68 protein-coding genes and 3 pseudogenes are annotated in these 57138 nt (G+C 37.3%); 30 read left to right on the top strand and 41 right to left on the bottom strand.

What is annotated here, in order from left to right; translation table 11 throughout:
• Window positions 1–162 precede the first annotated feature (162 nt).
• Both DK861_RS12190 and DK861_RS12185 read right to left on the bottom strand, forming a co-directional pair.
• Window positions 163–1644, bottom strand: a complete 1482-nt coding sequence (locus tag DK861_RS12190; protein ID WP_109400279.1) for a glycoside hydrolase family 1 protein — start codon at window positions 1642–1644, stop codon at window positions 163–165.
• Window positions 1645–1661: 17 nt separating this feature from the next.
• Complete coding sequence (locus DK861_RS12185; protein WP_109400278.1) at window positions 1662–3584, bottom strand: beta-glucoside-specific PTS transporter subunit IIABC; 1923 nt, start codon at window positions 3582–3584, stop codon at window positions 1662–1664.
• Window positions 3585–4274: 690 nt separating this feature from the next.
• Here DK861_RS12185 and DK861_RS12180 point away from each other — a divergent pair.
• Window positions 4275–5117 carry a PRD domain-containing protein gene (locus tag DK861_RS12180; RefSeq protein WP_109400277.1) on the top strand — a complete coding sequence of 281 codons (843 nt, stop codon included), beginning with the start codon at window positions 4275–4277 and terminating at the stop codon, window positions 5115–5117.
• Window positions 5118–5237: 120 nt separating this feature from the next.
• Window positions 5238–6047 (top strand): sugar-phosphatase, encoded by an 810-nt coding sequence (gene yidA, locus DK861_RS12175; RefSeq protein ID WP_239452176.1) that lies wholly within the window; start codon window positions 5238–5240, stop codon window positions 6045–6047.
• Window positions 6048–6435: 388 nt separating this feature from the next.
• Here the strand turns inward: yidA and DK861_RS12170 are convergent, their stop codons facing one another.
• The 8 genes from DK861_RS12170 to hxpB all read right to left on the bottom strand — a co-directional run bounded on the left by DK861_RS12170 (window position 6436) and on the right by hxpB (window position 17391).
• Entirely contained in the window at window positions 6436–8172 is a 1737-nt protein-coding gene (locus DK861_RS12170) for a sulfatase (protein ID WP_109400276.1), read from the bottom strand.
• 69 nt (window positions 8173–8241) lie between these two features.
• Window positions 8242–9462 (bottom strand): anaerobic sulfatase maturase, encoded by a 1221-nt coding sequence (locus DK861_RS12165; RefSeq protein WP_109400275.1) that lies wholly within the window; start codon window positions 9460–9462, stop codon window positions 8242–8244.
• A gap of 186 nt (window positions 9463–9648) precedes the next feature.
• Window positions 9649–11475 (bottom strand): arylsulfatase, encoded by a 1827-nt coding sequence (locus DK861_RS12160; protein WP_109400274.1) that lies wholly within the window; start codon window positions 11473–11475, stop codon window positions 9649–9651.
• Between the two features lie 99 nt (window positions 11476–11574).
• The gene (locus DK861_RS12155) at window positions 11575–12750 is read right to left on the bottom strand and encodes a hypothetical protein (RefSeq protein WP_109400273.1); all 1176 of its coding nucleotides are present in this window, start codon (window positions 12748–12750) and stop codon (window positions 11575–11577) included.
• Window positions 12751–13756: 1006 nt separating this feature from the next.
• Window positions 13757–13954 (bottom strand): hypothetical protein, encoded by a 198-nt coding sequence (locus DK861_RS18305; protein ID WP_204101267.1) that lies wholly within the window; start codon window positions 13952–13954, stop codon window positions 13757–13759.
• Window positions 13955–14209: 255 nt separating this feature from the next.
• The gene (locus tag DK861_RS12135) at window positions 14210–15601 is read right to left on the bottom strand and encodes an L-cystine transporter (protein ID WP_072062594.1); all 1392 of its coding nucleotides are present in this window, start codon (window positions 15599–15601) and stop codon (window positions 14210–14212) included.
• Window positions 15602–15844: 243 nt separating this feature from the next.
• On the bottom strand, window positions 15845–16411 hold the full coding sequence (locus tag DK861_RS12130) for a metal-dependent hydrolase (protein WP_109400271.1): 567 nt from the start codon (window positions 16409–16411) through the stop codon (window positions 15845–15847).
• Between the two features lie 311 nt (window positions 16412–16722).
• Window positions 16723–17391 (bottom strand): hexitol phosphatase HxpB, encoded by a 669-nt coding sequence (gene hxpB / locus DK861_RS12125; protein ID WP_072062592.1) that lies wholly within the window; start codon window positions 17389–17391, stop codon window positions 16723–16725.
• Between the two features lie 199 nt (window positions 17392–17590).
• Here hxpB and DK861_RS12120 point away from each other — a divergent pair, with 199 nt between their 5' ends.
• Window positions 17591–18130 (top strand): YniB family protein, encoded by a 540-nt coding sequence (locus DK861_RS12120; protein ID WP_006537133.1) that lies wholly within the window; start codon window positions 17591–17593, stop codon window positions 18128–18130.
• A 132-nt stretch (window positions 18131–18262) separates the two neighbouring features.
• Here the strand turns inward: DK861_RS12120 and DK861_RS12115 are convergent, their stop codons facing one another.
• The 5 genes from DK861_RS12115 to DK861_RS12095 all read right to left on the bottom strand — a co-directional run bounded on the left by DK861_RS12115 (window position 18263) and on the right by DK861_RS12095 (window position 22799).
• Window positions 18263–19135 carry a fructosamine kinase family protein gene (locus tag DK861_RS12115; RefSeq protein WP_072062591.1) on the bottom strand — a complete coding sequence of 291 codons (873 nt, stop codon included), beginning with the start codon at window positions 19133–19135 and terminating at the stop codon, window positions 18263–18265.
• Between the two features lie 154 nt (window positions 19136–19289).
• Complete coding sequence (locus tag DK861_RS12110) at window positions 19290–20147, bottom strand: metal ABC transporter permease (RefSeq protein ID WP_006537131.1); 858 nt, start codon at window positions 20145–20147, stop codon at window positions 19290–19292.
• A complete protein-coding gene (locus DK861_RS12105) occupies window positions 20144–21055 on the bottom strand; it encodes a metal ABC transporter permease (protein ID WP_072062589.1) in 912 nt (303 codons plus the stop codon). Before DK861_RS12105 ends, DK861_RS12110 begins: the two co-directional genes overlap by 4 nt.
• A gap of 2 nt (window positions 21056–21057) precedes the next feature.
• Window positions 21058–21945 (bottom strand): manganese/iron ABC transporter ATP-binding protein, encoded by an 888-nt coding sequence (locus DK861_RS12100; RefSeq protein WP_006537128.1) that lies wholly within the window; start codon window positions 21943–21945, stop codon window positions 21058–21060.
• On the bottom strand, window positions 21942–22799 hold the full coding sequence (locus DK861_RS12095; protein WP_229096578.1) for a metal ABC transporter substrate-binding protein: 858 nt from the start codon (window positions 22797–22799) through the stop codon (window positions 21942–21944). Before DK861_RS12095 ends, DK861_RS12100 begins: the two co-directional genes overlap by 4 nt.
• 636 nt (window positions 22800–23435) lie before the next feature.
• On the opposite strand from DK861_RS12095, the gene DK861_RS12090 reads away from it, so the two are divergent.
• Complete coding sequence (locus DK861_RS12090) at window positions 23436–24107, top strand: transglycosylase SLT domain-containing protein (protein WP_109400270.1); 672 nt, start codon at window positions 23436–23438, stop codon at window positions 24105–24107.
• Here the strand turns inward: DK861_RS12090 and DK861_RS12085 are convergent.
• Both DK861_RS12085 and DK861_RS18480 read right to left on the bottom strand, forming a co-directional pair.
• The gene (locus tag DK861_RS12085; protein WP_109400269.1) at window positions 24104–24817 is read right to left on the bottom strand and encodes a MarC family NAAT transporter; all 714 of its coding nucleotides are present in this window, start codon (window positions 24815–24817) and stop codon (window positions 24104–24106) included. The genes DK861_RS12090 and DK861_RS12085 overlap by 4 nt on opposite strands.
• A gap of 98 nt (window positions 24818–24915) precedes the next feature.
• A pseudogene (locus DK861_RS18480) lies at window positions 24916–25090 on the bottom strand (GNAT family protein); the annotation flags it as partial.
• Between the two features lie 222 nt (window positions 25091–25312).
• Between DK861_RS18480 and DK861_RS12075 the strand changes: the two are divergent.
• Window positions 25313–25651: a tRNA-binding protein gene (locus DK861_RS12075; protein WP_006537121.1), complete on the top strand. Its 339-nt coding sequence runs from the start codon at window positions 25313–25315 to the stop codon at window positions 25649–25651.
• Between the two features lie 96 nt (window positions 25652–25747).
• Window positions 25748–26437: an AraC family transcriptional regulator gene (locus DK861_RS12070; RefSeq protein ID WP_072062585.1), complete on the top strand. Its 690-nt coding sequence runs from the start codon at window positions 25748–25750 to the stop codon at window positions 26435–26437.
• Between the two features lie 4 nt (window positions 26438–26441).
• On the opposite strand, the gene DK861_RS12065 is transcribed toward DK861_RS12070, so the two are convergent.
• The gene (locus DK861_RS12065) at window positions 26442–26882 is read right to left on the bottom strand and encodes a PACE efflux transporter (RefSeq protein WP_006537118.1); all 441 of its coding nucleotides are present in this window, start codon (window positions 26880–26882) and stop codon (window positions 26442–26444) included.
• A gap of 510 nt (window positions 26883–27392) precedes the next feature.
• Here DK861_RS12065 and DK861_RS12060 point away from each other — a divergent pair.
• Entirely contained in the window at window positions 27393–28574 is a 1182-nt protein-coding gene (locus DK861_RS12060; protein ID WP_109400268.1) for a site-specific integrase, read from the top strand.
• Here the strand turns inward: DK861_RS12060 and DK861_RS12055 are convergent.
• The 18 genes from DK861_RS12055 to DK861_RS18190 form a co-directional block, all read right to left on the bottom strand.
• The gene (locus DK861_RS12055; RefSeq protein ID WP_109372516.1) at window positions 28550–28783 is read right to left on the bottom strand and encodes a hypothetical protein; all 234 of its coding nucleotides are present in this window, start codon (window positions 28781–28783) and stop codon (window positions 28550–28552) included. The two genes, DK861_RS12060 and DK861_RS12055, sit on opposite strands and share 25 nt — an antisense overlap.
• A 418-nt stretch (window positions 28784–29201) precedes the next feature.
• The gene (locus DK861_RS12040; RefSeq protein ID WP_109400266.1) at window positions 29202–29747 is read right to left on the bottom strand and encodes a phage N-6-adenine-methyltransferase; all 546 of its coding nucleotides are present in this window, start codon (window positions 29745–29747) and stop codon (window positions 29202–29204) included.
• Window positions 29737–30081 (bottom strand): phage protein NinX family protein, encoded by a 345-nt coding sequence (locus DK861_RS12035; protein ID WP_109400265.1) that lies wholly within the window; start codon window positions 30079–30081, stop codon window positions 29737–29739. Before DK861_RS12035 ends, DK861_RS12040 begins: the two co-directional genes overlap by 11 nt.
• A complete protein-coding gene (locus DK861_RS18300) occupies window positions 30074–30247 on the bottom strand; it encodes a hypothetical protein (RefSeq protein ID WP_204101266.1) in 174 nt (57 codons plus the stop codon). The genes DK861_RS12035 and DK861_RS18300 overlap by 8 nt, the downstream gene beginning before the upstream one ends.
• Before the next feature lie 153 nt (window positions 30248–30400).
• Window positions 30401–30559, bottom strand: a complete 159-nt coding sequence (locus tag DK861_RS18195; protein ID WP_162556779.1) for a hypothetical protein — start codon at window positions 30557–30559, stop codon at window positions 30401–30403.
• A complete protein-coding gene (locus DK861_RS12030; protein WP_109400264.1) occupies window positions 30552–30734 on the bottom strand; it encodes a hypothetical protein in 183 nt (60 codons plus the stop codon). The genes DK861_RS18195 and DK861_RS12030 overlap by 8 nt, the downstream gene beginning before the upstream one ends.
• Before the next feature lie 9 nt (window positions 30735–30743).
• A complete protein-coding gene (locus tag DK861_RS12025) occupies window positions 30744–30917 on the bottom strand; it encodes a hypothetical protein (protein WP_239452175.1) in 174 nt (57 codons plus the stop codon).
• Window positions 30918–30952: 35 nt separating this feature from the next.
• On the bottom strand, window positions 30953–31138 hold the full coding sequence (locus DK861_RS18295; protein WP_204101265.1) for a hypothetical protein: 186 nt from the start codon (window positions 31136–31138) through the stop codon (window positions 30953–30955).
• 44 nt (window positions 31139–31182) lie between these two features.
• Window positions 31183–31461 (bottom strand): hypothetical protein, encoded by a 279-nt coding sequence (locus tag DK861_RS12015; protein WP_109400262.1) that lies wholly within the window; start codon window positions 31459–31461, stop codon window positions 31183–31185.
• Window positions 31462–31476: 15 nt separating this feature from the next.
• Window positions 31477–32016, bottom strand: coding sequence for a single-stranded DNA-binding protein (locus DK861_RS12010; RefSeq protein ID WP_109400261.1), 540 nt, complete (start codon window positions 32014–32016; stop codon window positions 31477–31479).
• Window positions 32006–32707 carry a lambda exonuclease family protein gene (locus DK861_RS12005; RefSeq protein WP_109400260.1) on the bottom strand — a complete coding sequence of 234 codons (702 nt, stop codon included), beginning with the start codon at window positions 32705–32707 and terminating at the stop codon, window positions 32006–32008. Before DK861_RS12005 ends, DK861_RS12010 begins: the two co-directional genes overlap by 11 nt.
• On the bottom strand, window positions 32700–33320 hold the full coding sequence (locus DK861_RS12000) for a hypothetical protein (RefSeq protein ID WP_109400259.1): 621 nt from the start codon (window positions 33318–33320) through the stop codon (window positions 32700–32702). The genes DK861_RS12005 and DK861_RS12000 overlap by 8 nt, the downstream gene beginning before the upstream one ends.
• Before the next feature lie 39 nt (window positions 33321–33359).
• Window positions 33360–34244 (bottom strand): RecT family recombinase, encoded by an 885-nt coding sequence (locus DK861_RS11995; RefSeq protein WP_109400258.1) that lies wholly within the window; start codon window positions 34242–34244, stop codon window positions 33360–33362.
• Window positions 34241–34492 carry a hypothetical protein gene (locus tag DK861_RS11990; RefSeq protein ID WP_109400257.1) on the bottom strand — a complete coding sequence of 84 codons (252 nt, stop codon included), beginning with the start codon at window positions 34490–34492 and terminating at the stop codon, window positions 34241–34243. The genes DK861_RS11995 and DK861_RS11990 overlap by 4 nt, the downstream gene beginning before the upstream one ends.
• Entirely contained in the window at window positions 34489–34962 is a 474-nt protein-coding gene (locus DK861_RS11985) for a class I SAM-dependent methyltransferase (RefSeq protein WP_109400256.1), read from the bottom strand. Before DK861_RS11985 ends, DK861_RS11990 begins: the two co-directional genes overlap by 4 nt.
• Window positions 34963–34972: 10 nt before the next feature.
• Entirely contained in the window at window positions 34973–35149 is a 177-nt protein-coding gene (locus DK861_RS18290) for a hypothetical protein (RefSeq protein ID WP_204101264.1), read from the bottom strand.
• Window positions 35133–35273, bottom strand: coding sequence for a host cell division inhibitory peptide Kil (locus DK861_RS11980; protein WP_109400255.1), 141 nt, complete (start codon window positions 35271–35273; stop codon window positions 35133–35135). The genes DK861_RS18290 and DK861_RS11980 overlap by 17 nt, the downstream gene beginning before the upstream one ends.
• 453 nt (window positions 35274–35726) lie before the next feature.
• On the bottom strand, window positions 35727–35870 hold the full coding sequence (locus DK861_RS18190) for a hypothetical protein (RefSeq protein ID WP_161802078.1): 144 nt from the start codon (window positions 35868–35870) through the stop codon (window positions 35727–35729).
• Window positions 35871–35898: 28 nt separating this feature from the next.
• Here DK861_RS18190 and DK861_RS18475 point away from each other — a divergent pair.
• From DK861_RS18475 to DK861_RS11935, 9 genes and pseudogenes are all read left to right on the top strand, one after another.
• Window positions 35899–36033 (top strand): annotated as a pseudogene (locus DK861_RS18475) (major capsid protein); the annotation flags it as partial.
• An 8-nt stretch (window positions 36034–36041) separates the two neighbouring features.
• Entirely contained in the window at window positions 36042–36320 is a 279-nt protein-coding gene (locus DK861_RS11970; RefSeq protein WP_109400253.1) for an Ig-like domain-containing protein, read from the top strand.
• Window positions 36321–36358: 38 nt separating this feature from the next.
• Window positions 36359–36838: a DnaT-like ssDNA-binding protein gene (locus tag DK861_RS11965; protein ID WP_109400252.1), complete on the top strand. Its 480-nt coding sequence runs from the start codon at window positions 36359–36361 to the stop codon at window positions 36836–36838.
• A gap of 2 nt (window positions 36839–36840) precedes the next feature.
• The gene (locus DK861_RS11960) at window positions 36841–37191 is read left to right on the top strand and encodes a hypothetical protein (RefSeq protein WP_109400251.1); all 351 of its coding nucleotides are present in this window, start codon (window positions 36841–36843) and stop codon (window positions 37189–37191) included.
• A 1-nt stretch (window position 37192) separates the two neighbouring features.
• Complete coding sequence (locus tag DK861_RS11955) at window positions 37193–37774, top strand: hypothetical protein (RefSeq protein WP_109400250.1); 582 nt, start codon at window positions 37193–37195, stop codon at window positions 37772–37774.
• Complete coding sequence (locus DK861_RS11950) at window positions 37771–38172, top strand: phage tail terminator-like protein (RefSeq protein WP_109400249.1); 402 nt, start codon at window positions 37771–37773, stop codon at window positions 38170–38172. The genes DK861_RS11955 and DK861_RS11950 overlap by 4 nt, the downstream gene beginning before the upstream one ends.
• Window positions 38173–38217: 45 nt before the next feature.
• A complete protein-coding gene (locus DK861_RS11945) occupies window positions 38218–38874 on the top strand; it encodes a phage tail protein (RefSeq protein ID WP_109400248.1) in 657 nt (218 codons plus the stop codon).
• Between the two features lie 51 nt (window positions 38875–38925).
• Window positions 38926–39231 carry a phage tail assembly chaperone gene (locus tag DK861_RS11940; protein ID WP_109400247.1) on the top strand — a complete coding sequence of 102 codons (306 nt, stop codon included), beginning with the start codon at window positions 38926–38928 and terminating at the stop codon, window positions 39229–39231.
• A 14-nt stretch (window positions 39232–39245) separates the two neighbouring features.
• The gene (locus DK861_RS11935; protein ID WP_204101263.1) at window positions 39246–39533 is read left to right on the top strand and encodes a DUF1799 domain-containing protein; all 288 of its coding nucleotides are present in this window, start codon (window positions 39246–39248) and stop codon (window positions 39531–39533) included.
• 131 nt (window positions 39534–39664) lie between these two features.
• Here the strand turns inward: DK861_RS11935 and DK861_RS11930 are convergent, their stop codons facing one another.
• From DK861_RS11930 to DK861_RS11920, 3 genes are all read right to left on the bottom strand, one after another.
• Window positions 39665–40600, bottom strand: a complete 936-nt coding sequence (locus tag DK861_RS11930) for a hypothetical protein (RefSeq protein ID WP_109400245.1) — start codon at window positions 40598–40600, stop codon at window positions 39665–39667.
• A 263-nt stretch (window positions 40601–40863) separates the two neighbouring features.
• On the bottom strand, window positions 40864–41379 hold the full coding sequence (locus DK861_RS11925; protein WP_204101262.1) for a DUF4145 domain-containing protein: 516 nt from the start codon (window positions 41377–41379) through the stop codon (window positions 40864–40866).
• Between the two features lie 180 nt (window positions 41380–41559).
• The gene (locus DK861_RS11920) at window positions 41560–42339 is read right to left on the bottom strand and encodes an XRE family transcriptional regulator (protein ID WP_109400243.1); all 780 of its coding nucleotides are present in this window, start codon (window positions 42337–42339) and stop codon (window positions 41560–41562) included.
• 103 nt (window positions 42340–42442) lie between these two features.
• On the opposite strand from DK861_RS11920, the gene DK861_RS18185 reads away from it, so the two are divergent.
• From DK861_RS18185 to DK861_RS11885, 8 genes are all read left to right on the top strand, one after another.
• Complete coding sequence (locus DK861_RS18185; RefSeq protein ID WP_017827422.1) at window positions 42443–42613, top strand: hypothetical protein; 171 nt, start codon at window positions 42443–42445, stop codon at window positions 42611–42613.
• A gap of 101 nt (window positions 42614–42714) precedes the next feature.
• Window positions 42715–43317, top strand: coding sequence for an ORF6N domain-containing protein (locus tag DK861_RS18470; protein ID WP_239452179.1), 603 nt, complete (start codon window positions 42715–42717; stop codon window positions 43315–43317).
• A 67-nt stretch (window positions 43318–43384) separates the two neighbouring features.
• Window positions 43385–44179, top strand: coding sequence for a Rha family transcriptional regulator (locus tag DK861_RS11910; protein ID WP_239452174.1), 795 nt, complete (start codon window positions 43385–43387; stop codon window positions 44177–44179).
• Window positions 44180–44300: 121 nt separating this feature from the next.
• A complete protein-coding gene (locus DK861_RS11905; RefSeq protein ID WP_109400242.1) occupies window positions 44301–44972 on the top strand; it encodes a hypothetical protein in 672 nt (223 codons plus the stop codon).
• A 149-nt stretch (window positions 44973–45121) separates the two neighbouring features.
• The gene (locus tag DK861_RS11900) at window positions 45122–45625 is read left to right on the top strand and encodes a hypothetical protein (protein ID WP_109391244.1); all 504 of its coding nucleotides are present in this window, start codon (window positions 45122–45124) and stop codon (window positions 45623–45625) included.
• Window positions 45626–45690: 65 nt separating this feature from the next.
• Window positions 45691–49086, top strand: coding sequence for a phage tail tape measure protein (locus tag DK861_RS11895; RefSeq protein WP_109400241.1), 3396 nt, complete (start codon window positions 45691–45693; stop codon window positions 49084–49086).
• A 22-nt stretch (window positions 49087–49108) separates the two neighbouring features.
• Window positions 49109–49321: a hypothetical protein gene (locus DK861_RS11890; RefSeq protein ID WP_109400240.1), complete on the top strand. Its 213-nt coding sequence runs from the start codon at window positions 49109–49111 to the stop codon at window positions 49319–49321.
• Between the two features lie 40 nt (window positions 49322–49361).
• Entirely contained in the window at window positions 49362–49607 is a 246-nt protein-coding gene (locus DK861_RS11885; protein ID WP_109400239.1) for a hypothetical protein, read from the top strand.
• Here the strand turns inward: DK861_RS11885 and DK861_RS11880 are convergent.
• Window positions 49597–49776, bottom strand: a complete 180-nt coding sequence (locus DK861_RS11880; RefSeq protein WP_162556778.1) for a hypothetical protein — start codon at window positions 49774–49776, stop codon at window positions 49597–49599. The genes DK861_RS11885 and DK861_RS11880 overlap by 11 nt on opposite strands.
• A 172-nt stretch (window positions 49777–49948) precedes the next feature.
• Between DK861_RS11880 and DK861_RS11875 the strand changes: the two genes are divergently transcribed.
• From DK861_RS11875 to DK861_RS11860, 4 genes are read left to right on the top strand one after another with little or no spacing between them, the layout of a single operon-like run.
• Complete coding sequence (locus DK861_RS11875; RefSeq protein ID WP_109400237.1) at window positions 49949–50290, top strand: phage tail protein; 342 nt, start codon at window positions 49949–49951, stop codon at window positions 50288–50290.
• Window positions 50287–51030 carry a phage minor tail protein L gene (locus DK861_RS11870; protein ID WP_109400236.1) on the top strand — a complete coding sequence of 248 codons (744 nt, stop codon included), beginning with the start codon at window positions 50287–50289 and terminating at the stop codon, window positions 51028–51030. Before DK861_RS11875 ends, DK861_RS11870 begins: the two co-directional genes overlap by 4 nt.
• Window positions 51027–51737, top strand: coding sequence for a C40 family peptidase (locus tag DK861_RS11865; RefSeq protein WP_109400235.1), 711 nt, complete (start codon window positions 51027–51029; stop codon window positions 51735–51737). Before DK861_RS11870 ends, DK861_RS11865 begins: the two co-directional genes overlap by 4 nt.
• A complete protein-coding gene (locus tag DK861_RS11860; protein WP_109400234.1) occupies window positions 51734–52321 on the top strand; it encodes a tail assembly protein in 588 nt (195 codons plus the stop codon). Before DK861_RS11865 ends, DK861_RS11860 begins: the two co-directional genes overlap by 4 nt.
• Before the next feature lie 112 nt (window positions 52322–52433).
• Here DK861_RS11860 and DK861_RS11855 read toward each other — a convergent pair whose 3' ends face one another.
• Complete coding sequence (locus DK861_RS11855; protein ID WP_239452173.1) at window positions 52434–53873, bottom strand: IS1182 family transposase; 1440 nt, start codon at window positions 53871–53873, stop codon at window positions 52434–52436.
• 110 nt (window positions 53874–53983) lie between these two features.
• Here DK861_RS11855 and DK861_RS11850 point away from each other — a divergent pair.
• Both DK861_RS11850 and DK861_RS11845 read left to right on the top strand, forming a co-directional pair.
• A pseudogene (locus DK861_RS11850) lies at window positions 53984–56850 on the top strand (host specificity protein J); the annotation flags it as partial.
• Between the two features lie 36 nt (window positions 56851–56886).
• Window positions 56887–57138, top strand: a 252-nt coding sequence (locus DK861_RS11845; RefSeq protein WP_162556781.1) for a DUF1983 domain-containing protein, incomplete at its 3' end; no start/stop codon positions are given.

Genomic DNA, 57138 nt, shown 5'->3' with positions numbered 1-57138 from the left:
TTTCATGGGGTCACTTCATTGTAACTCTTTTATTTTTAACTAAAACGTTGTGAAAACGATTTTAATAAAATGAACAAATATAATGAGAGTTACCTTGAAAAATTACCGTGGTAACTCTCTTACTAAATAATGACGAAAAATCGCAACTAAATGATTTAAATATTAATCTAAGTTTTCACCGTTAGATTCAATAACGCGCTTATACCAATAAAAAGATTCTTTTGGTATTCTTTTTAATGAACCGTGTCCTTCATCATCTTGCTCAACATAAATGAAACCATAACGTTTCGTCATCTGTGATGTTCCACAACTAATCAAGTCAATACAACCCCATGTGGTGTATCCCATCAAATCAACGCCATCACGGATAGCTTCTTTCATAGCAATAATGTGTTCTTTGATGTATTCGATACGATATGGATCAGAAATAGTCCCATCTCGGTTTAAAGTATCTCGTGCACCAAGGCCATTTTCGACCACAAACAAGGGAATATTATAGCGATCCCACAATTTATTCAGTGCTATACGTAACCCTGTAGGGTCAATTGGCCATCCCCACTCGGATTGGGTTAAGAATGGATTCTTAATCTTACTCACTAAGTGACCAGATAACTCTTTCGCATCAGGACCACCTTTGGTGACATAAGTCATGTAATAACTCAGTGAAATAAAGTCTGCTACACCTTCTTTAAGCACTTTAAAGTCTTCAGGCTCGACCTGAATATTAATATTATTTTCTTCAAAATAACGTAGCATATAGGTTGGGTATTCGCCCCGTACACTAACATCTGGGTAGAAGAGATTAATTTGGTCTTCCTTCAGTGCTTGCAATTGATCTTCTGGGTTACAACTTTCGGCATAGGTTTCTAATCGGCAGATCATACAACCAATTTTTGCATTCGGCATAATTTGTTTGCCGAGTTTAATAGAAATCGCACTGGCGACAAACTGGTTATGAGAAGCTTGGTATGCGGCTTCTTCGACATTTTTAACAGTGTCGGGTAACGTACCTGCGCCAGTATATAAGCTATTGAGATTCATGTTCATTTCGTTGAACGTGATCCAATAATTTACTTTCGATTTGTACCGTTTATAACAAGTAGTGGCAAATTTTACGAATAAATCAATGAGGTGACGATCTTGCCAACCATTGAATTGTTGCGTTAATGTTAATGGCATTTCATAGTGAGATAATGTGACCAGAGGCTCAATACCATATTTTGCTAACTCATCAAAAACACGATCATAAAACGCTAAACCTTCTTCATTGGCTTGCTCATCAATACCATTCGGGAATATACGAGCCCAAGAAATAGATAAGCGAAATACTTTAAAACCCATCTCAGCAAATAATGCAATATCTTCTTCATAACGATGGTAAAAATCGATCCCCCAGCGTTTAGGGAATAGTGCTTTACACTCAGGTTTTAAATACTCTTCAAGCTCTTTTGATGTGACATTAAAGGTAAAGTTATTGACTCCGCCATCTGCATAAGGGTCTTTGTATGCAGCTACATCTGAGGTAGATAGGCCTTTACCTCCGAGGTTAAAAGCCCCTTCAATTTGGTTAGCAGCAGTCGCTCCCCCCCATAAAAAACCTTTTGGAAAACCGATTGTACTGGTGTTTTTAGTATCTAATTTCATAATTTCCTCTTTCTAAATTAATTAATGGTGAGTAGTGTGGTTTCATTGCTTGTGACATATTTTTGACTTATCGCCTGCAATTCACTGAACTCATCAAAATTAGTTATCAAAACGGGAGTGATTGTTGATAATGAATGTTTAATTATGTTTTCAATATCGAACTCGATAAGTAGGTCACCGGATTTAATTTTATCCATTGCATTTACATGGAGGGTGAACCCTTCGCCATTTAATGAAACAGTATCAATGCCTACATGAATTAGGATGTCTAAACCATCACTGGTTGTAATGCCAATGGCGTGTTTGCTTGGTGTGACCATTGAAATAGTGCCATCGATTGGTGCATAAACTTTGTTATCTGAAGGGATGATAGCAATACCATCACCTATGATTTTATTGGAAAAAACGGTATCAGGTACTTGTTCAAGCGGTAGAGTTTCCCCTGAGATTGGCGCAAGTAAACTATATTGTGCTGAAGGTTGATTCTGAGGAGTCATTCCTGCCTGTGTTTTTTTTGTCAGTTTATAATCAGGTGACGCATTTTTACAGGAAGTAGCTAGGTTGTTTTTGTTATTAGGTTCAAGCTCAGACTCATCTAATTTTAAAAATAGGGTAATAATAAATGCCAATATAAAGCTAGCTATTATCGCAAGGCAGATAAACATAAAGTTATTAGTACCAGCCTCAATATAAGTTGGCAAAGCAGTAATTCCAGGAATACTAAACGCAAAGGTTTTGACGGCGAATGTTCCAATGATCCCGCCTCCTATCGCACCACCGATTAATGCCGCATAAAAAGGTTTTTTCAATCGCATAGTGACGCCATAAATGGCAGGTTCAGTGATACCAAAAAGTGCTGAAAGGGAAGAAGAGTACGCAATAGATTTTAATTTTGTATTTTTACTTTTGATGGCAACTGCTAGCGTTGCTCCTGCCTGAGCTAGGTTACTAGATAAGCTAATGGGTAATAAAACAAAGTCGTAGCCTAATGTTTTAAAGTTGGAAAATGTAGCAGGAAAAAAGGCATAGTGCATGCCAGTTATCACTAACAGCGATAAACATCCTCCCATAATAAAGCCTGCGATAGGGCCGGCAATATCAAATAGATATGAGAATGTTTGTTGTAAATATTCACCTACGTAATAACCTAATGGCGCGAGTAATGAGAGGGTGATAATTGACGAGATAATCAGCACCAATAATGGCACAAAAATAATTTTAACACTCGCGGGGATGATTTTTTCAACCCATCGATTGATATAGCTTAATAACCAGACCCCAAGAATAATCGGAATAACAGTAAAGTTATAAGTAATATTAGGAATATTAATACCAAAAAAGGATAGTGCAGGTTCGCCTTGGAATATAGGATAAACCAAAATGAAGGCTAAAGTTACGGCAATATATTCATTGGTTTTAAATTTACGAGCAACGGAAAAAGCCAGTAAAATAGGTAAAAAATAGAAGGCTGAGTCTGAAATTATGTATAGGATACGGTACTCAGAGCTCCCATTAAGAACGAGGCCAGACATATCAAATAGAGCCAGTAATCCTTTGAGTAATCCAGTTCCAATGATAGCGGGTAATATTGGGGTAAAAATACCCGACAGAAAATCAAAAAATGTATTAATAATATTTTGTTTAGGCTCTGATATTTCTGCTTGTAATGTCTCACTAGTTATTGCTGAAGTATGAGGTTCAACTATTTTATGTAACTCAGTAAAAACATGAGTTACATGGTTACCTAATATGACTTGTAATTGACCACCTTGGAAGTTAACCCCCAGTACCCATGGTGTGTTACGGAGCTTCTCTACATTAACTAATTCATTGTTATAAAGATTGAAACGTAAGCGTGTAATACAATGCCAATGCTGGCTAATATTATTTATTCCACCAATGAGAGCTATAATTTGTTCTGCGACTTGTTTACTTTCCATATGTATACCTATAAAAAACCTGAACAACTGCATCCAATTTAATTTTGGAAGAATTGTTCAGGTTAATGCCTAGTCTTGCCAGTTACACACCTGTTATATTTCAAGTCGAAGTTTATGCCTGACTTATTTTATAAATAACCCAATGAGTAATGCAAAAATCATTGATTAATAATAATGAGGTTTTACACGAAAAAACATTATTATTTATGTTCCTATACTCTGTAAATCAAAATTTAGACATAAAAAAACCTGAAACTGTTGAATAATAAAGTTCAACACATTTCAGGTTATTGCCTAGTCGAACTAGTTACAGACCTATTACTGTTTTATAGAATTTTTATACGTAAAAGACAATGTAAGAATAATAATTTTGTGATCTGTACCATAAATAAATATATTTACATTAAGTTTTAGTTATCATCTAAATTCAATTTAAAAATATTTTTAAATTTTTATTTTGTTCTAAAAATGAAGTGTTATTAAAATAATGGTCGCTATTGATAGCCAATAAAAACGATTATTTATCCCGCTATTGATCACAAAAAACAGGCATCAATCTTGCTTTTGTTTGGTAAAAAAGATATATGTACAAATTATCGGTGTGTTACTAGTTAGACTAGGCAAAAACCTGAAAATGCTGAGGTACTACTTCATGTCATTTCAGGTTTTTTGCATTTATAACGTATAATAATGGAAATCGCCTATATGTACCTAATAAAAAAAGTTATAAATAATAATGTGATACTTGTAGACAACGAAGTCCAACAAGAGGTAGTTATTATTGGTAAAGGTATAGGCTTTAATTCTAAAGTTGGTCAAAATTACCATTACAGTGAAAGTGATGAACTTTTTATCAAGCCTAATGACCATGATATACATAATTTTCTTGATAATATTCCTATTGATATTATCAAATTGACTATTGAAGTTATCAATAAATGTAAACCAATTTTAAATGCAGAGTTAAGTGATAGTTTAGTTATTATGCTTTCTGAACATATCACTTTTGCAATTGAGAGAAGTAAAAGTAGGGAGATGAGTATTTATTTGTATGAAGTGCCTTATTTATATCATCTTGAGTTTATTGCAGGAAAAGTTGCTGTTGATTATATTAATGAAAAACTTGGTATAAATTTACCGCCAAGTGAAGCTTCTCTCATTGCACTTCATTTTGTTAATGCAAAATTAAATAATAAAAGTGTTGGGGATACACTAAAGTTTACACAAATAGTTTATAAAATTGTTAATATCGTAAATTACTCATTTCATATTCAAGTTAATACCGAGTCAGATAGCTTTTCTAGATTTATTAATCATCTAAAATATTTATTGATCCGTTGTCAGACAAATCATGGCACGGGTAGTCAATTTAACTCGGTTCTTGAGGAATTGGTTGAGAAAGAATTACTAAAAAATTTCTCATGCGCAAAAAAAATAGCTGCATTAATACAATCTGAATATAATTTCCCTGTTTCTCGTGAAGAAAATATTTATTTAGCATTACATATAGAAAGGCTTTTAAATTCAATTTAGAGCTGAGTATTATTTAGCATAGGTGTATAACTGGCAAGACTAGATATTAACCTGATTGATATTCTCCCTTGAAGAAAAAATATATTGCCATTAAAAATGGTAGTGGAAAAGGAAAATTGTATGGCGATAAAGTTAATTGCTATCGATCTTGATGGTACGTTATTAAATACTCATCATCAAATTAGTGATATTACTCAAAATGTTCTTCAACAAGCCCAAAGAAATAACATACATATTATTCTTGCATCTGGCCGGCCTTACTCAGGAATACAGCCTTATTTACAACAGTTAGCTTTAAATAAACCTGGAAATTACTGTATTAGTAACAATGGTAGTGTTATTCACGATGCTTTAAACGGCAACCACCTTATCGATTTTTTATTAGATATTGATGACTATAAAAAAATTTATGCGCAAACTGAAAAGTTAGCTCTTTCATTACACGCTCTTGGTGACAATAAAATTTTTACAGCAAATAAGATTATTGGTTTTTACACTACTCATGAAGCTTATCTTTCGAATACGTTAATTCATTATGTCCCAATGGATGAAATGCCTGCTGATATCTTATTTACTAAATTTATGATTTCTTCTGAAGAAGATTACTTATCTAGTGTTATTAAAAAGATACCATCTTCTTATTTTCAACAGTATACCTTAGTTAGAAGTACCCCGTATTTTTTAGAAGTGTTAAATAAAAATGCGAATAAAGGCTTAGCAATACAAGCAATTGCACAACAGTTAGATTTACGTAAGCATGAAATCATGTGCATTGGCGATCAAAATAATGATCTGCCTATGTTTGATGTTGCTGGAACCTGTATTGCAATGGAAAATGCAACCGATAAATTAAAGTCACGAGCTATAGATGTGACAAGTTGTAATGATACTGATGGGGTTGCAAAGGCGATAAAGAAATACGCTCTGTAAGGCTTCTTTTTCATTTAAAAACGAGTTTAGCATTATTGTAACTCGTTTTTAAATTTTACTCTTAATTCTCTCGAATTTCTTTTTTATATTGTTTTCATTTTCCCTAATGAATGGGACAAGTGAATTTTATAGGTATCGTAAAAATAATTTTTCTAGGTAGACCGTTCGAGTCAATTAAAAAAAGATGTTTTGGACTTAAACTCACTGGTTAAGTTTTTCCGCTCCTTATTAATTAAGATACATTAAATTGGGATTTTATAATAGTCTATGATATGTATCTAGTAGATTGTTTTGTTAACTAGAAGGCTGTTAGGATAATAGAGATGGAACCAAATTATTGTCACTTATTCATCACAGCCATTACAGTATTAATTCTATTTTTAGTGCTTTACTTATTAGTTGGTGGCTTAATATCAAAAGTGACAACCTCACTTTCATCCCAACCATAACGGACAGCTTTTATATAAATCTTATTAATACCTTTATTTAGTTCGAATGCGCCAGAATAAACATCCCAATTTTTGCCATCAACACTATATCCTATCGATGCGCCATCTGTTCTATTTGCTATATAAATTTTTTTTGTCACATTGTTTTGTTCAGCTACTGGAGGTAATGTTTTATAAGTTTTACCATTTTCATCATGAATATCAGCGACTAACTGTGATTCATCTATAATACCCGTATCATTTATAGTATTTCTCCAATTTTCTAACTTACTACGATATAACGCCAATTTTTCTTTATTTTCGACATTATTGGCAATATTATTCAATTGCCATGGATCATTCTTTAAGTCATAGAGCTCTTCTTTATTTTTTACTAAAAACCAAGCTTTTTGTTCAGAGGATAAAGTGTTATTTTTTAGCCCCTGATGTAATGCACTCATGGTTTCAAAGGAATTTCTAAATTCTACGTTGTCTCCATTAGGCCTTAAATCGATATTTTGAACATATTGAAAGTTTTTATCTCTTACGTAGTATGAACGTAGATATATATCATCAATTCTTCCGCGAGATGAGTAAATGTATTCTCTTTCTGGCGGATTATCGAGTGATAAATTAATTCCTTTCATGTAATCAGGAATGTTAGTTTTGGTAAATCCCAAAAGTGTAGGTGCAAGATCTTCAAATGAAACTAAGCGGTCATCTTTACTACCATTTTTCGGCCAGTGGGCAGGACGGTATTTTTCAGGAATTCGAACGATCAAAGGAACATGAGTACCAGAGTCATAGCCTTCTCTTTTATGTCTAGGTAAACCATCTCCATTATCTGCAGAAAAAATGACGATAGTATTATCCCACAACCCATCTTCTTTTAACTGTTTTATGATATTCCCGACTTGTTGATCTAACACATTAATGTTTTTATAAAATAGGGCAACTTCTTCCCTCACTTTAGATGTATCTTTCCAATAAGGATCTAGCTGTAATTTATTAGGATCAATATCAACTGTATTATAAAAAGAACGTAGCTTATTCCACATAACTGGCATGTTTTTAAAGTCTTCTGGGGCATTTTCTAATGTATATAACCCTGATTCATGAGTAATTTGTGGATTTAAGTTAATATAAAAAGGTTTATTTTTTAAATCATGCATACGCCATGCTGGACGCACTTTTTGATCATCAAAGTTAAAATATGTTCCGTGGGCATCCCATATCGTGAAAGGGCCAACATCAGTAAAGTTATCCGAAAACTGATAATCAGTTTTCACATCGACATAAGTAAAATAACCATTTTGTCTCATTAATTCGGGGTAGGCTTTTACATATGAAGGTGGTACACCACGATAGGGCTGTGTATACGTCCCAGTTCTCATGTGTTGTAAACCTGTTCCGTTTTGAGGCATGCCTGTGATTAAGCCAGCTCGTGAAGGTGAACTGACACCAGCCATTGTGAATGCATTCATGAACGTTACACTTTCTTTAGCAAATTCATCAATATTTGGTGTAATGGCATTAGGATCATCGTAAATACCTAATCTTGGATTCATATCTTCAGCTAATATAAAAACAATATTAGGTTTTTCATTGTTTATTTGTGGTGAAAACTGGGTAGGTGATGCGTGTACATGCATAGGTGATGATATTAAAATAAGACTCGCAATAATATTTAATTTCATTAACTGTTCCTCTACTGTTAGATGGAGAACATGACCGCAATTAATGTAGCCAATAAACCGTATTTATTTTTATGAGAAGCTAAATTTTTTCATTTCTAGCCTAATTGCTTTAAATGATGTTCCGGCATTTAAACCTTTTAGTATTATCTGCATTCTGGGTAAAACATAGGTATAATGCTTATAGAATCCATGACATAGATAGTTTTTATTTGGAATACCATTACTGGAGAGTAAAAATCGATGTTTAGGGCAACCGCCATTGCAAATCGGTTTTACTGGACATTTTAGACAGTCTTGACTTATATTGTCTCGCTTACTTAAGCCAAATTTAATATTTTCTTTTGAATTCACTAGGGATATTAATTGGTCATGGTTAATATTACCTAATTTATATTCAGGATATACAAAGTGGTCGCAAGAGTAGATATCGCCGTTGGCTTCAACAATCAGATTACCACCGCATGTTTCATTAATGACACATGCGCTAACATTACCCGCTATTTTTGATAGTGTTTGTTCAAAGTTCATGACGAAAATTCTACCTATGTCATTGTTTGCCCAATAATCAAAAATAGTATTCATAAACGTAGCCCATTGATTTGGCTTAACAGAACTTTCCTCTACGCGACATTGTCCCTCAAAGTTTGGTTGAATGAGTAAAAGACCATTTTCATCGGCTTCATTTGCTATTCTTTCAATTAAAGGAATAAATTGCATATATTGACTACCGATTCGCTTTAAAAATTTATATACCTCTAGTGGATATTGGGAATTATATTCGTTAACAACAGTTAAGGTATTAAATTCAACCTTATACTTTTTTAAACAGTTGATACCTGCCATCACTTGATCAAAAACACTTTTACCCGATTGACTCAACCGATATTTATCATGGTGCAATCTATCGCCATCAATAGAAATACCTACGAGAAAATTATTTTTTTTGAGAAAAATGCTCCATTCATCATCGATATTAATCCCATTAGTTTGTAACGCATTTAAAATGGTTTTGTTCCCTTTATATTTATTTTGTAGTTCAATGGCTTTTTGATAAAAAGCACGCCCCATTAAGGTTGGTTCACCACCTTGCCAAACAAATTCAATGCATTGCCCTTCCTGGGATTGAATATACTTTCGGATATAATTTTCAAGTGTGACATCATCCATTCTCCAGTTAGTTTTACGCTCTGGATATAGATTTTCTTTTTCAAGATAGAAACAGTAGTGACACTTTATATTACATAGAGCACCAGAGGGTTTTGACATTAGCTGAAAGTTGTGGAATTTCATTTTGTTTTCTTCTTATATCATGGACTGACTTAACTACTTTCTGTGAATAATCTTATATTACATTTAAAGTCTATAGCTTCGTCATACTTCATATTATTGAGTTATTGATATGCTCTTTTATACATATCAACGATCTTTGAATGAGTAGGCTAAGCATTAATAGGCTAGCCTACTAATCTATTTTATTTAGTTCTTAAATCCATCTTCCATACGATTAAATTTATAGAAGAATTCTAATGGTTCAACTACTGGTGGATTACTATACTTCTTCGCTTCTTCCCACCATAGCTGTTTTAATTCTTCTAATTTTTCGGGATATTTCTTTGCTAAATCAGTTGATTCGGAGAAATCATCAGCGGTATTGAACAACTGCCATTGGTCATCGTCATAACTAGTATTATAACGATGTAATGCAACAGCGCGCCAATCGCCTTGAGTGATTGCTCGTTGCCCTCTCAGTTGGAAATATTGAACATCGCGTGTTTTGGCATCATCTGAATTTAAGGTTGGTAAGAAAGATTTACCTGCGATAGGGAGCTGTTTAACACCTTCAACGTCACTGGCGAATGCCGTTCCTGCTGCATCTAAGATAGTTGGTGCAATATCAACCACACTCACATATTGCGAGCGGATAGCATTAGGTTGCTTAGTTTTACTAGGCCATGAAACAATTAGAGGTGTTCTTACTCCACCTAAATATGGCCATAATTTATAGCGATTAAAAGGAGTCGCTCCAACATAAGCCCATGGACGTTGATAGAGCATATCAGTATTTGGACCACCCGCTTCATCAAGATTTCCCAGCATATCTTTTACTGAGGTTTTATCCATGTAAGCTTGTCTGAAGCCACCATTAACTCCGCCTTCAGGGGCTGCACCGTTATCAGATAAAAGAATAATCAAAGTATCATCATACTGATCTGTTTCTTTTAAATGCTTGACCAAACGACCAATTTCTTCATCAGTATGTGTTATATAGCCTGCATACGTTTCCATAAATTTTGAATAAACTTTTTTCTGGTCTTCATCTAATGAATCCCATGCAGCATCACCTTTTCCTCTCGGGGGTAATATCGTATTTTTAGGAATAATGCCGAGTGTTTTTTGTTTTTCAAATCGCTCAAGTCGAAGTTTATCCCATCCTTGATTATATTTACCCTCGTAGGTATCAATATACGATTTTGGTACATGATAAGGGGAGTGGGCAGCACCTAGAGCCAAATAAACAAATTTAGGCTTTTCTGGATTACTATCGATGCTATCGATAGCATGATTAATTAAATCGGTCGACAAGTGATAGTTAGGATCATTTGGCGGGATAATTCTTTGATTATCTTCTATTAGCGCTGGCTTGTATTGACTGGTATGTCCACTTAAGAAACCATAGAATTTATCAAACCCACGTTGAATTGGCCAAAAACTTTGGTTACGAGCTTCATCATCTTTATAGTTTGGTGCTAAATGCCATTTACCTAAAGCATAGGTGTTATAGCCAGCAGCCTTAAGGGCTTGGGCCATATTCTGCGCATTCTCAGGAATTTCACCGCTAGTCGTAGGACCTGAACCATAAGGGATATCTTTTTTGGGAGCATTTACGTTGTTAGGCGGAAGGTCTTCCATATTTACGGTTTGGTTATTGCGCCCTGTCATAATAGCTGCACGTGTCGGTGCACTAATTGCACTGGTATCAAAACGATTGTAACGAATACCCGATTCCGCTAAGGCATCAATGTTGGGTGTTTTGATCTCAGAACCAAAGGCACCAAAATCAGAAAAGCCAACATCATCCAATACAATCAATATGATATTTGGATTTTTCTTTTCGATAATTTTATTCGCTTGAACATTCTCTGCTACACTTGGATTAGTAACGAGTGCAAGTGTTAATAATAATGAGCTATCGAATGCGATACGCATTTTCTTCCATAAATTATTCTTTTTATATTTTCCTTTACTGGGGGACTGAGTATCAGGAACAGATATCATTGTATTTGCATGGTGTTTATATTTCATTTTTAAACCTTAATATTTATTGATTAATATTATGAAAATGATTTTCTAATTTATATTTAGAGAGCAATAATAATTAATATTTTTCTATTCTGAATATGACTAGAAATCCCATTGAAAACCAATACGAGTGACATCAGAATTTTTATCTTGCCAATCCCAGCTTATCCATGCCCGCAATTGCGGAGAACCAAACCAATATTCTAATTGTGGTGTAATACTCATACCACTAAACTCATCCCAGCTATTATAAAGTATATAAGTTATTCCATAAGGTGTTGTTGGATAACGTTGTAAACCTATTGTTGCAGAGTAGCCCAATCCATCTTTTGCCCAGCCTTTCTTTTTAATTTCATTAATTGATTCATCTCCACGTTTTGAATAAGCCATTTGCCCAGCAAAACGATATTGATTACCAATGTTTTTAAATCCTGCAAAAGCATAAGTGTATTGGTTTGTTGATTCTCTTGCATATTTACTATCAGAGTTACTGATATTTCCCTGTTGAGTTTTTGTGATATTAACATTACCAACAATAGGTTTTGTGCCGTTAGCTATACTAGGTTGACCGTTATGTAGAGAAACATAAATTCCAATAGCATCAGGTTTAAATTGGTAAATATCTGCAGTTTGATAACCGAGATCAACTCCATATATGTGGGAGTTTCTATCGAAGCTCGCATTAATAAATAAGTTGTTACTAAAATGATTTTTATAAATAAATTTACCTACATTTTTTAGTCCTGCATCAGCTTGTGTGTCTAATAGTGCTTGAGCTCCCATATCAACAGAAAAGAAACTCCAAGTGGCCGTATGTTTACCATAGAGAATGGCTCCCCAGCGATCATGTTCAAGACCAAAACGGTACTGTTCCCAATCATTATTTTCGTCAAAATCATCAAAGCGATTAACCATTTTTCCATTCGCTTTAACGATATTATCTTGTGAACGATACCAAAAATCACCGACAAACGCGGTATTTTCAGTAAAATAGGTTTTCCCTCTCAGCCTACCACCTAGCTGAATATAAGTATGATCATAATTATTATAATGGAGATAGTTACTTTTAACTCTGAAGTTTGCATACCAACGGGAATCTTTTTCAAAGTTAGTTAATATTTGAATTGTTGCCCCTTTTTTTTCATTTAAATAATTTTCTGCAACCCCAGAAAATTCTCTTTTAGACGATTTAGGTTTGTTGATATCAGTCGCACTTGCTAGTGTAGTAAAAAAGCAAAAAAAACTGGCTATTAATGGAACAACATATATTTTTTTCATTAAACCATCCTTATTACCTAGAAATATTATTTTATGTGTAGTAAACCACTTGAATATGTTCCAATTTATTTTATTAACTTAAATTTTTTATAAAAAAAAACCTGAAACCGTTTCTATTTTGTAGTTCATAAATAGAAACGGTTTCAGGTTTTTGCCTAGTAATACTAGTAACACACCTGTGTTGTTTTTAAAAAAATATATGAATAAATTTATTTAACAAGGTTTTCATTTGAAATTTGTGAGCAATATTACAATAACAATGTCTTTGTACTTTAATAATTAACTTAAGATTGGTCTAAGCCATTACGCACACTTCTTCAATTCAGAAGCCCGTTTAAAGCGTCTGGTGGAAAACATTTTTCACAGCATTGGTGTAAGCTGAGTTTAGCAACCACTCTAAAAACTTCTTTAGTTCATTATTATCTAGATAACGAGTAGCTTTATTATTGGTCAGTTTAAACTTCGCTCGCTATGAGTTAGATTTTGTCAATAATGTAAGATTAGTAAAATTACCATCAAAATACGATACACCAATCGCAAACTCATAGGCTACTGATAGTTCACTCAATACATTACCAACTTGAACCTTAGCGTCTCGACCATCAATTTTTCGCATAAGTTCTATCTCGCTTTTTCGGGCCACTTTATTCATCAATAATATTCAGGATTCTAAAGCGTTTGCTACAGTACAAACTGTCTTGTAAAAAATCTAAAGTTCCTTCATAGCATGGTTTTTAAAGCTGACTTCTATAAACATTTTTTTAAGTTTTGTATTTTCCTCTTCAAGCTATTTTAATCGTTTAATACCATTGTATTATATCCACAGGTACTCTGATTCCTAATTATAGTATGTGGAGTTTCTGATCTCATTTTGGCGACAGATATCGCCCACTTTCATCCCTGAATCAGCAATTTTTACGATATTAACGATTTGAGTTTCGGTAAAACGGATTTTTTCATAGTGACTTCTGCAAATATTTGGGTAGAAAATCTAACTATAGCGGTCTCATTTTAGAGGAAGTGAACAACCTAAAACAGAACGACCTCTAAGATAGCTGCCACTCACACCAGCCACAAATCCATCTAAGCAACGCTTTTGGGTGAGTGATGGATTGTTTTTTAAGCTATTTAATTTTGAAATAACATCAGAATGATCAGCAAATCTTTCTATAACATTAGGTCGCCAATTGACTTCTGATAACAAGACTCGTTCTTTTTCTGAAAGAGTATCAAGCTGATACAGTCAAACTTGGTGTTCAGGATCATACTGACTGTTTTCATACTTATAGAGTTTTCGCAAAATTCGCATAATTTTTTGCACGATTTTACCTTGTTATGTTTATAGGGTTTTAATTGATATTGGTGGGTAACATAAATAGAAGATATGTAACTTAATACAGATACAAAAAAAAGCCAGTTCAAATGATGAACTGACTTTATTAATAGAGGCAGATAAAGTTTATTTTACTGTAAGTTCAGTTTCTTCATCTTGGTTAAAGACAGTTTTATCCGTTTGTCCCATAATTTGACTCGTGATTGTACCCGCTGTCATTGAGCCACTGACGTTTAATGCGGTACGTCCCATATCAATTAATGGCTCTACAGAGATTAATAGGGCAACTAATGTCACAGGTAAACCCATTGCAGGCAGAACGATAAGAGCTGCAAATGTAGCACCACCACCAACGCCCGCAACACCTGCAGAGCTGACGGTTACGATAGCAACTAAAGTGGCAATCCACATTGGATCTAATGGGTTAATTCCCACTGTAGGCGCAACCATAACGGCTAACATCGCGGGGTAAATACCCGCACAACCATTTTGACCAATTGTTGTACCAAAAGATGATGAGAAGCTTGCGATAGATTCTGGCACACCCACACGCTTAATTTGAGTTTCAATATTTAACGGAATACTTGCAGCACTTGAACGACTTGTAAATGCGAATGCTAATAAAGGCCCCGCTTTTTTGAAGAATTTAATAGGATTCAAACCCGTAAAGCTAACTAGTAATCCATGAACCACAAACATTAAGCCAATAGCAACATAGGAGGCAACAACAAAGCTTCCTAATTGAATGATGTCGTGCATATTTGAGCTTGCAACAACCTTAGTCATCAGCGCCATTACACCATAAGGTGTTAACATCATAACAATACGAACCAGTTTCATGATCCATGATTGTAAGCAATCAATTGCAACTAAAACTTTCTCACCACGAGGTTGGTCTTCTTTGAGCAGTTTCAGTGCAGCCATACCTAAGAAAGTAGCAAAGATAACGACGCTAATAATTGATGTTGAGCTTGCACCTGTTAAATCAGCAAATGGATTTTTAGGAATAAATGACAAAATAAGCTGTGGCATCGTTAAGTCAGAAACTTTGCCCATGTAATTTTGTTCAAGTGCAATTAAGCGCTGTGCTTCTTGTTCACCTTGTACTAGGCCTTCTGCTGTTAAGCCAAATAAATTAGCAATAACAATACCTATTAATGCAGAAATAGCTGTGGTGAATAATAGTGTGCCAATAGTGAGTCCACTAATTTTTCCTAGTGATGATGCTTGGTGTAATCGAGCTACGGCACTAAGAATAGAGGCAAATACTAATGGCATAATGATCATTTGTAACAGCTGTACATAGCCATTACCCACGATATTAAACCAAAGAATAGATTCTTTAATAATAGGATCGTGTGAGTCATAGAATGCGTGTAGTGCTAGCCCAAAAGCAACACCAAAAACTAAACCAACAAGAACTTTCTTTGAAAGGCTCCACTGACGTTGACTTAATTTAGCCAAGATGAGTAATAGCACAACAAAGACGAGCACGTTAATGATTAACGGAAAATTCATCTTAACTCTCCAACGAGATCTTTATTTATATAATTTCGACGATTGTATGCGATATGAGTTCTTAGGCAATAAGAAAGGATATAACAGCACCAATGCGATATAGGGTAACAGAACTGTTAATAACTTTTTATAATTAATTATTATTTTATATAATCATTTGGTTATAAAAACAAGGAAAGTTGCTATAAAAAGGAGTAAGAATTTATAAATAAATAGAGAAACGTAGGTTTTTGTCAGACTGTGTTAAAAATTAGTACGCTTATCGTGGTACACCTGTAACCAGTTATTGATTTGCGAAGGCAGGGTAACAGTAAGGTGAGGAGGTAAAAAAAGTGCGCCAACAAGGATCAAAACAGAGATAAACCTCTCGCCTTTTTTATTGTTCTTTTTGCCTAAAATGGGTAATGCAAAGCGTATTTTTAAAGGCCACAGGAAAGGAACGCCAGCGGGAGTTAACATATCTGCAATAAGGTGGCTAAGATAACCTAATAAAAGGGCATGGAAGATATCGGCGGAAATATCCCACTGTGGTGAAACTTGGGTTTCCCATAAAATAGCTAAACCACAAAGCGCAAGTAAACTATGCGTAAAACCTCGATGACCACAGAGTTTTGATAGAGGCAGTGAGATAATACGGAATAATCGCCCGAGAATAGAGCCAGGGTGGTCTAAGTCAGGTAGAAGTGAGCCTAATAAGACAGCAGGGATCATGTGAAACCAATCACCATGAGCAAGAGCTGGCGTTATTTCAAGTTTCTGCGCTAACACAAGTGTTGCCACAGAAAAAAGTAGATGTCCTTCTGCTGTCATTCCATGTCTGTTTATTTGCTGTTCATTTATACAGTAATTAAAGTATAAAAGGTTTTGACGATAACTAACAGACAAAAAAGATAAAAATTGTCTTAAATATTAAGCAATAACAGGAATATTTTATTTAATTGATTTAAAAATGATCGAATTTAGGATAAGGAACCAAAAAGTAAGATCACGGCGAGAGGAAGCAAAAGAAATATACAAGAGGAATACTTAAAAATAGAGAAGAGGTTGGTGAGCTTATGTTCATTAAAAGCAGAATAAAAAGGATATCTTATAAAGTAGAATATCCTTTTTATTTATGGAAATTAGCCTAATAAATGTAGTTGCGTTAGTTCATTGAGTGACGCGATTTTTACATCAGCTAAGCCCCATTGTTTATCATTAAATTGTTCTATTGCAGGGACAACGATAGAGCGCATTCTGGCGCCTTTACAAGCAATCATACCATTGCGAGAATCTTCTAATGAAACACAGTGAATAGGGTCAAGATTAAGCGCTTTAGCTGCATTTAGATAAACTTCAGGGTGTGGTTTGCTGTGTGGTAGCTCATCAGCAGACACGACAGCTGAGAAGTAATGACGAATATTAAACAACTCTAGGACACGCTCAAGCATAAAATCAGGAGATGCTGATGCTAGTGCAATTTTTAGCCCTGATGATTTGCAAAGTTCTAAGGCATGCTCAACACCTGGTAATAGTGGCTTTGTTTCTTCAACTAATTTGACAACACGAGAAACCATTTTTTGTTTTGCTTCTTGTTTTGAAACGCCTTGCCAAGGTGATGCTCTATACCATAAATCAATGACTTCGTTTATTCTTAACCCAACCATATCAGGCATTGCCGATGCAAGGGATAGATCGACACCTAATTCAGCAAAGACCTCATGTTCTGCTTGCTGCCAAAATGGTTCAGAGTCGATTAATAAACCATCCATATCAAATATTGCAGCTTCAATAGGGAATTTAAAAGACATGTTACTCTCCATAAATAAGGTCTATGTTGTCGAGTGGCGATTGTAGCAAGAGTTACAGGGAAAATCTTTTTAATCAGTTTCTTATTTATTTTGTAAAATAAATAGAGAGAATAGCTACTATTAATTTATTGTCGTGTTAGCCGTTAATTAGACTACGATAAACAGATAAATATTGACGAATTCGACTAGTGAGGATGTGATGAGTTATCAATATGCAGGATTATATGCCATTTTAAAGCGTGTACTTGGCTGGCTTATTTTTATTCCTGCCTTTATTTCGACAGCTGTATCATTGATAGGATTGGCTGCAATTCAACGCCCAAGTGGTGATGGTGTAAATGCCGTGATTAATGATTTTTTTCGTGTATTAGCGGAAATGGTGCAATTTAACACACCTTTTTTAGGTTTTTTCTGGCGAAATTCACCTATCCCCAATACACAAATGGGATTTAGCCAAGAAAATATCACTTTTTTTGTTATTTTTCTTTTTATGTTCATAGGATTAGCATTCAGCGCATCAGGATTACGAATTTATCGTCAAGTGAAATATTTGAAAGAAAATATACAAGATCAGCTTATTATTGAACGCGCAATGAAAAGTGGTGTAACGGCTGAAGAATTGCAACAAAATATCAAATTACCGCGACATACTATATTTACTCAAATTATGGTGCTTTATTTATCACCTCTGATTGTCATTGCAATTGGCTATTTCTTAATGAAATTTTTAGGATGGTAACACTATTTTAAAGTGAGCGAGGACTGTTCACTTATATTAATTGAAAGGAAAAATAAACCTCGCATCACTGAATCTGGCGAGGTTATATTTTTTAGTTTTTTATTATCTCAATACTATTTCACTTTATTCCTATTAAGGTGTTGCTAATAGATCATCAATGATTTTTCTGACTTCTAAATAATTTTCTTCGCCCCCAAATAAATTACAACGGTTGAGGAAGAAATAGAGTTGGTAAATAGGCTGACGTGATAAAAACTTATCGGATAGTGGCCAAACACTTTGATAACCGTCGAAAATATTTGCAGGTACTGCAGTACAAAGCGGTAACATTGCGATATCACATTCTCGATCACCCCAATAACAAGCTGGATCGAACACGGTACCTTCTGATTGACCAATTGCAGCACAGTTTTTAGGCCATAGATTGCCGTGAAGCAAAGAGGGTTGTGGATTATGATCAGCGAGGCGATGAGTGATAATTTGAGTGATCTCATCGATATCTCCAAAAACCATACCTTTCTCAGAAGCTAGTTGTAGCTGAAAACCAATACGTTTTTCAGAATAAAAGTGATTCCAGCGTTTTTCCCAGCTATTGAGTTGAGGAGTTGTATCGATTTGGGTATCGAAATCAAAGCCATAACTAGGTTGTTCTTCCCACTGATGTAGTCTTGCTAGTTGTTGTCCAAAACAGTAGGCGCTATGAGGTGTAAATGGTTGAACAGGCAAAAATTCAAGGAGTAGAAAGCTGGCATCTTTACTATTACCGATACCAAGAACTCGGGGAGTTCGAATTGTTTGGCTTTTTGCCAGCATTTCGAGTTGTTCTGCCTCATTTTTAAAGTTAGGCAGAAATTCACGCAAATTAGATTTCACAAAAACAGGTGTATCACCATAATAAATTTTCCATGTATGATGAATATCACCACTAGAAAGGTGAATTTTTTCGTTTATCTTTGCTGAAAATCCTAAGTTTGATTCCAGTAAACGACCTATATTCTGCCACATACTTACACCTCGCAAAGTTGTTTACTTAGTAGACCCAAATAAAATAGTAACGAGCGATGTTTATACTATGACAATAACACTTTAATTAAATCAATAAAGTATAAAGCTAAAAAACGGGATGATTATCCCGTTTTTGCGAAGATAAAGAAGATGCTCAGGCGCTAGCGGGTTTTGTTTGTCGCTTTATTTTTGCCAAACTTATCTGATTAGAGAGTAGCGCAATAATAAAGAACACAGCTTGCGTTAGCACAATACAAGGACCTGTTGCTCCATCAATATGGAAACTAATAAATGTTCCTATAACACTAGATGCGACAGAAAATATAATTGCTAACATAATCATGCGTGAAAAACTGCGTGTTAATAAATAGGCAGTGATCCCCGGTGAAATAAGCATTGCGACAACTAAAATAATCCCAACGGCCTGCATTGAAGCAACAATGGTTAATGCCAAAATGGACAGTAAGCCATAGTGCAATAATGTGACAGGTAAGCCAACAATTCTGGCTTGGTTAGGGTCGAAGCAATAAAGCATAAAATCTTTTTGCTTAATAAGCATAATAGTGATGGTGATTACACAGATAATACTAATTTGAGTTAATACATCAGGTGTAATGCCTAAAATATTACCAAATAAAATATGCATTAAATGTTGGTCTGTATCGACACTGGCAAAAATAACCAAACCCACCGCAAACATGCCTGAGAATACAATCCCCATCACTGTATCTTCTTTAATGCGACTGTGATCTTTTAAATAACCAGTGGCAAAAGAGCAAAATAGCCCAGAAAGGAAGGCACCTACTGTTAACGGGATAGCAGTGACATAAGCAAGAACAACGCCAGGTAAAACGGCGTGAGAGATTGCATCTCCCATTAAAGACCAGCCTTTTAATACCATATAACAAGATAAAATAGCGCAGGCGATACCTATGATAATGGCCGCAACAATAGCGCGTTGCATAAAGGGATATTGAAAAGGCTCAATGAAAAATTCCATCAACTCATTCATAGTTTCACCTCTTCTGGTTTTGTTGATCCTTTATGCTGATGAGATTGTGTGATCAACTGTTGTGAACTCTGACGAGCACGACGGCGAGCGGCTAACATACCGTGTTTCGGGGCGAATAAGAAAGCCAACAGAAAGAGTGATGTTTGCATTGTGACAATCACGCCACCTGTTGCACCATTAAAGAAGTAGCTAAGATAAGCGCCTACTGCACTTGTGACTGTGCCAATACAGATAGCAATAATAGCCAGCCGTTTAAATTGATCTGTGAGTAAATAAGCAGTTGCGCCAGGGGTAACTACCATAGCAATGACAAGGATGGCGCCAACAGTTTGAAGAGCCGCAACAGTACAAGCGCTCAAAAGAGTGAAAAAGATAATTTTTAATTTTAATGGTGATAAGCCAATTGATTTTGCATGAACTTCATCAAAAAAAACCACCAGCAAGTCTTTCCAAATACAAAATAAGACGAAAAAAGAAACACCCGTAATAATCACAACTTGCCATACGTCTTCATCAGCAATACCTAAGATATTCCCGAGAATGATGGTCTGAACGTTGACGGCTGTTGGTTTAAGCGAAACCAGTAACAGACCAAAGGCAAAAAAAGTGGAGAAAATAAAGCCAATAACGGCATCTTCACGAAGGCGTGTGATATGACGAATAAGTGTCATTGATAATGCCGCGAGCAAACCCGTAAAAAAAGCACCAACTGCATAGGGCAAACCTAATATATAAGCTCCAGCAACACCGGGAACAACTGAGTGGGAAAGGGCATCTCCCATTAACGACCAACCTTTCAAAATAAGATAGGATGAAAGAAACGCACAGACAGCACCGACTAAGGCACTGACCCAAATTGCTTTCACCATATAGTTATATTCAAAAGGTTGTAGGAGTAAATCTAGCATGGCTAATCTCCTTGTTTGCGCTGGCTTTGGTGCGCTGGAGTGTGTTCTTCTTGATGACCATAGAAAACAGCAGCACGTTCATCATCGGTAATAACAGTAAGTGAACGTGGATCATCATCATCATGAAGATCAGAACCTGAGAGGCTAATGTGACGTAACACACCACCAAATGCGTGTTCTAAGTTTTTCTGTGTAAATGTCGTTTCAGTTGGACCACTATCTAACACCGTTCTATTGATTAAAATAACGTGGTCACAAAATTCAGGTACACTTCCTAAGTTATGCGTTGAAACTAAAACTAAGTGGCCCTCTTCGCGCAAATTGCGTAAAAGCTCGATGATGGCATTTTCTGTTTTAACATCGACACCCGTAAAAGGTTCATCAAGTAATAAAACTGTACCTTCTTGAGCCATTGCTCGTGCTAAGAAAACACGTTTTTTCTGGCCACCAGAAAGTTCACCAATTTGGCGATGTCCTAAGCCTGACAAACCAACACGTTCTAATGATGCTTCAACAACTTCATGATCGCGTTTTGAAGGAATACGAAAAAAACCCATTTTTCCATAACGTCCCATCATTACAACATCAGAAACAAGCACAGGAAAATTCCAGTCAACTTCTTCTGTTTGTGGTACATAGGCGATCATATTTTGTTTTAACGCCTGCTGAATCGGGCTGCCGTTTAATGTCACTTTACCTTTAGAGGGCTTTACTAGCCCCATAATGGTTTTAAATAATGTGGATTTACCACTGCCATTGATGCCCACTAGGGCACAAATAGTGCCACCAGTGATAGAGAAGCTTGCATCAAAAATAGCTGTATGACCGTTGTTGTAAGTTACTGTGGCATTATCAACAGTCAACGTAGGATTAGCTTTTATATTGCTCATTGCCCAAATCCTTTCGCAATTGTATCTACTGTAATAGTAATTAAATCAATATAAGTAGGAACTTCACCACCTTCAGCGGAAAGTGAGTCAACATAAAGAACGCCACCGTATTTTGCGCCAGTTTCTTTGCTGACTTGTTTAGCCGGTTTATCTGAAATTGTACTTTCACTAAAGACAACAGGGATCTTGTGTTCTCTAACGGTATCAATCACATATTTAACCTGTTGTGGTGTGCCTTGTTCTTCTGCATTAATTGGCCATAAATAAACTTCTTTAAAGCCATAATCATTAGTTAAATAACTGAAAGCGCCTTCACTGGTCACTAACCAACGATCTTCTTGTGGGATACGAGACAACCGTTCTCTTAATGGTGCATCAAGCTGTTTAATTTTTTCTGCGTAATTTGCTGCATTTTGATTATAAATTGCTGCATTATCAGGATCGTGTTCAACAAATGCTTTACGAATATTTTCAATATAAATTAATGCGTTATTTGGTGACATCCATGCGTGTGGATTCGGATTATTTTTGTAAGCACCTTCACTAATTGCCATTGGAGTGATGCCTTCAGTTACTACAACCGCAGGAACATTACGTAACTCATTAAAAAAACGTTCGAACCAGCGTTCAAGGTTTAAACCATTCCATAAGATCAAATCAGCTTTTTGGGCTTTTACAATATCTTTTGGGGTAGGCTGATAATCATGAATTTCGGCGCCCGGTTTTGTAATTGATTCAACAATCGCTGCATCTCCAGCAACATTCTGTGCAATATCTTGAATAATAGTAAAGGTAGTGACGACTTTAAGTTTATCTTTTGCTTGTGCAGGTGTGGTTAAAAAGACTGTTGCCATAAGGCATAAAGCCGTAAGTGAAAATTTGTTTACAGAGCGAAATATATCCATATTATTATTGCCTTATTGTTGCAGAGGTATTTTCTTAATTGATAATGATTATCAATATCATTTCAAGAAAGTCAAGTTATCTCTGTGTAAAAAGCTTCATTTGATAACGACTAGAAATAAGATAACAACATGTATTCCAATAAATGTTAAGTAGATTGTTGGGTTTTGTCACAAAAATTAACAATCGTTTGTAACTATTTGTGTAAGAGATGATTTTTATTACGCATAAAAATGCACTTTCTTCCTTATTAATTCAATGTGGGTTATGTCGCTACGATTTTATCGCGATCTCTCAATCTCTTTTTTACATTGCACTAATGCATACCATTTATTCAAAAATAAGTAATAACACGATATAAACTTGTTATGGCAGATTCTATTCTGATTAATACATTTGGGAGGCAATCATAGTGAATGGGATAGATTTGAGATAAAACACACGCTAGAAATAGTAATAGATTGATTTATTTCTCGCACTTTGCCATATTTTAGCGTGAATTTTTGTGTGGAAATAGAATAATATATCCCCAACTTGTTGATATATAAACATATCGTTGTACAACCCTTTATGCAAAAGGATAAAACGTGAAAGTAAAAATTATCTTTTCTTTGGCAATTTTGCTTCTTGCTGGTTGTGCTGATAATGCTCATCAACCAATTCAAAAAGACACATCTCGATTTTTAAGTCAAAAGCCGATAAATAGCCGTATTAATAATGCTTCGATCTCCACGGCACAATGGAAAGCAACCCCTTTTGATAATCACATACAGCAAGCCTCTAGCCGTTATAATGTTGATGAAACATTAATTAAAGCGATCATCCAAGTTGAGTCTAACTTTAGACCAGAGGTAATTAGTAAATCAAATGCGGTTGGATTAATGCAAATTAAAGCATCAACAGCAGGAAGAGATGTTTATCAAAATAGAGGAAAAGCGGGGCAACCAACAACAGCCCAATTGAAAGATCCCGCTATTAATATTGATTTAGGTACTGCTTATATTCAACTATTAAGAGAGCGCCACCTTGTTGGTATTGCTGATCCTGAAACACTTTATTACGCCACCATTCTTGCTTATGTGAATGGCGCAGGCGCTTTATTGAGAACATTTGATAAAGATAGAAACAATGCGATAGCTAAAATTAATTCAATGAGTGCGGACGATTTTTATCGTTACGTTGAAAAAAACCATCCGGCAACTCAAGCACCACGTTATTTAGCTAAAGTAAGAGCTGCTTACCATGCAGGGGATAATTAATCTGGCAAATTAGCTGCGGCTTGAGCCTGTTTTAATAAAGCAGGCAAATCTGCAATGATTTCAAGAACACCGTTAATCATAAATTGAACACCCATACAGATTAATAAAAATCCCATTACACGAGAAATAGCATCAATACCACTGTGACCTAAATATTTCATAATGCTGGTGGAGCCACGAAGTGACAGCCAAACAATCACGCTAATTAAAAAGAAGGTCGTTACTGGGGCCACATATAATACCCATTGAGCAATATCAGTACGCGAAGGTATTGATGCTGCGGTACTGATGATCATTGCAATGGTTCCTGGTCCTGCGGTACTTGGCATTGCTAAAGGAACAAAGGCAATATTGGGTTCTTTGGGATTGTGGTGAGGATTATTATCGTCAGAAATAGGATCATCAACATTAGGTGTATTAGGAAATAGCATACTAAAGCCAATAAAGGCCACTATCATCCCTCCAGCAATACGAAGACCGGGTATCGAAATCCCAAACGTTGTCATTATGACGCGACCCGCATAAAACGCGATGGTCATAATGAGAAAAATATAGACACATGCCATTAAAGATTGTTGATTACGTTGTTCTTTGGTCATATTTCCTGAAAGACCAAGCCAGAGAGCAACAGTCGTTAATGGATTAGTTAAAGGTAAAAGTAAAATAAGACCAAGGCCAATAGCCTGAAAAAACTGGTAAGCAGAGTGCATGGAATATAAAAGCTCCTATAATAACAGGTAATTAAGGAGTATTTATGATAACAAATTAAACAGCAAAAAGTTATTTTTAAGCATAATAATCTTAATGTTTATTGGTATTTCTTCATTAACCACTCTAAATGTATTTTTACTGAGTGCCAGTCATAATCAGTAATACTATAAACACAGGTATCTCTTTTTTTGACCGCCTATTGTTAGTCGGTGGTTACGTAAAATGCCATCGAGTTTTGCACCTAAGCGTTCAATCGCTCTGCGACTTGATTTGGTTATCGATATTTATAAAGGTTGTTATACCTACAACATGATTATTTAAATAATGGTTAAATTTACGGAAAATTATTAATAATTAAATAGTGAAAAAAAGTATAGGATGATTCTTTCTCAACAGAGAATGACCGCCTCACCACAGGTGAGGTTGCATGATGCGTGCTAATCTATAACTCAGTAATTAAGGTATCACTGTAAATTAAATAGATTGGTAAAAAAATGACAGATTTAATTGAATGGGATGATTTTCTACGTGTAGAAATGAGAGTGGGAACAATTATCAGCGCAAAAATAAATGAGAAAGCTAATAAACCTGCTTATATTATGGAAGTCGATTTGGGTGAATTAGGAATAAAGCGCTCAAGTGCTCAAATTACGGTAAATTACACTCCTGAAGAGCTTGTGGGACGTCGTGTTTTGTGTGTATGTAATTTCCCTGTTAAACGCATTGCAGGTATAAAATCTGAAGTCTTAATTACAGGGGCACCAGATGAAACGGGAGCAATTGTATTGGCTGAGTTTAATTTGCCTTTACCAAATGGTTCACGTCTAGCATAAATAAGTATCTTTATCTGGCACTCTTAAATAGTGATGTTCTGCTGAGTTTTGATATAGTAATTATTCAATAGTAGGATGGATATAAAGGAGTGTCTTTTGTTATTACCTCAATTGCATTTGCGCTGTTATACACAAGAGACGGTATCTCATCATCATGATAATTTATGGCAGATTATTTTCGGGCTTTCAGGTTCAATGGAAGTTAATTTTAATCGAGAAAATTTTCTGATTTCTAATCAAAACTGTTTGGTTATCCCCCCAACGATTCATCATGCCTTTTCAGGCAATATAGATAATAAAAATCTTATCCTAGAACTTCCTGCAACTTCGCAATGGCAATTAAGTGAGAAAGGTGGACAATTTGCGTTATCACCAGCTGCCATTAGTTTATTAGAGTGGATACATCAATATCCTCAACTTCCAGATCAATATTCAACCATAACACGGCTTTTACTTGCCCAAATGAAAATACAAAAAGGTTGGCGCGATAGTTTGGATGCTTGGTTAGCGAATAAATTACATACACCATTAACAACACATGATATCGCTTTCGCTTTTAATACATCAGCGAGTACACTACAACGAAAAATGAAAGCAGAGGTGGGGGTGTCTGTGATGCAATATGTTACTCAACAGCGGCTTAGTAAAGCCGCTGAATTATTAAAATACACACCACTAAATATTGAAAATATTGCTTTAGCCGTAGGATATGACTCGCATTCTGCATTTAGTCAGGCATTTCGCCAATACTTTAATAAAAGTCCTACTGAGTATCGACAGGATTAAGCGATTATCCCACTTTATTTCCTACTGAATAAATCCGTGGACATAATTTATCGAAGGCAAGCGTGAATAAATAAGTATAGATAAAGAAGAAGATTAATATAGTTATTTCCATACTTATTGCTTTGATAAAACCTACATTATACCACCACATATAAAGTGGAATGGTAAAGAAAAATAAACCTAATTCAAAACTTATTGCATGGATTAGTCGTACTATGACAGTCCGTTTTTTTATTGTTAATTTTAACTCAATTAATTCAAAGAAAGAATTAAAAATATAATTCCAAATCAAAGCAATAACAGAAACCGCAATTGCAACAGGGAGTGAATTATGTGATTGACTTTGGCTTAATATGGTCAGTAAAACAGTGCTTAATAAAATCGCGAGAGTTTCAAAAGTAATAGCATAAACTAATTTACGAGGGCGGGGTTTTAGATAAAACATGCATATACCTTTTATAATAAAAATCTGGACCGCCCCAGAATAAGTTTTTTTAAAGCCGCGGTTTCCGCTTATTTATTATAGTAGACAAATTAAATAAAAATTTCTATCTCTCTGTGTATTAAAAATAAACGTTAAAATTACCTATGAGATAAAGCTATAAATCTTTGCTGTCTGTGATAAAATTCCCCCCGAGTTACGATAAGGCTCAGCGATATTATAGATATTTACTTGATAAGTAAGTGTTCATCTCTATGTGCAAACCTCGCGAGGTAAAGTGAGAAAATTGTCGTAACGTACTGAATACATACGAAATAAAAAGCTTACAAGTGATCTTGCGTATAAGCCAACAAAGTTATTCCAACCAATTTCAATCTGTTTCAAAAATCCAACCCAACACTATATAGATATTGAGTTTCCCTTTCTCGTATGTTTCACTCTGTTTCATTCGGTTTAAGTTCGTGCCATGAAATTTGTGTACATACCTGTGTACACAGTTAAAGGGATGTACACATGCTAACAGATGCGAAACTAAGAAAGCTTCATAACGTTCCAATAGAAAAACGTATTGAGATAGCTGATGCTCAGGGATTATCTATTCGAGTAACACCAAAGGGTATGATTATCTTCCAATTCAGATATCGCTTTAATGGGCGACCTAGAAGAATGACGCTTGGCGAGTATGGAACCATATCTCTTAAGGATGCTAGGAATTTAGCTCAAGAGGCTAGGAATATATTATTGGAAGGCAAAGATCCAATTATTGCCAAAGAAATGGAAATAGCTGATGAGGGTAAAAAGCTATCAGTAAACGAGTGTATAAATGAATGGTTAAAAAGCCCTCACGCGCAGAAGTTAGTAAAACATGATTTCTGGAAGAGGGCGTTACATCGTCACGTATCCACTGGTGTTGGCAAAATGATTGCTGAAGATATGGTTATAGCTCATTGGCAGCCTGTTTTTAAGAAAATGAGAGATAACGGGTCGCCAACAATGGCAACCGAGATCCTTTCAAAAATGAAGCAGATATTTTCATACTGTATTCGCTCTGGAAAGCTGTCTGTTAATCCACTTTCTGAATTAAGAGCTGATGATGTGGGGATGAAACCAAGGGCAGGAAGGAGATATTTTAGTGATAAAGAGATTGGTATGTTTTGGCGGGCTGTCGATAACACCAATATGACTAAGCAGAGTAAGCTATTTATTAAGTTGGTTTTATTAACAGGATGTAGAGGCGCTGAACTTAGACTTGCTAAAAAATCAGAATTTGATTTAAAAAATAATATATGGGCAGTTCCTGATCAGAACTCTAAAACAAGGGATGGGTTTAGAAGAGGGTTGTCTGATGAGGCTGTTTCTTTATTAAATGAAGCTTTTTCATTATACCCAAACTTTAAACAAGTCTTTCCTCCTGCAAACCTGAAAGAGGATAGGCCGATGGCGGCTAGTGTATTATTAAGTATGGCTATTCAGGTTGGTGATGTAATGAAGATTACTGATTGGAGTATGCACGATCTTCGCAGAACCGCAAAGACAAAAATGAGTGAGCTTGGTGTTCCTCCTCACGTCTCTGAAAAAGTGTTAGGCCATAAACTTGGTGGAGTCCTTTCTGTTTATGACCAACACGAATATATAAAAGAGCAAATAGATGCAGTAAATAGCTTGGCGACTCACATATTATCCTGCACTGAATAACCTTTGCTTTTGAAAAATTCAATAACTTCATTGTATTTATATAATGCGCCTCCATTAATAGGGGCGTAATTACTATCAGGCTCAGGAAATGGCGTTCCTTGAGCGATCCATTCTTGTCTTTTTCTCCAGAATGTTGTGCGAGATATTCCACCTAGCATCCCTTGAATCTTACTTCTACAAATTAAAAATTTTGGAATATTGTCATCCATCTTTCTCTTCCTTTTGTAATTTCCGCAGGTAATACGATAGGACCATCTTGTCCTGATAGTTCATGTGATTTAGAGGCTTAAACTTTGATGTGTATTTGTCGAGGATCTGGGTGGTTAGCTTGTCGTTTGGTATTCCGTGGCTTCTTAGTTCAATTAAGCATTCCTTTGCTATTTTCCTTCGAGCGTTTTCCATTGCTTGTGCATTCATAGTCTTTGCCTTTTATTACGCAAAGTGACCATATATGATTTACGACAGTTTTCTATTTCCACAGGATAGATATTCTTTCCTATCTTTATTTTGTGGCTAACGATTATTCCAATTCGATTATATTTCTTTTTATGGGCTTACAGCGCCTCATTAATAGCAATCCTTTCTGTGGGTGTGACTTCACTGCGAATTATTAATCTCATAATTCACCTATACTATTTTCCATTCATTTAATATTCTATTGCCGATATTAATTAACTCGTCCCTATCGACAGTATTAATTATCTTTCGTGGTTTGATATATGGTCGCCATATTAAAAGCATTGAGCCTTTATTATTACCATTAACTGGTTTGTTTGTTCCTGCATTAATAAATGATATTCTTCCTCCTGTAATTAGCCTCACTTCATCAACTGTTTCTAATGCGGAATTAAACCAACCGACAGAAGTATCAGCAGGAATTAACATCACAACAGGCTGTAATTGCTTTTTACATTGCTCGGCGGCTTTATTAATCCAAGGCTGAATATCTGAATAGGGAGGATTAATCCAAATAGCCCCGTAACTTTCCCAGTCGCAATTTAACGAGTCGTCCTTTTCGGTGAGGTAACGAGAACAGAGAGCATTATTTTTATCTGCGGAGGCATCTAAATAGAAGCCGAATTCAGCGTCCAATGCTGCAAATAAAGGCAGGGGAGTTTGCCATCTATCACGCAATTCCTTTGGTGTATGGCTACCTCCGTAGTTAGCCTTCATTCTCCGCATCCTTCATTAATAGAAATAATTCCATAGCTTTGCGATAAAAATTGGCATTATAATTTTCCAATCCACTCCATACGCTTAGTTCTGGATATTTTACACAGCTAACATCCCACGCTATTCCGTCATAAGTTATAGATATGAAATTATCTTTAATAATCGGCATTGCGTCGGCTGAGTTGTTGCATGGGTCGAATACTTGATATTTACCTTTGATATTATAAGTAATAACGCCGTTAGGTAAGAATCTAAAATATTTATGCTTTATTCTTGCTTTGTTAAATACAGCTTTATTAATATCAAAGTCTGATAGTTCGGTGTATTTATTCACTTTCTAATATCTCCTCTATCATGAGCTTAATATTAACTAAGTCCTGCTTTGTTATTGGTATATCCCACGATGGAGATTTTAAATTAAATTTATCTTTTATTGTCGGCTCAATTTCAAAACCTTCTTCCTCGTATCCTTGTAAGTTCACACTATATTTATCTTTCATTCCACACCTCGCCACAAATAATAGTTAAATCTCTCACTGACATTAAATATTCAGCACGTTTATTGCATTCCGATTGCGTGTATATATCTTCCGTTACAGGCACAGCAGAACCCTGTATTAGCATGAGTAATACATATCCGATTATTTGCATGGTTATTTACTTTTATATGCGTGGGCCACTTTGAATTTAGAATTTAAGTTATCAGCTCTTTTTTCTGCATCTGAATATGAAATAAATCCTTTCTCAATCAAATTTCCATTTAATAAAATAACTGGTTTTCCGTTAATTAGTTCGGCTTTGTATTTATCCATCACTCCGCCTTTTTAGTTCTTCAATGCCTAACCCTGTTAATTGCCATCCGTCCTTTGGGTGAAGCTTAATAAGCCCTTTATTCTCCAACGAGAAAATTGACATACTATTGCATAACTGACTATATCCATTATTTATATTTTTTAATGTGCTAATTTGACGTTCTGTTAATTTCATCACTCCACCTTAGCCTTCTGTCTTCACATACCAATCAACAAGATTATCAAGTGCAGTATTGATATGTTCCGATTGCTCTTCTTCGGTTAATTTATCCCATTCATCCTCAGTAATACCCAGACCACACTCAGAGTCAGAGCCAACCTTGTTTGTCCTTGCAACTAAAACCATCTGCTTATTCATATTCATTCCTCTTCATTGCATCCCTGCGAGTTAAATTATCCTGCGAACTTTGGTAGCTTCCTGCCAACCAGTTCCTCTGCATCCTTCATAAAGTCGGTGGCTTGCTCTTCCATTCCAACGCCGAAATCATATTTATGAACCGCTTTAGCCATTAAGAAAGCGCCAGCAAAAAGAACTTCTTTCAACCTCTTATTTTCTTCTTGTAACTGTTCAATAGTCATATCTATCTCCTGTTTGCATCCTTGCACTGAGTCCGTGGGTTGAATTACATGATTAACACGCCATTCCTTAGCGTGATGTCGTCTGGTGTAACACCTAATGTTTTTGCTACCTCGTGCTTGAGAGATATGTATTTCAGCATGAAATTAGGGTCGTTGATTTCTTCCGTGCTCACTTCTTTACCAATAAAACTAAATCGCCCACTAAAACACGATCCGTGTTGCGTGTAATCGTCATTGAGTAAATCGTCGACTGCATCTTCATCAATAGTTACCTTTTCCATATCAGTGCCAACAATCAACTTTGGCTCGTAATTAATACTCATGGTTATATCCTTTGGTTAAATTACATAAATAGCGTGGCGTGGGTAGGGGAGTCCGATAGGAGCGAAAGGTATAGGGTTATCCCAATCTTGAGGTGGCTCATTTTGTGGTGCTTGATTACTCGATGCTTGTTTTGGTGCTTGCGGTTGCTGTGGCTGAACCCAACCTTGATTTTGCTGTGGATTCTGGCTTCCTGCCTGATTACCACTGTTACCGCCTAGCATATGCATTGTTCCACCAATATTGACCACTACTTCCGTTGTGTATCGGTCTTGCCCGCTTTGGTCTTGCCATTTTCTGGTTTGCAGAGAACCTTCTATGTATATCTGACTTCCTTTTCTCAGATATTCACCTGCAATTTCTGCTAATTTCCCGAAGATGCATACTCGATGCCACTCAGTTTTCTCCTTCATCTCACCGGTTTGTTTATCACGCCACGATTCCGATGTAGCTAGTGTAAGATTTGCTACTGCGCCACCACTCGGCATATAACGGATTTCAGGGTCTTGCCCCAAGTGACCAATAAGAATCACCTTATTCACGCCTTTACTTGCCATATACACTCCATTGATTGCCAAATTGAATGCCTAACTTGTTTAATCCCTGATCCATTACTTCGATGAACTCAGGCACTAACTCATCGAATTCTTTCATCATTTTTTCATCACGCTCAACAGGGAAATATGCGATTTCTTTCCCTGCCGGCATGCGTGGGTCAAAATTTGCAAAGTGCCAGATATCCTTACCTGTAACCCACATGGAATATTGAACTTGAGCCACATATTCCTTTTTCATTGCATCGATTCCATTCAATGCTAAGTCTATAAATACGTCCGTGTTATTAGGGCATTTAAGCTCTAATCCAGAGCCATCACTGCAAATGCCGTCTGGTGAGCAAGCTATCCGTAGTTGCTCATCTTTAAATATTATTGGCACTTCCTTTGCCGTTAATCCGGTGTAAAACTCGAATGTCATCCTTGCTTCTAATTCGTAGCTTTTACCCCATTCCAGCGTCCTTGCTGATACTTCCTTGTAAACTCCTGTACAGACTTCACCAATAAGTGTGTTTAAATATGTTTTCTTTGTGTCTGTCCATTTTTTCCCTGACTTTGGCTTAGAGATAACCTTCCATGCCTCAGAGGCAGTTACTACGCCGAGCCTTGCTTGTAACCAGATATCGCTACCTTGTTCAATGTTGGATATTGGTCCAAATATATCCTCGAACGCACTTTCCCATGGTCTACTCATATTTTGGAACCTTCCTAAAGCCATTTCTTGGTGGTACTTTTTTGCCTCTATTTATATATCCGTTACACCATTTATAAATAGTTGCTGGCTTCACCTTGAAATGATTGGATGCTGAATAGCAGCTATCGAACACCAAATCGCCAATATGCCAGTAAAATGAGTTAGACCTATTCATTGCTTGCTCTGATACGGTAGCCCATCTGCAATTTTCTTTAGAGTAAGGGCCATTGTTATCTATTCGGTCTAGTTGGTGATTTCTTGATGGTGGGTTACCCATGTCATTAAAAAAAGCTTTGAAATCAAGCCATTCTTTGCTTATTCCTCTGGCATGGTATTTTTTATAGTCTTTATTATTTTTGTTTGTGCATCTGTTTTTCATTCCTACCCATATTTTGTATATCCTCGTATTTCTATATCCATGGGTTTTGTTTCTTCCGACTAAGCATCCGCAGCTCTTAATTCCAGATGACTTTAGTGAGTTAGCCGCTCTTAAGCAGGTGTTTCCGCACTTACATGAGCAAATGTAAACCCGCCTGCCATCTTTCATATGGGAGAATTTACACACTGTTAGGAGTCCAAATATTTCTCCTTCTTGTAATTGCTTTGCATACATAGAGTCACCTTTATTTGCTTAGAATGATGTCATTACTAATCATTTTCCTTCTGCCTTTTTCCTTAGCATGTCGATAATGGTATTGGCTTCAAATGCGGTTAATTGCTCTGGATGGGATATTTGATGGTTGAATTTTTTACTAATGAATGTGAAGAATGCGTCACTCCATTCGCCGTTAACCTTAAGCATCAAGTCCGTGATAGCTTTTAGTTGATCCTCGCTTGCTGGCGTTATGTCCTTTGCTTTATTTGCTGGTACATCAAAATCATTACCTTCACCTGCCTCGGTGTTCACATAATCAATGGCTTGATCTAACCTTTCACGACGAGGCCAGTATTTGCTCGCTCTTTTCACAATTGTTTTACGAGCCATCTCATCCCACCATGTTTTCCATGGGCCATTTCTTGACTTGCTCGTAGCCTCAACAGCCTTTATCTCATCCAATCTCATCTCTTCCGTGAGATAGTCGCCACTTGCTGTTTTTACTGTGCAATAACCACCAATAACACTACCTCTGTCACTGAATGCGTTATATTTGTGTGTTGGCGGGGTGTCTAGGCCATTGGATTCATAAACGTCATTTTCATGGACTAATTTGCATTGACCCCATTCGATAGCTTGAGTGGCCTGAGCTAGGTGCATGAGACCCATATAGCTGATATCAAGGCAAACAGAACCCTTTCTTGGCACTAAATACGCCAACTTACTTGCTGGATTTAATGTAATCCCAATAGCCGCCACGTTAATAATGGCATTCTGAGCACTGGCGGGGTTTTCCATAGTCACTCTTGCTAGCTCGTCATTTCGTTGGAATGCCTGAATTGCAAACTGGCTTTCCTTAGCCCATGTGATCGTTTGATCTGTTAGTGCGTTACAAAATAATGACTCTTGTTGTTGCACAAACTCAATAATTGACGTGCTCACAATATCTCCTTATCTATCCCGATCTGAATGGCTGTTTTAATTCCATCTAAAACGGCATCCAGTGCCTGAGGGCTAATTTCAAATACTGGATTTAACTTCCTTGCTAAATCCATGCACAATAGTTCTTCTGGTAGGTTATCCATAATCTCATCAACTGATATTTTCGCTTCCTGAGAATTAACAAACGCTTCTCGTTCCATTTGGCGTTCGTACCAGTCGTTTCTGAGTCCGTAGGTGTTGGTAATCATTCAACCCCCTTAATAAACAACATCCAATGCGTTTTATCGCTCTTGCCAACGCGCTGGACTATTGTTGGTTTTTGGTCGGTTAGCGCTAAAACTTGCTTTGTGGTTATTTGTGTTTCATTCCACTTGAAAGCCAATGTTCCGTTTGGCTTAAGCACTCTAAATGCTTCACTAAACCCTTTACTTAAATCGTCTTTCCATGATTCTTTATTTAATCGCCCGTACTTTTTAAACATCCATCCGTTGTGGCCAACTCTTATTAAATGAGGCGGGTCGAATATAACTTGATAAAACGAGCCGTCAGGGAAGGGGAGGTTTTTAAAATCAGCGATAATGTCGGGTGTAATATTTAGCTTCCTGCCATCACATAAAATATGTTTCTCTACGCGGATATCACTGTAGATTGCTCGATTATCTTTCTTGTCAAACCAGAACATGCGACTACCACAGCACATATCCAAGATGGGGCTCATGACTACCTCCTTACGTGAATGCATACTCTCCACGCGTATTAACCTGACGTAAAATTCGATTTGTCTTTTCGCATTGCTGTTTAAATTTCCAATCATCAAACAATAATTCGACTTGTTGCTCAGTCATTTCAGACTCGCGAAGTAGGGTGAATATCTGTTGCTTTGCGTGTTTATGCTTTGCGTTCATGTTGTATTCCATATGCTGTTTTTAATGTTTCGTTTGCTTTGCGCCATCCATTCTCATCCTTGAGAAAGCGTGCAATCCCAGCTTGCGATTGAGCTAAACAAAGTTTGTATTTATCAATATTCATGCTTACCTCTGGATGTGCGAAACCTACGCTAATCTTGCGATAGCGATTATTGTTTAGTTTCTCTGGTGTTGGTGCGATGGGTTACTTTGAGATATTACTTAGAGATAGTAATCTGTTATTTACTTCTTTAACTAACTGAATATGCTCACTTACATCAAGATCACAACCGTCACAGTATTGTTCGAACTCGCGGTCTGTAACCTTCCCGCTTCCACTGCAAATTTCACACGAGCCTCCATTCTCTACTTTATGGAATTCATCGTGACCACAGCATGGGCAACCAATTCGACCAATATCATGAAATGTTAACGCTTGTATTAACCCATGATCTGGATTAGTACATGTTTCCTTACCATCCCCACAGCATTCAGGGCATATCATGATTAACTCCTTATGTGCGTATTCCTCACTATTAATAGCGATATGAATGATTAAGTGGTGGGTTACTGCTTGCTATTTAATGCGCTTAACTTGTTGGCGGGCAAACTTCTTTGTGTGACCTTTAGCAATTAGGCGTTTAACTTGATAATCACGATTGAGTTTTTTAGCCTCTTTCGTATTATCAGGCTTAACTCCTCTGTTATATTTTTCGTTCATATCACCCCCTAGCCTTTAACATTGCATCAGCTGGGATGAAGCAAAAGGCAAGAACCCTAACTTAACTCAGTTAGGCACGGCTGGTAACTGGAAGAAGCATTTCACTAGCGACAAATTAACTGCTGGCGTCATGATTAAGCTAACTGCTGAAGAGGGAAAGTAACCCTGTCAGTGGATAAGGCGTCCGCTATCGCTGACAGTACAGATACAGTAACGTTCACTCTTAATTACACTAAAGATGGCTCGCCAGTTGAAGGGGCTACTGTTAATTGGTCTACAACAGGTGGTAAATTAAGCGTTACTTCATCCAAGACGGGCAAGGCTGGTGGTGCGACAGTGAAATTAACTTCTGACGCTCAAGGTGAATTTATTGTCACCGCCACTGTTGATGGTATTGTGCAAAATACTAATGCAATTATATTCACAGAAAAAACTTCTCCAGACGAGTAATTTAAGGGGCTTTGTGCCCCTCTTTTTTTGAGGTGAGCATGATTGATCCTGATAAAAACTCTCTAACATTTAATAGTTACGCCAGTGTTGATGATTTGAAAAAATACGCTGAGGATAGAAATATCACTTTAGCAGATGGCGGGTTAGAGCCATTACTAATAATGGCAATGGACTATCTCGAGTCTCAGAAATGGTTAGGGAAACGGACTAATGTAAGTCAGCCTTTATCTTTCCCTCGTTCAGGGTTATCTCGTGATGGCGTAGCTATCCCAAGCGATCAGATACCAAAGCAATTAATCCAATCTCAATGCCGTTTAGCAATTGAATCAGTCGAAAATGAACTACAACCCACACTTGGTGCTGAAATCACCTCTGAGCGAATTGAAGGCGCTCTTACTGTGCAATATGCCGAAGGCACCAATACCGGCGCACCTAATTTTCCTTGGTTAAAAGGTTTATTGTCTGGCTTGATTGATGTCTCAGATGGATTTGCCATTAATACATTTGCAATGAGGTAGTGATGAATATTTATCAGCGAGGACAGAGTACAGCGCTACGGATGCTGAAAAAATATGGCATTTCCTATCAGGCTAAACGAGATGGCAAACACTGGGTTGATGATGAGGGGCAAGAGCGATTTGAGCCAGAAACGTTATTTTCTACTATCGGAGTAAAGACGAAATATAAACCTCACGAAATCGATGGCACACTTATTCTCTCCACGGATATTAAAATGATACTTCCTCCAGGCATTGATATTCATAAAGGGGATAAGGTGCTTGTTGATGGCGTTTGGTTGCGTGTTCACGAACCCAATCCTGTTAAACCTGCTGATATTGTTATTTGCTATCAGTCTCAATTGAGGGCGTGATATGTCAGATCAGTTTATGAAGTCAATTAATATCTTTATCGACAAATCTAACGCAAATATTGAAACAGTTGTAAAAAAAACTAGTATTCAAATACTTGCGAGGTTAATTGAAATATCACCTGTTGGTAATCCTGAGTTATGGGAGGTTAATAAGGTCGCCTCAAACTACAATAAGGCGGTTTTTGAACATAATGAATATCTAAAACAAGATCCTAATAATTTAACACCAAAGCGACGTCAATTAAAAAAGCGTGTTCGTGTTAATGATTCTATGGATATTTACGTTCCTCCTGGCTATACAGGCGGTCGATTTAGAGGAAACTGGCAGGTTTCATTTGATGCTCCAGCGGAAGGTGAAACTGGGCGCATAGATAAATCAGGTAGCATGACAAAGGCATTAGGTAACGTTGTTATTGAGCGATTCAAAATAGGTATGAATGCTATCTATTTCACAAACAATGTGCCCTATGCCTACCGTCTTGAGATGGGGCATTCTAAACAAGCACCTAATGGTATGGTTGTCATAACTGCCGAAGAGGCAAGCAAGATGTTTAATTCGGCCGTATCGGAAACTAAATCATGAATCAGTCAACAATTAATACTGAAATTCGAAAGCTGGTGGCGAGTATTGGCAAAGATTTAAATCTTAAAATTGCATGGCCTAACCTTCCTTTTGATGATATTAACGATCCGTATCTACAACTTCATATCATGATAGCAGAGACAGATAACATTGGCCTGTCTCAGGATATGCCTGTTTATCGTGGCGTTATCCAAATCAACATTGTTGGCAAGGTTGGTGCTGGAGATTCTCAAATATCAACTATTGCTGATGGCGTTAAAGACAGATTGAAGAACGGATTAACACTAGGTGAGGGTATCTACATTAACGGAGAGCCTAGCCAGTTTCCTCCAATTTTAGACGAAACAAACTACACCATTCCTATTCGTGCATCCTATCGATGTAACGCAATCCGATAACACCGCTTAATTGCGGTTTTTTATACCTAAAAATAGAGGTTAACAATGGCCTATAACATTCCTAATGGGTCGCGTGTTTACATCGCAAGTAAATACGATGACGAAATTAAAATTACTGAGGCGACCAATACCGAAGAAGCAGTGCTAACAGTTGATAGTGTGGGTGATATTGCTAAAGGCGATATTGTCCATGTGACATCTGGCTGGAAGAAAGTTTCTGGTGCGTTCCGTGTTGCTGAAGTTACTGAATCTAAAATCACCCTAGAGGGCGTCGATACCAGTGATAAAAATGTGTTTCCTGCTGGTGGAGGCACAGGAACATTAAAGAAAGTGCTGTCATGGGAGGTCATGCCACAGGTAATGACGCTTTCCACAGAGGGTGGAGAACAGCAAACACAAGAGGTTCAATTCTTGGAGGATGAGCAGGCAGAAACTATCGATACCTATAAAAATGGTGTTGTACAGGTTTATACTTTTGCTCACGATGCCAAGCTACCTATTCGTAAGCTGTTGTCAAAGCTGGATGATAGCAAGCAAGTTACCGCAATCCGATTCTACAATAAGCGTGCAGAAGAAGATCGCTATTACACCGCTTCAATTTCATTCCAGCGTGTGCCAAATACCGCTATCAATGAAGTTGAAAACGTGACTGCACGATTCTCACTTAAATCTGAAATGCAGATTTATACCAACGCTGCTTAATCCATAAACACTCACAACAGCCCCGAAACAGGGGCTTTTTAAGGACTGATAATGCCTAAATTTACCCTTGTTCCTAATCCAACCTTTAAAGCTAACGTTAAGATCCCCGTTGCTGGCAAAGAAACGCCAGAAGTAGTGACATTCACTTTTAAGCATAAACCAATGAGTCAACTTGATGAGATGCGAGAAAAGCCAACTACTGAGTTCTTTGAGCAAATCATTGAAGATTGGGCGATTGAAGAGCCGTATAACAAAGAAAACTTAAATCTACTGCTAGATAACTACCCATCCGCATCTCGTGCTATTGCTTCCACGTATTACAACGAATTACTGGGTAATCGCGAAAAAAACTCTTAACGGTCGCCGAAGCAATGTATGGCGGAATGAGCTCCAAAGAGTCGGCTGAGTTTGAGCGTGCTTTTGGTTTTCCGCCAGATATTGATGATGTTGAAATATGGCCTGATGTTTGGGATTCATATCAAGTATTTTCAGCCATGAATACGCAGTGGCGTGTAGGCATGAATGGTATCACTGGCTTGGATTACAACCCATTAAAACAAGTGATGGACTTACTCAACATCAAAGATAGAGCGACCGTGTTTAGTGATCTGAGGATTATGGAGGTTAAGGCGCTGGAGGTGATGCATAAGAGAGCTTAAGTTAATGAATAAGTTGAGGTGATAGCCATAGTTATACATCTTTATTAATGATTGTTTTGAGTTGAATAGATGTCGAATTGCACCGGTTACGTTAACATAGAGCTAAGTTTCTTTTTTACGGATGGGTTTATCTACATTTCGTTATCAAATGTCAGTAGATGCTTATCTCTAGATTCTGATTTAATAGGTGACTGAGCATATTTAGAGCCACTCAAATTAAAAAGAGAAACTATCATTCTGCAAACTAATCTCTCCATATTTCTTATTAATAAGAATGCTTCCTGATTTGATTTTGATGAAGCATTATCTTCACTAACAGCAAAGCCTAATGGTTCACCATAAAATAGAGCTTCATGCATAGTTTCATTTCTTATTCTCGATACAGTGTATGGCTCTGGCTGTATGGTCGCAAAGTCAGGGGTTGGTATTCCTAGTTTATCACAACACCACGTTATCCGTTTTGCATGTTTAGGTTTCGGTTCTGACTTTGTAAATTTGTAATCTAAGGATATAACTTTAAAGCATCCATCTAGTGCATAGTATAAATATTGAAATTTTTCAAAGGATAAACTTTGTGGATTTTTTGATAAAAATAAACAGTGAATTATTGATGAGATATTTTTTAACTTATGAGCGTTATTTATGTCTTTTGCGTAGCTGTAAGAAAATTCGATGGCAGGGTTTGCTTGGGTAATGAAGTCAAATAAGGCATCGGGCTTAATGATGGTTGAATCTAAGAAGCCTGCATCAGTGGATGTAAGTCTCATCCCAGTAAAAAAAGATAGACTCCATATAAAAAAATCACATTCACTTTGGGATAAATTTGATTTTATAGAGTGAGTTTTTGGCAAAGAAAATACTCTGTTTGGGTAAGGTAAATTTTTTGTTTTGTCAGATACAAATTCGTGGTGGGAAGCAGGGCTTGCATAATACCAGTCTTTGTAAGTTTGTGGATGATTACTTATCCGTTTAACGATCTCATTCAGGTTTGGTAAAGTTGAAATGGAAAGTCCATCAAATTCAATATTGATTGGTTTTGGATAATAACCAAATTGACATTCAATCATAATTAATCTTTTTCCTCGTACATTTTAACAAGTTGATTATATATAACTTTTTTAAATTCTTTGCGTTGCACGATTGCCACATGCCCAGCGTTGCTTTTGGCAATTTAGATGCTGAATCAATAGTGTGTAAGTATTATTACTGTTTCCGTATCTAGGCTTGTAACTCTAACTATTCAAAATACTAAACCGGTATGAATACTAATATTAATAGGTTCGTTGTCATTTTCAGATGATGAACTTATGGTCCACTCTTGCTCTTAATTTTATTTTGATTTAGGTTTATCTCTATTTTCTGCTGCTTGGCGCGGGCCTTCTGGCATGGACTCAAACAGTCTTTGAATTACTTTTGGCTCAGTTATTGCGTATTTAACAATAATATTAATTAGCTCAAATAATTTAATGGCTATGCCATCAAAATCATCATCGCAAATTGTCCCTGGGTGGACCGCATTATTACCAGTAATGCGAACTACATCTGCTGCTTTTATTATTTTATTAGGGAGCATTTCTTTTTTAGCTAGTTCAGCCAAATCATCATCAATCTTTTTACCTTTGCAACCAAGATAAATACATAGCTTTTGAAGGCAAAGGCGAAGTAGTGCAGCTGCACCGCGAGGTGATTTCTCAAATATAATCGCAGCCTCAATATAGTCTTTTTTTATATTATCTGGCATCTCGTCTGATGGCTGTGGCGCTCGGATCGCGAATGGATAAACCATACTTCCTTGATAATAAATGTTTCCTTCTGGATCTGTTCTGGAATGGGTGATATTCCACATTGCTATCTGCTTGCATCTTACGCATACAGATATTAGAGCATCATCGAAATATTTTCTGCCTGTATATCGATTCCCATCAATCAAAGTGGAAAAGTTCATATGTGCAAATGCGTTGCAATGAGGGCATGTAAAAGCATTCGTATTTAGAGCTGGTGCAGTATAGGTGTTCATCAAACATCCTTATTTATCAGTTTGTTGAGCGCTGTTGGCTACTAGCTTCTCAAGCATGGATTCAATTTTATCTAATCTTTCAGAAATAGTGCATTCTTCTTGTTTATTTATAGGGTGAAAAATTTCATTTTGATTATTTACTTTATGTTGAGATAAATCATATTGTGCATGAATTGCTACTCCAATTACTTCCATTGAACTATTTAACTCATAACTAGGATAGATGTTATTTAATGGAGTTAGGTATTTTTTTCCTTGATCTACATTGAGCCTTCTGAATGTAGCGCCAAGATTATCAGTGCTATCAACCAAAACAAATGATCCATTTTCAGCGTTTAATTCTGTGTCAAAAGTGATAATCATCCCATCACAAAAACTTATGGAACTATCTGACACCATAGAGTCACCTCGTAACTCTAAAGCGAATGAATTTTCGTTAGCTCCTTTTGGGGCAGGGATAAAACCTACTGGAGATATTTTAGCCTTATTACTCTTTAAAAAAGACGCTTGAATTTGTGTATATATTGGTATCTCTGGAACCGTAATAGTGGTTTTTATTTTACTGAAATCAGGGCTATCACCAATGCCCATTGCTAGCCACTCAGCTGTCGTTCCCAATGCTGATGCTATATTTATTAAAACCTGTTGCCTAGGTTTTGAGTCTCCTGCCTCATAGGCAGCAACCTGCCTACGGACAACACCTATCTTCACCGCCAATTCGCCCTGAGTGAGGTTGGCACTTCGCCTAGCTAAAGATACTCTTGATTTGAAGTTATCATCAATTCTCATATGTGAACTCTTTAAAATTCATATTGACATAAATTGGAGTCATGGTATATAACTAATACTACATCATGAAGATGTGATGTTGAAATACTTCATAGGAGATAAAATGGAAAAGAAAAATAGAATTATGCCGTACCCATTTCGGATGAAGCCAGATATGAGGCAGTGGATTGATAATGTTGCCGAAAATAGACGCCGTTCTACTCAAGTTCAGCTTGAATATATTTTAGAGGTATTTAGAGAGAAGGTGGAAAATGGTGAACTTGAGATGCCGTAAAAAAGAAGAAACCCCAATTGTTCGAGCAATTGAGGTCTCATTATCAAATAAACTCTTGGACGAGAATAAGTGACATGACTAATTTAGCAAATATTAATGATATGAGCAATTCAGTTAAATCCATCCCAGCAATTATGCATAACGGAATACCTGTTGTGACGACTGAACTGTTAGCTGAGTTATATGATACTAAAAGTAACAACATAAAAGTAAACCACTCCCGTAATGCAGGTCGCTTTATTGAGGGTAAGCATTACTTCAAAGTTATTGGAAATGCTCTAAAAAATTTGCGAGTTACTTTAAGTAACCTACAAATTTCACCAAAAGCGAGAAGTTTAATTCTGTGGACAGAAAGAGGTGCGGCTCGCCATGCGAAAATGTTAGACACAGACAAAGCATGGGATGTGTTCGAATTAATGGAAGATCACTATTTCAACAAAGGGAAGAATGAAGTTGTTGTTAACTCGCGCCCAATAACCCAAAGGGAAAAAGACGCTCACAACATTAATGCTCTATTTAATCATTACGATGTTTTTTATTCAGCATGGAAGTCAGAAATATATCCAATACTAAGACAACTTGAATCACCACTTGCTGGAAAGCTGGTTGATAGATTTCAAGATGGTTATGCGTTTCTGATGAATTTAAGGAGAGATATTAACGGGAGATTACAAGAAGGTGAGTTGCCAAGAATATGCAGGTAAAAACAGAAAAGCCAACAGGGGCAAACTGCTGGCTAATCCCAAACAAAACCTAAAAGGAAATGTTTCAATGAACGGATTAACTTTAGCATCACATGAAACAAATGTCACTATGTCAAGTCGTGAGATTGCGGAATTAACAGGAAAGGCTCACCATCACGTAGTTCGTGACATTGAGAAAATGTTTATGGAACTAGATTTTAATTATCCAAAAACGGATGATTATGTTTCTAAAGAGTTTTTTGTTAAGCGTAAAAATTACAAGGGTCGTTCTGTTATTGATGAAATAGGATTAGACCAAGATCTTACAATGACGTTAATGACTGGATACAGTGTTCCATTGCGCCATAAAGTATCAAAACGCTGGAGAGAGCTTGAGTCAGGGAAAGCAACACCAATTGTTGCACTTAATGACCCTGAGTTCTTGCGTTCTGCTTTATTAAATTACACTGAAAAAGTATTGGCTCTTGAATCATCAAATAAAGAGCTAACAAATAAAGTTGAGTGCATGTCTAACTTATTCAAAGAAGGCATGACACCGACTCAATTTTGTAAAATGCTTAACGGAGTTAACACTCAACAAGTTCAAATGTGGTTAGCTGAAAGAAACTGGCTATATAACGAAAGCAAGTCAGGTAAAAATATTCGCTGGCGTGTTGCTTCATACGCTCGTGATAAATACATGACAGAAAACCAGAGTGAAATTAATCCACACGGTCACGAACCTTTCATTAAGTATCAACCAGTTTTATTAAAGAAAGGTGCTAAACGTCTTTATGATCTCTATCTTGCTGGTGAACTACCAATGAAAAAGAACTGGGATGGTTTATTTACTCATGACAAGGAATTCAAAGAAGTAGCTTAATCACCCAGGCCAAAAACGGCTTGCTTGAGATCACATATTGCGCCTCTTAATTGAGGCTTTTTGCTTTAACTATACTCATTAATTGTTTAATGTTTAGGTGAGACAATAAGGAGAGGTGCTTATGTTTAACCTGACCATGCTTAGTAATATTTACAATTTAGCAATTAATGGAAATAGCAAAACCATAGCATTTACGACCAATATAGGTGTTGGTGTTTTTACCTGCATGTTATTTCTATCCACAGAAGATGCAGAAAGAAATGACAAAATATTTATATACTTAGGTAGGATGGGGCGCTTTTTTGAGCTAAAAATGTATGGTGCCCATGGTAAGGGCGATTTCATCCTATATATAAAGGATTGGCAGGAGCAACTCATTAGGGATGAATTGGGAATAAAAAATGGTCAGAGATATCCTTTTAGGTTGAATGATTTTTTAGACACTTTGAATAATCAAATTCCACAACAAATTGATAATGTTCGGACAGCAAATACATTAAGAGATAATAAAGATACTATAAAGACTTATTTACCTAATATTGTTGATGAAGCATTAAAGGTAAATCTAGTTGGTATTCGCAGATTAAAAGAAAATGCGAAGGCGCGAGATAAAACATTGCGTAAATTGTATCTACATAGTGATGGTAATGGTGATGATATATCCGCATTTATAGATGCTATAAAATCTGATGGTAGATTCACAATAGGTTGGAGAGAGGATGGCGATAGAATTCCGTTCCGAGAATTATTGAGCCAATTTAATGATAGAGTGCAAGAAGCAAGAATTAATTAATATACGGCTCATTAATTAATATATGGCTCAGGATTGTTATTTAAATAAATTTTATTTGCAACCTGATCCGGCGGGTTTTTGTTTGCTTCAATTTGCATCTATACTCAGCTACCATTAAGTAAAATGATATAAATAACTCAGAGGGCAGGATGAAGAAATTATTACTTGGTGTTATCGTCGTAACGTTATTAAGTGGTTGCGCTCAAATGGTAGAAGAGCAGAACAGGAAAAGTAACGAAACAAAGCTTTCTTTAATGGAGTGCTCTGAACCAAATCTTGACAAAAACTATAATACTGACACGAAGATTGGTTTTGTTAGTCAATTGAATTCTTTTGCTGATTCAGCATCTTCATTTAAGTACGTAGAAAATATTAGATTGCGTACAGTACGGTTAGGCTTGATGAATGATAATGACTCGAAAGAAGCTATATCAGCCATAGTTGGCTGTACTAAAAAGCAAAAAACTAAGGTTCTTGATTTAGCTCAGCCTTTATTTGAGAAAATAAAAAACCAGACTAAAGATAAAAAAGAAAGAGAGTACTTAATAGTTGCATATAGTGAGTGGGAGTCTTACATAAAAAATAGTGCAGATAATGACAACCAAGATAGAACTAAATACGATGCGGCTATTTCAATGTATAAAAATTACTAGCGCCTGAGCGTTAAATACAATATGAGCCACCTACGGGTGGTTTTTTTATGTCTGGAGGAAACTGAATGGCAGATATAGCAACAATCTCATTAAAGGCTGACACGTCAGATTTAGAGCGTGGTACGCAGAAGTTAAAGGAGTTGGGAAATGTAGCTGAGACTACAAGCTCATCCGTAGATGACCTTAGTCAGTCAGTTAGTAAGTCAGCAAATAGTAACCAGCAAGCTAGTAAATCTTTGGATAATCTAAATAACTCACAGAAAGAAGTCGGTAAGTCTATGGCTCAGGTTCATGCGGAGTTGAAAGCAAAAGCCGATGCTTACCGTGATGATATAAAAAATATTCAGCTATCAGGAAGTGCCACATTAAAATTAAAAGATATTTTGAATGATATAAATAAAGATTATAAAGACTTCAAATTGAGTGGTAATGCATTTGTTGAACTGGAAACCCAAATAAAAAGCGCGATGAATGTAGCTGAGCATGCTAACGATGCTATTGTTAAGTCTTTTATGGAACAGATTGATGCGACAAGGAAAGTGTCGAGCACTACAAGTGATTTAACTAATATTAATAAACAGTTAGCAGAAGCAAGAAAAGAAGGAAATATTAGCCATCAAGATTACTTGGAGATTTTATCCCAAATAATTAGAAGAACTAAGCAACTATCACAAGAAGAGCAAGTTAACGCCATTGCTAAAGACGCAATGATGAACAAATTGAAAGAACAGGCTTTTTTATATGGCGCTTCTAAAACCGATATTATGGCATACAGGGCCGCTCAGTTAGGAATTGCAGATGAAGCTAAACCTGTGATTGATGCAATAAAGAAACAAGAAGAGCGGACTGCTAGATTAGCCATAGAGCAAAAAAAAGCCGTTGAAGAAGCTAGAAAATTAGCTTACGAGCAACGACAAGAGGCCATTGAAACAGCTAGAGGACAGAAGGCAAAAGATTCATTTATACAGTCACTGAAAAACCAAGCTGACGCTATTGGTAAAACAAAAACAGAGCTGCTTGAAATGAAGGCAGCTCAGTTAGGCGTGTCTGATAAAGCAGCACCTTTCATTAAGCAATTGGATGATCAGAGCAAGAAATTACTGGAGAATGCAAAGGGTTCCAAGGAATTATCTGGTGGGCTTTCAGGGATAACACCGCAGTTAAGTAGCATTATCAATCAATTAACAGGTGGGAATAATGCATTATCTAGTTTTTTAAGTCAGAGCACAGGTGTTAGTGGCTCAATAGGAGGTCTTAGTAACAGCCTTAAAGGTATGTTGCCAGCTTTAAATCCTGCAACTGTTGGTATAACTGCAATTACTACGGCGACGATAGCTTTTGGTTATGCCATTCACCAAGGAGATGCTGAACACCGAGAATACAATAAACAGTTAATTCTTACAGGGGGCTATGCTAAGAAAAGTGCCGGTGATTTAGGCATTCTTGCCAACCAGTATAAGAGTTTAAGTGTTGCTCAATTCGAATCAGCAGAGGCTATCGCTAAAGTTGTTGGCTCTGGTCGATTTATGAAGCAAGAAGTCGATATGGTATCAAGATCGGCAGTTATGTTAAAAAGGGCGATAGGGCAATCTGTTGAAGAGACAATTAGTCAATTTAAACGACTGCAAGATGATCCTGTAAATGCAGTCCGTGAACTGGATAAGGAAATGCACTTCCTTACTGCGTCAGAATATGAACGCATTATCCAGCTTGAGGTTATGGGAAGAAAAGAGGATGCAGCGCGATTAGCTAGCCAGTCTTATGCAGAATCAATAAGAACAGGAGCTAATGATATTGAGGAAAACCTAGGTTTCCTTGAGAGCGCATGGAGAGGCGTTTCGCTAATGGCTAAACAAGCATGGGATGACATGCTGGATATTGGTCGTAAAAAATCTACTAAGGAGCAGATAAGGGAAATAGAGGAGACTCTTGTTAACTTCCAGCTAAACAAAGGGGCTGAGGGGGTTCATTTTGCTAAAACTGGCGAGATGAAAAGTGATCTTGAGGCTAGGCTAGCTGGGTTGCTTGAGAAAGATTATCTTGAAAGCAAGAAGGCTCAAGATGATTCGCTATTAAAGCAACAAGAGGAGTTTAATAAGAAAAGAATTGAAGCTGAAAGGGCTTTGATTCAGAAATACGGAAGCATAGACCAAAGATATAAAGAAGAAAAAGACCGGATACTCAATGACATTTACACGTCTGAAAAGAGCAAAAAAGAAGCTCTGGCACAACTTGAGTTGAGGTACGCAAGACAGAAGGCATCTCTCGATAATTTCCAAAATAGATTAAATAAGCCAAGCTTGGGTGCTAGAGCCGAAGAAGAGGCAAGGAAAACCATTCTCTCACTGCAAACTCAATTAAAAGTCCTCAATGATCACAAAACTGTTTATGACGTTATCAGTAACGAACGTAAAAAACTGTGGGAAACAGAAGCCAAAATATCCGTGCTGGAAGACAGAAGAAAAGAGAGGGCATTGACCAGAGACGAGCAATCACTGTTACTTAAAGAGAAAAGTATCGTTGCTTCATTGCATGAGGCTGCTGTCTTAGGTGATCAGATTGAATTACAGAAGATAAAAAATAGGGAGTTGGATAAACAAACCAAATATATTGATGCCCTTGTTGCTAAAGGCAATGCGTTAGAAATTGGCGCAAGTGGCTCTGATCGATTAAAACAACGAGAGATTGCTTTAAGTCAAGCTGATACACCTGAGAAGAAAAAAGCACTAGAGGAGTATTACGCCAAAGAAGATTCCCTGCGGGGTAACTGGGAGTTAGGATTTAAACGAGGCTTTGCTGAATTCCAAGACCAAGCCACAGATGTTTATGGCAATGTCGCCCAAATAACACAGTCTGCATTCCAAGGAATGAGTAACACTATTGCCGACTTTTTCCTCACCAGTAAATTTAACTTATCAGATTTCACTAAGTCTTTCCTAGAGATGACGACCAAGATGATAACTCAAATGGCGTTACTTAATGCCATGAGAGCTGGATTTGCAGGCACTACATTTGGCAGCTTCTTAGGGTTTGCTGAAGGCGGATACACAGGAGGTGGTGGTAAATATGACCCAGCTGGCGTAGTGCATAAAGGCGAGTTCGTATTTACCAAAGAAGCAACGCAGCGACTAGGTGTGGATAATCTCTATCGCCTAATGGATGCAGGAAAGCGAGGCTATGCGTCAGGTGGTCATGTTGGTGGTTCAGCATCAATGTCGGTTACACAGCCAACAGCATTTATCGCTCGCAACCCTCAAATTGCTGGTGGTGGAGTGAATGTAACGATAGATATGAGTGGCGTTAAGATTGAAACCGAGCAACAACAAAATGCAATGCCAAATATAGATGTAAGAGCTGCTGAGCAATCATTAAAGAATAAGGTTAAAAGCCTTTTTATTAGTGAAGGGCGAGAAGGTGGTGATTTGTATAAGATCATTAAAGCAGTATCAGGAAATAGATAACTATTTAATAAGAGAGGTATTTATGAAATTAAAATTAGGAAATATTTGTATTCATCCCGAAGATAAAGAAATTAGCATTCCAGTAGATGTATACATGGGAAATGAGACTGATTTTGAACCACCAAAAGCATACCTGATTTATCAAACAAGCTTTGATGCTAATAAACCTCTTTCGGAATATTTTAAAGAATCCGAAGAGTATGCAAGACAAACCATTAAAGAGTTAAACCAATAACAGCCACCAAAATTCGGTGGCTTTTTAATGAGAGGTAGTTATGAGTAATCAAGAAAATATATTAACGATGGATGGTAATGGGATCATGAAAGATAGTAACGGCAATGTAATGGCTAAAGGCATGGTGATTAAATCTGCAGTTATATCATCAGCGCCATCAATAGAAGATTTAGTGAAAAGAATTGAGTCACTGGAAAAACAGCTCGCGGATATGCAAAAGGCAGCGAGCTGTGATTTAGATATACTAAGCACGCGAATTACTGCAGTCGAAAGCTTTAGCCGTTAGTACAGTTAGCAAAACTATTTTTTGCATATTGAATTGCTAATTTTTCAATGTCTCTTAAGGTTAGATTCATGACATTTTTACCAGTGGTATCAATGTCAAAGTTATGAGCTGATCCATCAGAGCCTGTTAGTCCAACTTCGAGCTTATTTGATTCATCGCTCCGATTCACAGAGCGAACACTAGTCAGTTTAAATTGCATAAATTTCCTCACACCGAAGTAAATCAGCCATTCCTTCGGTAAGTTTCTCTGGGCTGAATATATAAAATAACCTAATGGATATTATTAATATCCTGATATTTGATCAGGCGGCTTCGTGTCGCCTTTTTTATTGGAGTAACCAATGGAAGAGTTTAAGTGGCGAACGCAAATACAAGATTCGCCAAGCGGTGAATTTAAACATCGCATTAAAGAAATTGAATTTGGAGATGGTTACAAACAAGTTGCTGGCGATGGTATTAACCCAGAATCCCAAACGTGGCCATTTGCTTATATGGGATTGAAGGATGAGGTGATACCTATTTTCAAATTCATTCGGCAACACACAGCAAAATCATTTATTTGGACACCTCCATTTGGTGAAAAAGGTCTTTATCGAGTTAAGGCTGATTCGATATCGATGATCCCCGTATCTGGCGGAGTAATGAAATTGACAGCAACGTTTGAGCAGGCATTTAGCGCATGAATATCACAGCAGGTGTACAAAAATTAGAGCCAGGTAATAAGGTTCAATTGATTGAGGTGGATGGCAGTGAGTTTGATGGGCCTATCCTTCGCTTCCATGCTTACAACTTACCTCATACGCCAGAAGAGATAGAGCAATCGAATGGAGATATCAAACCTAAACCAATTTGGTGGCAAGGAAATGAATATGGTGCATGGCCCTATGAAATTGAAGGGATGGCAAAAAATAGTGACGGAAGCCCTGCAAGGCCATCTCTGAAAGTTGCCAATATAGACGGTTTAATCTCGTCTTTGTGTCTCCAGTTTGACGATATGGTTCAAGCAAAGGTTACTATTTACGAGACATTCTCTCATTATCTTGATGCCAAAAATTTTCCTGATGGTAATCCAACCGCTAACCCTGATGAGTGTTTTAAGCAAGTTTATTACATTGATCGTAAAACCAACGAGGTGGCTGGTGAGGCGGTAGACTTTGAGTTATCCAGCCCTTTTGATTTGCAGGGAGTAATGATACCCGTTCGACAAATTCATAACCTTTGTTACTGGTGTATGAAAGGCGATTATCGCAGTGGTAATGGGTGCTCATATTCAGGGAATAAATATTTTGATGAGAGAGGAAACCCTGTTGATGATCCAGCGCTAGATAGTTGTGGTGGACTTATTAGTGATTGCAAAAAACGCTTTGGTGAGAATGAGCCATTAGATTTCGGTGGGTTTCCAGCTGCGGGGTTAGCGCGATGATCACAAAGAAATTAACTGAAGCGATATTTCAGCATGTTAAAACTGAATATCCAAAAGAAGCATGTGGTGTTATCTGTCAAAAAAGTCGAGTGAAAAAATACTTCCCTTGCCATAATTGTTCTAATAACCCAACAGAACATTTTGAATTATCGCCAGAAGATTATGCAATTGCCGAAGATTGGGGAGAGCCAATTGCGATAGTCCATAGCCATTGCGGTGATGGCGTAACGACTCAACCTAGCGAAATAGATAAATTACAGTGTGATACAACTGGATTGCCGTGGGTTATTGTCTCGTGGCCAGAGGGTGATATTCGACTCGTCCAGCCTCGAGGTGAGCGCGAATTAGAAGGGCGCTCATTTGTGCTGGGTTATGCTGATTGCTGGTCGTTAATTATGGACTACTACCAACAAAAGCATGGGATTAAATTACATAATTACAGCGTTGATCGGCATTGGTGGGAAGAAGGCGAAAATATGTATATAGATAATTACCAGAAAGCTGGTTTTGTCGATATCGCTGGTGAGCCGAAAGAAGGTGACATGATCATCATGCAAGTGCAAGCTGATGTGCCTAATCACGCTGGTGTGATTATGAATGGCATGTTGCTCCATCATCTATACGGACAACTTAGTCGCATTGTTCCATACAGTGATTATTGGAGAGATAGAACAGTAAAAGTCGTGCGGAGGAAAGAATTGATATGAGTCTAAAAACAATACGTCTTTACGGTGTTCTCGGTACAAAGTTTGGGCGCGAACACAAATTAGATATAGATTCACCTCGTGAGGCGATTAAAGCACTCACGGTGCTCTACGATGGCTTTGAGCAGTTTCTCGCTAACTCACATTTAAAAGGACTGGAATTTGCTGTATTTAAGGGAAAACGAAACATTAATGAAGAAGAGCTGCATCTTGATACCACAGAAGAGATCCGTATAGCGCCAATCATTAGAGGTAGTAAACGAGGTGGATTCTTCCAGACAATGTTAGGTGTGGCAATGATCGGTGCTGCAGCATTTGCTCCTTGGGGGGCAGCATTATGGGCAAGTGATTTAATGTTGATGGTAGGTGCTGGTGTTGCTATGGGTGGCGTTGTTCAAATGCTATCGCCTCAACCTCGAGGGCTGTCTATGAGGCAAGATTCAGACAATAAACCCTCTTATGCTTTCGGTGGTGCGGTGAACTCAACAGCACAAGGCAATCCTGTTCCTTTGCTTTACGGATTGGATAGGCGAGAGGTGGGTGGAGCGATCATCTCTGCGGGGATTTACACTGAAGATCAGCAATAACATAAACGAATTTCAGAATAGCCACTATGTGGCTCAGATTGATGACGAACCCCATGTTTTTAGCATGGGGTTTCTTGTTTCAGCGACCGAAGGTCGCGATCGCGATATTTTTCTAAAATCCCATCATCCATATCTTTTTCACACTATATTTCCCAACACATTGCCTTAATTGGCCTTCTATTAACCCTAAAAAGTAAAAAAGAAGCGCCAGTAGCGCCATTTTCTTCATATTTTGCGCTACCGCTGCTAATAAGCACTGCATTTGCACTTTATTTAAACCACGGAACCGCGCATAACGGTGACCATGATGTTGTTTGGCATCGGCAAAACTTCTTTCCACCGTCTCTTTTCGCCTTGCGTAGATTTTTTTACCCCACTTGCTCAGCCGTAACGCATTTGACCACTCTTTCGCTTCTTCCCATACATGTCGTGTGATCGTTTTTTGGGCTTTCTGGTTTTGTGTGCACGATGAGCGATGTTCGCATATTTGGCATTGAGATATGTCAGACTTGTAATGCTTATAACCATTGCGATCGGTTGTGCTATACGTCAGAAGTTCTCCCACTGGACACACATACATGTCTCGCTCTGCATCATATTGGAAGTGTTTCTTTTGATAATCATTTTTCCCTTTATTTGGCCGTCGATAACCGGGAACAAGAGCAATACTCATTGCTTTGACAAGATGACAAACTGGGGCAGTGAAGTAACCCGCATCCACGCCTGTGGCAATGGGGTTGAGATTAAAACGTTCAATTTGGCGCTGTAATCGGCCAATGTAAGGTTGACTGTCATGCACATTTCCGGCTGTCACATGGGTATCCATAATGATACCGTGCTTTCCATCCACCGTGCGATGGTCTAGGTAAAAGAAACCTTTGGGTTTATTGTCCCGATGCATAAAACCACTTTCAGGGTCTGTAGTACTCACTTTAGTGTTTTTGACGGCGCTGTTTTCGTTGGATTTTTTTGCGCCGGGTAACGGCTTTTTTGCGTGATTTTTCCGGTCTCTTTCAACGGCAATATTGAGTTGTTCGATATATTCACTTGGTGCAATGGGACGCTCTTCATTAATGGCTTTGTGTGGGTTCGCGTTGGCTTTCAAGTGAGTACTGTCGGTGTAAAGAACACGTCCATTCGCCAGGCCCCCACTGATAGCTTGTTCAACGACATGGTCAAATATCTGTTGGAATATCTCACTGTCATTAAATCGGCGAATACGATTTTGACTCAATGTTGAAGCATCGGGCACTTTCTCCGTCAACCCCATTCGTAAAAACCAACGATAAGCCATATTGACTTGGATTTCTTTAACCAGTTTTCGCTCGGATGGGATACCAAACAGATAGCCTAACAACATCATTTTAATGAGACGAACAGGGTCAATCGCAGGTCGCCCATTATTGGGACAATAAAGGTGAGCAACGGCATCACGAATAAATTCGAAATCCATAATAGCATCGACTTTACGAACAAGATGGTCTTCAGGTACCAACTCATCAAGTGTGATGGTTTCGAATTGATATTGTTGAGGAGAAGGTTCTTTTAACATATCGGTTAGCTCATTATTTGTACTAACCTTATTAGATCAAAGTCCTAACTAAAAAGCTAGGACTTTGTCAGCAGTCTGAGCCACTATGTGGCTTTTTTTATGGGTGAAATATGGAATTAATTCATGGTGCAAAAGGTGGTGGTGGCGGTGGGCATACCCCAACGGAATCACCAGATAGCTTGCTTTCTGAATCAACTGCTAAAATTTTATTGGCTATTTCCGAGGGAGAAATTGCTGGTGGTTTAGATGACACTCGCATTTTTCTTGATGACACACCTATTGGCAACGCTGATGGCACAAAAAACTTTGAAGGAGTGACTTGGGAATTTAGACCTGGTAGTGAACATCAGGAATACATCCAAGGCATTCCCTCAGTAGATAGTGAGACATCAGTGGGGTTGGAATTAAAAGACGACCAGCCCTATGTGCGAAGCATTAATAACACTCAGTTGTCAGCAGAGCGCATCCGATTCTCGGTTCCTCAGTTACTTCAACAGCACGATAATGGAGATACAACAGGTTATCGCATTGAATATGCGATTGATTTATCGACTGATGGCGCGGGTTATAAAGAAGTCTTGAAATCTGCATTTGATGGTAAAACAACCAGTGAATATCAGAGAACACATCGTATTGACTTGCCAAAAGCAACTACAGGCTGGCAGATCCGTTCCCGTCGATTAACCAAGAATCAGAATACAGCTAGAATTGCTGATAAAGTTACTATTTCTGCCGTTACTGATGTTATCGATGCTAAATTACGTTATCCAAATACAGCGCTATTATTTATTACTTTCAATGCCCGCCAATTTAATAACCGCATCCCTAAAATTAGCGTTCGACCCAAAGGTGGGTTACTGATTAAGGTGCCAACTAATTACGATCCGATTAGTCGCACTTATTCTGGCGTGTGGGATGGTACTTTTAAACTTGCAGCAACCAATAATCCAGCGTGGGTATTTTATGACTTAGTCCTAAACAACCGCTATGGGTGTGGTGATCGCATTAAAGCTTCACAAGTTGAAAAGTGGGATTTGTACAAAATTGCACAATATTGTGATGAGTTAGTGCCTGATGGTCATGGTGGTGATGGTAAGGAGCCTCGTTTTCTTTGTGATGTTTACATTCAATCACAAGAGTCGGCTTACACGGTATTGAGAGATATCGCTGCGATATTTAGAGGCATGACTTTCTGGGCTGATAACAAAGTTAATGCTGTTGCGGATATGCCAGATACTATTTTCAGAACCTTTACTAATGCCAATATTGTTGGTGGTAAACCGTCATATTCTGGTGGTAGCCAGCAAAACCGATATACGCAAGCATTAGTTTCCTATACAGACACTAACAACCACAGTAATGATGCAATTGAGGCGGTAGCCGATATCAAATTACAGCGCCGTTATGGTGTGCGCAAAACTGAAATATCAGCCATTGGATGTACTCGACAAAGTGAAGCCAATCGTCGCGGTAGATGGGTTTTACTAACAAATGCTAATGATAGGGTGATTAGTTTCGCGACAGGATTAGAAGGTGCAATACCGTCACCGGGCCATATTATCGCCATTGCTGATTCGACATTGGCAGGAAGGGATAACGGAGGTCGCATAAGCAAGGTAGAAGGTAGGCGGATCACATTAGATAGAAAGGCTACAATCAAATCTGGTGATAGATTAATTGTTAATTTACCTAATGGACACTCAGAAGGAAGAACAGTATCGCTGGTTGCTGATAATGTCATTACAGTTTCAACGGAGTACTCACAGGAACCAGAAAAAAATGCAGTTTGGACGGTTGATGCTGATGATTTAGCGCTACAGCTTTATCGCGTTATCAATGTTACCGATAATAGTGATAACACCTACACCATTACTGGTGCAATTCATAATCCTGATAACTATGAGCATATAGACTCAGGGGCAAGAATTGATGAGCGTCCTATTACTATTGTTCCACCTGGCGTGCAAGCAGCACCTAAAAATATCCGCGTATCATCTTATTCTCAAATCAACCAAGGCATTTCATTTACCACTCTGCGTGTTGATTGGGATGCAGTTGATAATGCCATTACCTATGAAGCTCAATGGCGGAGAGATAACAATAACTGGGTATCAATGCTAAGATCATCAACTTGTGGTTTTGAGGTGGATGGTATTTATGCTGGTCGTTATCAGGTGAGAGTTCGTGCGATAAATGCGTCTGAAATATCCAGCGTTTGGGCTAATGCACAAGAAACAATGTTAACAGGAAAAGTAGGTAACCCGCCAAAGCCGGTTAATTTTAGATCATCACCGTTGGTATTTGGCATTAAGCTAGGCTGGGGATTTGGTGACAACACAGGAGATACGTTAAAAACTGAAATCCAGTACAGCAAAACGAATGACGGTGAAGGACTGATGCTGTTATCTGATGTTCCTTACCCATCTAAAACCTATGAAATGGCGGGTTTGTCAGCTGGTGTAGCGTTTTATTTTAGAGCAAGGCTGGTGGATAAAACTGGTAATCAATCTGAGTGGACTGAGTTTATTCGGGGAGAATCGGAGTTTGATGTAGGTACGATATTGCCAGAGCTTGATGGACACTTCATGTCATCAGAAGCCGGCCAGCAACTCAGTGAACGCTTGGATTGGAATGCTGAGACAGCAATTATTCTTAGTAATGCTGACTCTCAACTATCACACAGTTTGTTAGTGAAACACGGTCAATCACAAGCTGGAATCAAAGAGCTATGGCAAGTCCGTGCAACGGATAACGAAGCATGGGCACAGGAAGTTAAAGAAATTTACTCCGCGGTTGGTGATAACAAATCTGCAATTAAAGAGACTCAAACTTCAATTACTGAGTTAAATAAGGCGTTCGGTCAAACAACTACGGAGATCCGCACAGAGTTAAAAAAACTAACCAAAATTTAGCTGACACCAACCAGAAGTTAGGCAATACAGATGAAGAAGTCGGTCGTATTAGTGCAGATGTTGCGACGAACAAAGAGGCGATATCTGAAACGAATAAAGCAATGGCTAAATCTGAAGAGCAGGTACAAGCGCAATTTGGCAAACAGCAGGGCATTATTAACCAGAAAATGCAGGCTGAATTTAGTCAAACAGGTGACGGCGTTGTCATGCACTCAATTAATATCACGATTGTTCATGACAAAGTTAAATATAACGCAGCAGGACAAGTGATCAGCGCTCAAGTTAAGAATGGAAAGCTCGAATCATTCTTTGGTTACAATGCGAATAACTTTGCTTGGTATAACCCTGCAAAT

The organism is Proteus sp. TJ1640 (assembly GCF_003144445.1).
Classification (GTDB): domain Bacteria; phylum Pseudomonadota; class Gammaproteobacteria; order Enterobacterales; family Enterobacteriaceae; genus Proteus; species Proteus penneri.
The sequence above is the reverse complement of the archived record's forward strand: the minus strand, read 5'-3'. Positions and strand labels throughout refer to the sequence as shown.

Bases quoted from the DNA above. Each gene is read 5' to 3' on its own strand.
- DK861_RS12190 (WP_109400279.1), bottom strand. From the start codon at position 1,644: ATGAAATTAGATACTAAAAACACCAGTACAATCGGTTTTCCAAAAGGT.
- DK861_RS12185 (WP_109400278.1), bottom strand. From the start codon at position 3,584: ATGGAAAGTAAACAAGTCGCAGAACAAATTATAGCTCTCATTGGTGGA.
- DK861_RS12180 (WP_109400277.1), top strand. From the start codon at position 4,275: ATGGAAATCGCCTATATGTACCTAATAAAAAAAGTTATAAATAATAAT.
- yidA (WP_239452176.1), top strand. From the start codon at position 5,238: ATGGCGATAAAGTTAATTGCTATCGATCTTGATGGTACGTTATTAAAT.
- DK861_RS12170 (WP_109400276.1), bottom strand. From the start codon at position 8,172: ATGAAATTAAATATTATTGCGAGTCTTATTTTAATATCATCACCTATG.
- DK861_RS12165 (WP_109400275.1), bottom strand. From the start codon at position 9,462: ATGAAATTCCACAACTTTCAGCTAATGTCAAAACCCTCTGGTGCTCTA.
- DK861_RS12160 (WP_109400274.1), bottom strand. From the start codon at position 11,475: ATGAAATATAAACACCATGCAAATACAATGATATCTGTTCCTGATACT.
- DK861_RS12155 (WP_109400273.1), bottom strand. From the start codon at position 12,750: ATGAAAAAAATATATGTTGTTCCATTAATAGCCAGTTTTTTTTGCTTT.
- DK861_RS12135 (WP_072062594.1), bottom strand. From the start codon at position 15,601: ATGAATTTTCCGTTAATCATTAACGTGCTCGTCTTTGTTGTGCTATTA.
- DK861_RS12130 (WP_109400271.1), bottom strand. From the start codon at position 16,411: ATGACAGCAGAAGGACATCTACTTTTTTCTGTGGCAACACTTGTGTTA.
- hxpB (WP_072062592.1), bottom strand. From the start codon at position 17,391: ATGTCTTTTAAATTCCCTATTGAAGCTGCAATATTTGATATGGATGGT.
- DK861_RS12120 (WP_006537133.1), top strand. From the start codon at position 17,591: ATGAGTTATCAATATGCAGGATTATATGCCATTTTAAAGCGTGTACTT.
- DK861_RS12115 (WP_072062591.1), bottom strand. From the start codon at position 19,135: ATGTGGCAGAATATAGGTCGTTTACTGGAATCAAACTTAGGATTTTCA.
- DK861_RS12110 (WP_006537131.1), bottom strand. From the start codon at position 20,147: ATGAATGAGTTGATGGAATTTTTCATTGAGCCTTTTCAATATCCCTTT.
- DK861_RS12105 (WP_072062589.1), bottom strand. From the start codon at position 21,055: ATGCTAGATTTACTCCTACAACCTTTTGAATATAACTATATGGTGAAA.
- DK861_RS12100 (WP_006537128.1), bottom strand. From the start codon at position 21,945: ATGAGCAATATAAAAGCTAATCCTACGTTGACTGTTGATAATGCCACA.
- DK861_RS12095 (WP_229096578.1), bottom strand. From the start codon at position 22,799: ATGGCAACAGTCTTTTTAACCACACCTGCACAAGCAAAAGATAAACTT.
- DK861_RS12085 (WP_109400269.1), bottom strand. From the start codon at position 24,817: ATGCACTCTGCTTACCAGTTTTTTCAGGCTATTGGCCTTGGTCTTATT.
- DK861_RS12075 (WP_006537121.1), top strand. From the start codon at position 25,313: ATGACAGATTTAATTGAATGGGATGATTTTCTACGTGTAGAAATGAGA.
- DK861_RS12065 (WP_006537118.1), bottom strand. From the start codon at position 26,882: ATGTTTTATCTAAAACCCCGCCCTCGTAAATTAGTTTATGCTATTACT.
- DK861_RS12060 (WP_109400268.1), top strand. From the start codon at position 27,393: ATGCTAACAGATGCGAAACTAAGAAAGCTTCATAACGTTCCAATAGAA.
- DK861_RS12055 (WP_109372516.1), bottom strand. From the start codon at position 28,783: ATGGATGACAATATTCCAAAATTTTTAATTTGTAGAAGTAAGATTCAA.
- DK861_RS12040 (WP_109400266.1), bottom strand. From the start codon at position 29,747: ATGAAGGCTAACTACGGAGGTAGCCATACACCAAAGGAATTGCGTGAT.
- DK861_RS18300 (WP_204101266.1), bottom strand. From the start codon at position 30,247: ATGAAAGATAAATATAGTGTGAACTTACAAGGATACGAGGAAGAAGGT.
- DK861_RS18195 (WP_162556779.1), bottom strand. From the start codon at position 30,559: ATGGATAAATACAAAGCCGAACTAATTAACGGAAAACCAGTTATTTTA.
- DK861_RS12030 (WP_109400264.1), bottom strand. From the start codon at position 30,734: ATGAAATTAACAGAACGTCAAATTAGCACATTAAAAAATATAAATAAT.
- DK861_RS12025 (WP_239452175.1), bottom strand. From the start codon at position 30,917: ATGAATAAGCAGATGGTTTTAGTTGCAAGGACAAACAAGGTTGGCTCT.
- DK861_RS18295 (WP_204101265.1), bottom strand. From the start codon at position 31,138: ATGACTATTGAACAGTTACAAGAAGAAAATAAGAGGTTGAAAGAAGTT.
- DK861_RS12015 (WP_109400262.1), bottom strand. From the start codon at position 31,461: ATGAGTATTAATTACGAGCCAAAGTTGATTGTTGGCACTGATATGGAA.
- DK861_RS12010 (WP_109400261.1), bottom strand. From the start codon at position 32,016: ATGGCAAGTAAAGGCGTGAATAAGGTGATTCTTATTGGTCACTTGGGG.
- DK861_RS12005 (WP_109400260.1), bottom strand. From the start codon at position 32,707: ATGAGTAGACCATGGGAAAGTGCGTTCGAGGATATATTTGGACCAATA.
- DK861_RS12000 (WP_109400259.1), bottom strand. From the start codon at position 33,320: ATGTATGCAAAGCAATTACAAGAAGGAGAAATATTTGGACTCCTAACA.
- DK861_RS11990 (WP_109400257.1), bottom strand. From the start codon at position 34,492: ATGATTACCAACACCTACGGACTCAGAAACGACTGGTACGAACGCCAA.
- DK861_RS11985 (WP_109400256.1), bottom strand. From the start codon at position 34,962: ATGAGCCCCATCTTGGATATGTGCTGTGGTAGTCGCATGTTCTGGTTT.
- DK861_RS18290 (WP_204101264.1), bottom strand. From the start codon at position 35,149: ATGAACGCAAAGCATAAACACGCAAAGCAACAGATATTCACCCTACTT.
- DK861_RS11980 (WP_109400255.1), bottom strand. From the start codon at position 35,273: ATGAATATTGATAAATACAAACTTTGTTTAGCTCAATCGCAAGCTGGG.
- DK861_RS18190 (WP_161802078.1), bottom strand. From the start codon at position 35,870: ATGAACGAAAAATATAACAGAGGAGTTAAGCCTGATAATACGAAAGAG.
- DK861_RS11965 (WP_109400252.1), top strand. From the start codon at position 36,359: ATGATTGATCCTGATAAAAACTCTCTAACATTTAATAGTTACGCCAGT.
- DK861_RS11960 (WP_109400251.1), top strand. From the start codon at position 36,841: ATGAATATTTATCAGCGAGGACAGAGTACAGCGCTACGGATGCTGAAA.
- DK861_RS11955 (WP_109400250.1), top strand. From the start codon at position 37,193: ATGTCAGATCAGTTTATGAAGTCAATTAATATCTTTATCGACAAATCT.
- DK861_RS11950 (WP_109400249.1), top strand. From the start codon at position 37,771: ATGAATCAGTCAACAATTAATACTGAAATTCGAAAGCTGGTGGCGAGT.
- DK861_RS11945 (WP_109400248.1), top strand. From the start codon at position 38,218: ATGGCCTATAACATTCCTAATGGGTCGCGTGTTTACATCGCAAGTAAA.
- DK861_RS11940 (WP_109400247.1), top strand. From the start codon at position 38,926: ATGCCTAAATTTACCCTTGTTCCTAATCCAACCTTTAAAGCTAACGTT.
- DK861_RS11935 (WP_204101263.1), top strand. From the start codon at position 39,246: ATGTATGGCGGAATGAGCTCCAAAGAGTCGGCTGAGTTTGAGCGTGCT.
- DK861_RS11930 (WP_109400245.1), bottom strand. From the start codon at position 40,600: ATGATTGAATGTCAATTTGGTTATTATCCAAAACCAATCAATATTGAA.
- DK861_RS11925 (WP_204101262.1), bottom strand. From the start codon at position 41,379: ATGTGGAATATCACCCATTCCAGAACAGATCCAGAAGGAAACATTTAT.
- DK861_RS11920 (WP_109400243.1), bottom strand. From the start codon at position 42,339: ATGAGAATTGATGATAACTTCAAATCAAGAGTATCTTTAGCTAGGCGA.
- DK861_RS18185 (WP_017827422.1), top strand. From the start codon at position 42,443: ATGGAAAAGAAAAATAGAATTATGCCGTACCCATTTCGGATGAAGCCA.
- DK861_RS18470 (WP_239452179.1), top strand. From the start codon at position 42,715: ATGAGCAATTCAGTTAAATCCATCCCAGCAATTATGCATAACGGAATA.
- DK861_RS11910 (WP_239452174.1), top strand. From the start codon at position 43,385: ATGAACGGATTAACTTTAGCATCACATGAAACAAATGTCACTATGTCA.
- DK861_RS11905 (WP_109400242.1), top strand. From the start codon at position 44,301: ATGTTTAACCTGACCATGCTTAGTAATATTTACAATTTAGCAATTAAT.
- DK861_RS11900 (WP_109391244.1), top strand. From the start codon at position 45,122: ATGAAGAAATTATTACTTGGTGTTATCGTCGTAACGTTATTAAGTGGT.
- DK861_RS11895 (WP_109400241.1), top strand. From the start codon at position 45,691: ATGGCAGATATAGCAACAATCTCATTAAAGGCTGACACGTCAGATTTA.
- DK861_RS11890 (WP_109400240.1), top strand. From the start codon at position 49,109: ATGAAATTAAAATTAGGAAATATTTGTATTCATCCCGAAGATAAAGAA.
- DK861_RS11885 (WP_109400239.1), top strand. From the start codon at position 49,362: ATGAGTAATCAAGAAAATATATTAACGATGGATGGTAATGGGATCATG.
- DK861_RS11875 (WP_109400237.1), top strand. From the start codon at position 49,949: ATGGAAGAGTTTAAGTGGCGAACGCAAATACAAGATTCGCCAAGCGGT.
- DK861_RS11870 (WP_109400236.1), top strand. From the start codon at position 50,287: ATGAATATCACAGCAGGTGTACAAAAATTAGAGCCAGGTAATAAGGTT.
- DK861_RS11865 (WP_109400235.1), top strand. From the start codon at position 51,027: ATGATCACAAAGAAATTAACTGAAGCGATATTTCAGCATGTTAAAACT.
- DK861_RS11860 (WP_109400234.1), top strand. From the start codon at position 51,734: ATGAGTCTAAAAACAATACGTCTTTACGGTGTTCTCGGTACAAAGTTT.
- DK861_RS11855 (WP_239452173.1), bottom strand. From the start codon at position 53,873: ATGTTAAAAGAACCTTCTCCTCAACAATATCAATTCGAAACCATCACA.